The organism is Flexivirga sp., assembly GCF_051955415.1.
In the GTDB taxonomy this organism is placed as follows: Bacteria; Actinomycetota; Actinomycetes; order Actinomycetales; family Dermatophilaceae; genus Flexivirga.
The window spans coordinates 1-57,317 of record NZ_JBQCGS010000024.1; the positions used below are offsets into that span (position 1 = coordinate 1).

Sequence of the window (57,317 nt, forward strand, 5' to 3'; positions counted from 1 at the left end):
GGCCGACGGCTGGGACGAGTCGAGGTCGCCGGGGCACAGCGCAGACTGAGTCCGCGGCGCCCGGGCGAACTCCCCCGGGAGGCATGAAGGCGCGCCCGGCAGCTGCCGGGCGCTCCTTCATGCATCCCGGTGGATTTCTCCCGGGCGCCGCGGACTCAGTCTGCGCTGTGCCGCGGCGACATCGACTCGTCCACGCCGTCGGCCGGTTCGTACCCGAGCGCCTCGTGACGACCCACGGCACCCGCGCCCACGCCGACGGGTTCGCGCGCCGCGCTCGCCGCGCTCGCCGCGCCGGCAGCCTCTGAGGCGGCGGCGGCCTGCGCCGATTGCGCCCGCAGCTCGACGTGCGGCATCAGCAACAGCACCAGGAAACCGAGGAACATCAGCACCGCCGCGCACAGGAAGATCAGGTCCATCGAGTCGGCGAACCCGACCTTGAACGGATGCGCGATGTCGGCCGGCACCTTGGTGAGGATGTTGGAGTCGTCCTGCACCTGCGCGGCGACCTTGCCGAGCAATTGCTGGTTGGCCGGCTGCGCCAGTGACGGATCGGCCTTGACCGCCGCGCCGAGCGCGTCCTTGATCTTGTCGCCGACCGTGCTGAACAGGATCGACAGGAAGATCGCGACGCCGATGGTGCCACCGGTCTGCCGGAAGAATGTCGCGGCCGAGGTGGCCACGCCGATCTCGCGCGGCGGCACGGCGTTCTGCACGATGAGCGTCAGCGGCTGCATGCAGTTGCCGAGGCCGAGGCCGGTGATGAACATCATCACCATCACCCAGACCAGGTTGGTGTCGGCGGTGACGAAGATCCACAGAAGCAACAGCCCGGCGGTGGCCAGCAGCGTGCCGAGGATCGGGAAGCCGCGGATCTTGCCGGTCTTGGCCGTGATCAGACCCGAGATGACGGCGGCGATCATCAGGCCGGCGACCATGGGCAGCATCATCAGGCCGGAGGTCATCGGCGAGGCTCCGTGCACGATCTGCATGTAGAGCGGCAGCACGGTGATGCCACCGAACATGCCGATGCCGACGATCACGCTGGCGCCGATGGTGACCGATGCGGCGCGCAGCTTGAAGATGCGCAGGGGGATCAGGGCGTCGTCATCCATGCGGTGCTCGATCCACACGAAGGCGGCCACGCCGATGATGCCGATCAGGTAGCAGATGACGGAGGTGACCGAGCCCCAGCCCCAGTCGCGGCCCTGTTCCGCCACGGTCAGCAGCGGCACCAGCGCCACGACCAGCGCCACGGCACCCCACCAGTCGATGCGCGCCTCACGCCGCACGTGCGGCAGGTGCAGCGTCGCCGACACCACGAAGAACGCCACGATGCCGATCGGCACGTTGACCAGGAAGACCCAGCGCCAGCCGGTCACGCCCAGGAACGAGGTGGTCTCGGCGAGGAAGCCGCCGACGACCGGGCCGAGCACCGAGGAGGTGCCGAAGGTCGCCATGAAGTAGCCGGTGTACTTGGCACGTTCCCGCGGCGGCACCAGGTCGCCGATGATCGCCAGCACCAGCGTCATCAGGCCGCCCGCGCCGATGCCCTGGAAGGCTCGGAACGCCGCGAGTTCGTACATCGAGGTCGCGAAGGAACACATCGCCGAGCCGATGATGAAGACGCCGATGGCGAAGATGAACAGCTTCTTGCGGCCGTAGAGGTCGCCGAGCTTGCCGTAGATCGGCGTGGTGATCGTGGAGGTGATCAGGTATGCCGTGGTGACCCACGCCTGGATCGACAACCCGTGCAGATCATCGGCGATCGTGCGGATCGCGGTGCTGACGATCGTCTGGTCGAGCGCGGCGAGGAACATGCCGAGCAGCAGACCGGTGAGGATCGTCAGGATCTGCCGATGGGTGTATTCACCGTCCGTGGGCGCCGGAGCAGTCGCCGTAGAGGTGGTCACGAAGGATCCTTTCGGGTGGTGGGCGGATATTCGGGCAGGTCGGCGCCCTGTGCGCGAGCCTGGTCGAGCTGTGCGGTGAGCGCCGCGATGACTTCGTGCAGATAACGGGTGAAGTCGCGCGCCTTGGCATCGTCCCAGTCGGCCAGCATCTGCTGGAACCACTGGCCACGGCCGTCCTGCAGGCGTTGGACGAGCGCGTCACCCTCGTCGGTCAGCGCCACTCGCTGGGCGCGCCCGTCGTCCGGATCGGAGACCTTGGCCACCAGGCCGTGGCAGACCAGGTTGCTCACCTGGCGACTGACCGTGGAGACGTCGGAGTGCACGGTCTCAGCGAGCGCCGAGATGCGGGCGGGGCCGCCGCGGCGCAACGCGAAGATCACCGGGTACGACGAAGGCTCGATCCCGGGGTGTACCCGCGGCGTGTGATGGCGAACCGCTTCGATCTTCTTGACCAGTTGGATGAGCTCGGTCGACAGCTCCATCGCAACTGCGTGCTCGACGGGCATGACGATTCCTGTATGACGACAAGGGGGGTACTTGCTTGCGGCATACAACTATATGCATCGAATGGCGATGTATCAAGTCGACGGCTGGATCCGGCGCGAAGCGGCGACCGTTGCCGGTTGCTGACGGGTTCCGACCTAAATCTGGTGTCGAAGCGGCGACCGTTGCTGGTTGGGTGCGGCGGGTGCGGGCCGCCGCCCGGGTCAGGGCGTGACGGTGAGCGCGTCGAGCACGCGCGCGGCGACGTCCTCGTCGCCTTCGACCGTATAGCGCAACTCGGTGGTGGGCACCCGGCCGGCGCCGCGACGGGTGAGGGCTTCGGTGGTCAGCCGGATGGTGGTGACCGAGCCCGGCGGCACGATGATCAACTCACCGGTGCTGTCGTCCGTCTCGTCCACGTGCGCCTGTCCGGAGAACAGCGGCTCGCCACGCAGGGAGCCGTCATGGCTGGGAGTGATCCGCACCCCCTCGCGAGCCAGCACCGGGCCGGTGCATTCGATGATCACCGAGGTCCCCGGCTCCAGGCCGGCGCGGGCAGCGCGCCGGGGGAAGGCATCCAGCACCGTCGTGACGAACGCGGCCGCGGCGGTGGAGTCGAGGTTCCCGGGGCGGTCGAGGGCAGCGCGCAGGTCCTGTTCGTGGCACCAGATGTCGATGATGCGGACCGGCAACTGCTTGCCGATCGTGTCCAGCTCGCCGATAACCGGCACGACCGGTGAGTCCAGCGTCAGCTCCGGGTCGCGCAGCGCCCGCAGCCGCCGTGGCAGCACGTGCGCCAGCTCCTGCACGACCTCGTGCCCGCTGCGCGACCGTCGCTCCTCGACGGACTGCTCCATGAACCGGCCGAAGTCGTGCCGGATCCACGGATGGTCGGGCACCTCGACATCGGGCAGTTCGCCGGTGAGGAGGGCGGTCTCCACGCCCACGACGTGCGAGATGTGGTCCTTGACGGTCCACCCCGGGCACTGCGTCGGCAGGTCGAAATCATCCGGCCGACAGGTCATTCCGAGGTCGAGGACCGCTTGCGTCGTCTCGGCATACGCGGTGACCATCTCGTCGAGACCTTCGGGCGGGAGCGGTCGTGTCGGCATACCCCCACGGTAATGGCTGGACCCGCGTCGACTGAGAGTACGACCCACAAGGTGTCGATCTAGGCTGCTGTGCGTGACACGTCAGCCCAGCACCCGACCGGTTTCGCACGCCGGAGCTCTCGCCGGCGCCGTGCTGGCCGGCCTCCTGGCCTGCGCGGCGGCTCTGCGCTTCACCGGCGCGGCCGCGAAGCTCGAGCTGCTCGATCCCGGCGCACTGGTCCGCTGGGGGCTGCCACTGACCACCACGGCATTCCAGCTGGCGATCGCGTTGACGATCGGACTGCTCCTGCTCGGCGGCATGCTGATGCCCGAGGGAGCCCACACCGCCCGCCGGATCCGGGTCGGCCGGTATGCCGCCTGGTCGGCGCTGGCCTGGGCGGTGTGCGGCGCGGTCAGCGGGGTCTTCAACTACGCGGACGTGTCCGGCACACATGTCGGGTCCAGCGGGTTCTGGTCCAACGCCTGGCAGTCCACCTGGGACCTGGAGCTGCTGCGGGCGCCGGCGATCACCACACTGGTCGGTCTCTGCGTCGCGGTCGTCTGCTTCGTCGGGGCGAGCCGGGGCGTGCAGGCGTTCCTCTTCTTCGTCGCGGTGGCCGCGCTCTGGCCGTTGGCGCTGGTCGGTCACGCCGCCGGCAGCCTGGACCACGACGCGGCGGTCAACTCGCTGGTGTTCCACCTGCTCGGTGTCGCCGTCTGGGTCGGTGGCCTGCTCGCCGTGCTGCTGATGTGGTCGCGCCTCGGCAAAGGGGCACCCGACGTGGTGGAGCGCTTCTCGACCGTCGCCACCTGGTGCATCGCCATGGTCGGGCTGTCCGGGGCGCTGAACGCCTGGATCCGCATCGGCGGCTTCAGCGGCCTGGACTCGAAGTACGGCGTCGTCGTGCTCGCCAAGATCGCCGCGCTGGTCGCGCTCGGCGTGCTCGGCTGGTTCCAGCGGCAGAAGGTGATCGCCCGGTTGCGCGCGGACCGGTCCTCGCGGCCCGGCCGCGCCGCGTTCGCCCGGCTGGCCGGCATCGAGGTGCTGGTGATGGGCGTGGCGATCGGGCTGGGCGCAGCCCTGTCGCGCTCGGAGCCGCCGATCTCCGGCGAGTCGCCGCTCAACACCACCGACCGGGCGTTCTCACTCACCGATTACCCGACACCCGCGCCGCTGGAGACCAGCAGCTGGTTCACCGCCTGGCGGGTCGAGTGGTTGTTCACCGCCGTCGCGGTCATCGCGCTCGGTGTCTATCTGCACTGGGTATGGCGCCTGCATCGTCGCGGCGACAAGTGGCCGATCGCCCGGACGATCTGGTGGGTCTGCGGCTGGGCGTCCTTCGTCTACTTCACCGACGCGGCGCCGGCGATCTACGGGCACGTGCAGTTCTCGATGCACATGCTGATGCACATGGGTGTGTCGATGTTCGTGCCGATCTGCCTGGTGCGCGGCGGCATCGTCACCCTGGCGATGCGCGCCCTGCCCAAGCGGCAGGACGGCACCCTCGGGCCGCGCGAGCTGCTCCTGGCGGTCGTGCACTCGCGGGTGTTCGCGTTCTTCGCCAACCCGATCATCGCGGCCGTGCTGTCCTTCGGCACCTTGATCGTCTTCTACTACTCGCCGTGGTTCTACCTGTCGCTGACCACCCACACCGGGCACGTGCTGATGGTGGCGCACTTCATGATCACCGGCTATATCTACGCGTATGCGCTGGTCGGCATCGACCCGGGACCCAAGCGCTGGGCGCCGCCGATCCGGATGCTGATCCTGTTGGTGGCCATCGCGTTCCACGCCTTCTTCGGGGTCGCGATGATGACCGGCACCACGCTGCTGGCACCTGATCTCTTCACGGTGCTCGACCTGTCGTGGGTGCCGGACCCGCTCGTCGACCAGCAGCGTGCCGGCACCGTCGCGTGGGGTGCCGGCGAGTTCCCGACGTTGATGCTCGCGATGCTGATCGCGATGGAGTGGTACCGCACCGACCGTGCCGCCGGGCAGCGCGCCGAGCGGCAGGCCGAGCGTGACGGGGACGCGGAGCTCAACGCCTACAACGACTACCTCGCCGCGCGGGCCCGCGCGGGTTCGGCGCACCAGAAGGACTGAGGATCATGCGGATCACCGCCATCCAGCTCGCGTATGACGACGAGGAGTCGCTCGCCGACCGCACCGACCGGGTGGCCGGGATGGTGCGGGCCGAGGCGGGTGCGGACCTGGTGGTGCTGCCGGAGCTGTGGTCGGCCGGTGGATTCTCCTACCGGGACTGGCCGGACCGCTCGCAGGACGTCCGCGGACCGGTGGTGGCCGCGCTCGCGGCGGCGGCGCGGGACGCGGGACTGTGGCTGCACGGCGGGTCGATCGCCGAGCACCCGGCGTCCGGCGAGACCGGCCCGGAGGGCAAGTCGTTGTGGAACACCTCGGTGCTGCTGGGACCGGACGGATCCCTCGCGGCGACCTACCGCAAGATCCACCGGTTCGGTTTCGCCGGGGGAGAGCCGAAGCTGATGGAGGCCGGTGACGAGGTCGTCGTCGCCGATGCCGCGGGCGTGCGCATGGGCTTGTCGACCTGCTACGACCTGCGCTTTCCCGAGCTCTACCGGGAGCAAGTGGATCGCGGAGCGACCGCTTTCGTCATACCGGCTGCGTGGCCGCAGGCCCGGGTCGACGCCTGGCGGCTGCTGTTGCGGGCGCGCGCCGTCGAGGACCAGTGCCTGGTGGTCGGCTGCAACACCGCGGGCACGCATGCGGGCACGCCGATGGGTGGGCACAGCGCCGTGGTCGCGGCGACCGGTGAGGTGCTCGCCGAGGCCGGCAGCGACGAAGAGGTCCTGCGCGTCGATGTCGATCCGGCGTCCGTGGCTGAGTTCCGGGACGCGTTCCCAGTGCTGCGCGACCGGCGCCTGTGACCGCACGCCGGTCGAGGGCGGCCCAGGAACGAGGCCGTGTATCGAGACCACGTGCGCCGAGGCCGACTCAGCTCTCGGCGACCAACGCCCCGGCGAAGCCCAGCATCACCACACCGGTGGCGCCCTCGATGCTGCGGCGGACGGTGAGCCGCTGCAGTACCCGTGTCGCGATGCCCGCGACGGCGACCAGCGCGACCAGCACGACGGAACCCACCGCCGACAGCGTCATGGCATAGGTCAACAGCGTTGCCACGTTGGCGTGTTCGCCGACGAACTGCGGCAGCACCGCGATGTTGAACGCCAGCACCTTGGGGTTGGTGATGTTGCACAGGAATCCCTGTCGGGTGGCCGTCCACGGGGAACGGCGCAGGGGCACGGCGCCTTCGGCGAGCCCGTCCGCGCTGCGCATCCGCCACGCGGCACGGATCGCCAGGAAGCCGAGATAGGCCAGGTATGCCGCGCCGGCCCACTTGATGACCCGGAACACCGTCTCGGCATGCACCAGGAGTGCGCCGAGCCCGGACGCGGCGAGCACCCCCTGGACGACATTGGCGATCAGGATCCCGACCACCGTCCACGCACCCCGTCGCCGACCGCCCAGCAGCGTGCTGCGCAGGGTGAGCAGCGAGTCGGGGCCGGGCGCGATCGCCAGCACCATCGCGAGTGCGACGAAGGACAGGTACCGCGTCATACCGACGATGGTAGGGGCCGGACAGGACGGCGAATGACGCGTTCCGAGGCCCGGAACGCGGCAGCGGCGACCGGGCGTCATGCAGGGGGGTCAGCTGAAGGCCGGTGCGCCGACCGGTTACCGGTAGCCCGACCACCGTGGCGCACGGCCGCCGCGCGACGATGGATGTATGACGAATCTGCGCGTGCGTGCCCCGGAACTCACCGGCCGGGGCTGGCTCAACACCGGGGGCGACCAGGTGCGCCTGGCCGATCTTCGCGGCAAGGTCGTGGTCCTGGACTTCTGGACCTTCTGCTGTGTCAACTGCCTGCATGTCCTGGACGAATTGCGCCCGCTGGAAGCCGAATTCGCCGACCAACTGGTCCTGATCGGCGTGCATTCGCCCAAGTTCGAGCACGAGGCGGACCCGGTCGCGCTGGAGCAGGCGGTGGAGCGTTACGCCGTGCACCACCCGGTGCTCGACGATCCGGCACTGACCACGTGGGGCGCCTACACGGCCCGGGCCTGGCCGACGCTCGTCGTCATCGACCCGGAGGGCTACGTCGTCGGCCAGTTCTCCGGCGAAGGTCACGCGCACGGGCTGACGGTGCTCGTGCGCGAACTGCTGGAGGAGCATCGCGCCAAGGGGACGTTGCGCACCGGCGACGGACCCTACGTGCCACCGGAGCCCCCTGCCACCGCACTGCGGTTCCCGGGGAAGCTCGCCGCAGTGGGGGACGGGAGCTACTTGGTGTCCGACACCGCACACCACCAGGTCGTGCACCTCGAGGACGACCTGGAGACCGAGCGGGCGCGCTATGGCGGCGGCATCTTCGACTCGCCCCACGGCGTCCTGGTGCTCCCGTCCGACGTGGCGCAACGCGTTGGATATGACGTGCTCGTCGCCGACACCGTTCGGCATCAGATTTTCTCGATTCGCTTGTCGGACGGTCAGATCCGTGTCCAGGCAGGCACGGGGGAGCAGCTGCGCGAACGCTCCGGCGGTGGTGCGGCGTTGCGGCAGCCGTTGTCGACTCCGTGGGACCTCGCCTGGTGGATCGACCGCGCCGTGATCGCGATGGCCGGCACGCATCAGCTGTGGGCCCTGCATCTCGCCGAGGACCCGAACGACAACTCGGTCGCGGTCCTCGCGGGCACCAGCCAGGAGGGGCTGCGCGATGGTGACGCGTACGACGCCTGGCTGGCGCAACCGTCCGGCTTGGCGACGGCGGCGGACGGCAGCAAGGTCTGGATCGCCGACTCCGAAACCTCGGCGCTGCGCTCGATCTCCCTGACCGACAGCGGTTTCCGTCTCGATTCGGAGATCGGCAAGGGCCTCTTCGACTTCGGGCACGTCGATGGACCGGCCGCGGAAGCGCTGCTGCAGCACCCCCTCGGGGTGACCGAACTGCCGGACGGCAGTGTCGCGATCGCCGACACCTACAACGGGGCGATCCGTCGGTTCGACCCGCACGCGCACGAGGTCTCGACGCTCGCCACCGGCCTCGGCGAACCCAGCGATGTGCTCGTCGAGACCGACGCCGACGGCACGCGACTGCTGGTCGTGGAGTCCACCGCGCACCGGATCACCCGGGTCGCCATACCCGCTGCGGCGGCTCGGGTCTCGGGTGCCGCGCTACGGACGCAGCGGCCGGTCACCGAGGTCGCACCGGGTGACCTGCAGCTCACGGTGGACTTCGTGCCGCCGACCGGTCAGAAGCTGGACAAGCGGTATGGCGACCCGACGCAACTCACCGTCTCGGCCAGCCCCGAGGGACTGTTGCGAGCCGGCGCCGGTGCGGCGCAGGGCCTGACGCGAACACTCGCCTTCGCGCAGGATGCGACCGAGGGCGTGCTGCACATCTCGGTCCGCGCCGCCGCCTGCGACGGCGACCCGGTCACCGGCGAGCTGCCCGAACACGCTGCTTGCCACGTGTACCAACAGGATTGGGGCATCCCGATCCGGCTGGTGGACGGCGCGGAGAGTGAGCTGATCCTCGGTCTGCGGGCCGAGCACTCTTGACTCTGTAATCATGTAATCGTGTAATTGAGCTATGGACACGATTGCCGGATGGTTCGCCGGTCGCCTACCCGATGAGTGGTTCGACGGTGCACCGGAGGTCACGGTCGATCGCGACGAGATCGTGGTCGTCGGAAGGTTGCCGGCACCGGAGGTCGACGGCGACGGTGCCCGTGCCGCGGAGAGCGGCCGGATCAAGCGCTGGCGTGAGGACACCCGTGGCAAGCGCATGCGCATCGCCGACGAGGCGGAGCGTCGCTTCGGCGCGAAGGTCGCCTGGGGCGCGGTGTGTGGTGAGACGCGGCAGCTCTTCACCAACCTGTCGGTGCCGGTGATGACCCGGCTGCGGCAGCCGGAGCGTCGGGTGCTGGACACCCTCGTCGACGCCGGGGTCGCCCGGTCCCGCTCGGAAGCGCTCGCCTGGTGCGTGCGACTGGTCGGTCAGCACGAGAACGAGTGGATCGGCCGGCTGCGGGAAGCGGTGTCGGCGGTGCACGACGTCCGCGATGAGGGCCCGGCAGCGGGCTCCGGCGCCCGCTGAGCCGTCATACTTGAGCACATGACGCGCCCGACGTTCGCTGTGCTCAACGGTCCCAACCTCAATCTGCTCGGCACCCGAGAGCCCGATCTGTATGGCGCAGAACGCCTCTCCGACATACAGCAGCGGTGCGAGACGGTGGCGGCTGAGCTCGACGTCGCGGTCGAGTTCTTCCAGAGCAACCACGAGGGCGCCCTGGTGGACGAGATCCAGCGACGCCGGGCGGACTCCGGCATCGTGCTCAATGCCGGCGCCTACACGCACACCTCGATCGCGATCCGGGACGCGCTCGCAGCGGTCCAGGTGCCGTTCGTGGAGGTGCACGTCTCCAACGTCTTCGCCCGGGAGGACTTCCGGCACCGCTCCTACCTATCCGACCTCGCCTCCGGTGTGATCGTCGGCTGCGGCGCCGACGGCTACGAGTTCGCTCTCCGTCGCCTCGTCGTTCTCGCCACCGCCTGAACGCCGAGAGGACACGAAACATACTGAGGGGACACGAAAATCCGGGCCAGGTGGCCCGGATTTCGTGTCCCCTCAGTGCCGTTGGTGTCCTCTCGGCGAAAGGGGGGAGCGGTGTCAGAAGGACTCTTCGGGCAGCTCCATCAGGTCCAGGCCGGTGGCCTCGGCGATGGCGCGCTCGGCGGTGATCTTCGGCAGCACGGTGGCGGCGTAGAACTTCGCCGCCGCGACTTTGCCCCGGTAGAACGCCTCGTCGGAGCCGGCGTCGCCGGCGTCCAGGCGTGCCTGCGCCACCTCGGCGCCGCGCAGCAGCAGCCAGCCGATGACCAGGTCGCCGGCGGCGAGCAGGAAGCGCGAGGTGTTGAGACCGACCTTGTAGATCTCCTTCGCCTTGCCCTCCTCGAGCGCCGACATCGCGGTGGTCGCGAGCCATTCGGCGATGCCCTGCACGTCGGCCAGTGCGGTGCCGAGCAGTTCGCGCTCGGTCTGCAGTCCGTCGTGACCGTCACCGCCCTTGACGGTCTCGGTGATCTGACCGGCCAGGTGCATCAGCGACGCGAACTGGTCCTTGACGATCTTGCGGAAGAAGAAGTCCTGTCCCTGGATCGCGGTCGTGCCCTCGTAGAGGGTGTCGATCTTCGCGTCCCGGACGTACTGCTCGACCGGATAGTCCTGCAGGAAGCCGGAGCCGCCGAAGGTCTGCAGGGACTCGGTGCCCAGCAGCACCCAGGCGCGCTCGGAGCCGACGCCCTTGACGATCGGCAGCAGCAGGTCGTTGAGCTTGCCGGCCATCTCCGCGGCCGAACCCGGCTCGGGCTGCTCGGAACCGGTGCGCAGGAACTCCTGGTCGACGATGTCCTGCTGGGTGGCGGTGTAGAGCACCAGCGAGCGCAGGCCCTCGGCATACGCCTTCTGCAACATCAGGCTGCGACGCACGTCCGGGTGGTGGGTGATCGTGACGCGCGGCGCATCCTTGGCCGGCGTCGTCATGTCGGCGCCCTGCACGCGCTGCTTGGCGTAGTCGAGGGCGTTGAGATAGCCGGTCGAGAGCGTCGCGATGGCCTTGGTGCCGACCAGCATGCGCGCGTGCTCGATGACCCGGAACATCTGCGCGATGCCGTCGTGCACGTCACCGAGCAGCGTCCCCACGGCCGGCTCGCCGTCGCCGAAGGTCAGCTCGCAGGTGGTCGAAACCTTCAGTCCCATCTTGTGCTCGACATTGGTGACGTAGACACCGTTGCGGTCGCCGAGCTCACCGGTCTCGAGGTCGACGTGGTACTTCGGCACGATGAACAGCGACAGGCCCTTGGTGCCCGCGCCGGCGCCCTCGGGGCGGGCGAGCACGAAGTGCACGATGTTGTCGGTCATGTCCTGCTCGGCGGAGGTGATGAAGCGCTTCACCCCGGTGAGGTGCCAGGTGCCGTCGGGCTGCTGCACGGCCTTGGTGCGGCCGGCGCCGACGTCCGAGCCCGCGTCCGGTTCGGTCAGCACCATGGTGCCGCCCCAGGAACCCTGCGCCATCCACCGGGCGAGCTTCTTCTGGTCGTCGTTGCCCAGGATGTGCAGCAGTTTGCTGAAGGCGAAGGTCGCGGCATACATGCCGATCGCCGGGTTGGCGCCGAGGATCAGCTCGTTCATCGCCCACTTCAGCGATGGCGGCACGACGGTGCCGTCGAACTCCTTGGGTAGGTCGACGGCCTGGAAGCCGGAGTCGAGGTAGGCCTGGTAGGACTTCTTGAAGCTCTCCGGCAAAGTCGCGGTCTTGGTCTGCGGGTCGTAGACCGGGGGATTGCGGTCGGAGTCGAGCAGGCTCTCGGCGAGCTCGTTCTCGGCGAGGCGGGCCAGCTCCTTGAGCATCTCGCTCGCGGTGTCGGCGTCCACCTCGTCATACGGCCCGGAGCCGAGGACCTCGCCACGGCCGAGCACCTCGAAGAGGTTGAACTCCAAGTCCCGGACATTGCTCTTGTAGTGCGACACGGTTCCTCCAGATAGACCCTACTCGTCGGTAACTTCATTGTGCTACTGACCAGTACAACGCGCAAACGCGGGGGTCCGGCAACGACTCCGACGCGGCGGTGACAGGCTCGTGGGGAGCGGGTATGGCGCACGACGTGCCGGGAGCGGCGCACCCACGCGAACGAGGAGGACGATCGGTATGACGGCGGCCGAGCAGCACGAGGAGATCGAGCGGAAGTTCGCGCTCGGGCCCGACGACGAGGTGCCCGACCCGGTGGACTGGCCCGGCGTGGTCACCGCTGCCCAGGCCCAGCGGTTCGCCCTGGACGCGCTCTACTACGACACCGAGGACCTGCGGCTGGTCACCGCGGGTGTCACCCTGCGCCGACGCACCGGCGGATCGGACGACGGCTGGCACCTGAAGGTGCCCGGGGACGGCGAGGGCCGCATCGAGCACGCACTGCCGCTGGGTGCCGCGGAGGAGGGCCCGCCGGGCGAGTTCGTCCAGCAGGTCGCCCAGTGGACCGGCGACGCGCCGCTGCGGCCGATCTGCCGCGTACGCACCACCCGGGTGGAGCGTCGGCTCGACGGACCGGACGGGGCGGTGGCCAGCCTGTGCGACGACCGGGTGGCGACGCACAACCTGCTCGATCCGCGACTCGACCAGCGCTGGCACGAGTTCGAGGTGGAACTGACCGGCGACGGCAGCCTGGACTTCCTGGACGCCGTCACCGCGCACCTGACCGGACTCGGCGTCCCCCAGGTCTCGATCGCCTCCAAGCTGCGGACGGCGCTGACCCCTGCGGGCGCTGGCGACTGATCACTCCAGGTGGTGGGCCACCATGCGCGCCACGCCCTCGGCCGGCGACACCTCGGCCCGCCATCCGAGCGCGGCGAGGCGGCTGCTGTCCAGCCCCTGGCCGGGCGACGGCTGATAGGCGCGCGAGTCGTCCGGGTGAGTGAACTCCAGTTCCATCGGCACGCCCGGCCGTGACTGGGCGAACAGCTCGGCCAACTGCCGGATGGAGATCAGCCCGGCCCGGTCGGCGACGTTGTAGGCCAGATGCTCGCCGCCTCGCAACCACGTCGTGAACAGGCCCGCGATTGCGTCCGAGACATAGGTGTACGTGCGCACCGCCGCGCCGGCGCTGTTGAGCACGATGTTGCGGCCGGCGACCGCCGCCGCGGCGAAATCGGCCTGCACCCGACCGTCGTCCAGCGCCATACCGGGACCGTAGATGTGACCGAAACGACAGATCCGCACACCGAGGCCGTGCTGTGCGTGGTAGCAGGCACACAGCGTCTCCGCGGCCCGCTTTCCCTCGGAGTAGCAGGCACGCGGGTTGAGGATGTCGAAGCCGCCGAAGTCGTCCTCGGCGATCAGCGTGCGACCGGCCGGCTGGGCGCCGTACACCTCCGCCGACGACATGGTGAGGAACGTCGACGCGCCACGGTCGACCGCGAATTGGAGCATGTTCTCGGTGCCGTTGAGGTTGGCCCGGAGCGTGCCGATCGGGTTGCTCGCGTGCAGTGCGGGCCGCGCCGGGCTGGCACCGTGGACGACGGCATCGAACCTGCCGTCGATCGCTCCGGGGTCCAGGTCCGACACGTCGGCGGCCACCAGCGTCAGGTCTGCACGGTCGGCAGCGCCACCGAAGGTGGGTGCAGCCTGGGCGACGTCGCGCACCAGCGCGACCACCTCGATCCCTGCATCGGATCGATCGTTGAGGCCGAGCAGCGTGCGCCAGACGTAGGACCCCAGCATGCCGCGGGCGCCGGTGACCAGGATCCGTTGGCCGGCCAGGTCGCCCCAGGGCAGGTCGCTGTGCAGGATGCGAGCGACGTCCCCGTCGACGATGCTGCCCGCGCCCTGCTGCGGGCGTGCGACGTCGCTCATATCCCGGTGACCTGCCGGTTCTCGATGAGCTCGAAGAACGTTCGGCAGATGTAGAAGTCCTCCGCGGTCGTGATCTTGATGTTGGACCGTGGGCCCTCGACGCGGTGCACCTCGTGGCCGTAACGGAACATCAGCGACACCGAGTCGATCGAGTCGTGCTCACCCTCGCTGACCGCACGGTCGTAGGCTCCGAGCACCTCGTCCAGGCGGAAGGTCTGCGGCGCCTGCGCCGAGTAGATGGTGTCGCGCGGAATGATCTTCTCGATGACCTCCGACGGCGACGACGCGATCGTCTCGTTGAACTTCGTGCACGTCGCCGCCGATCCGTGCTCGCGCGCTGCCTCGATGTTGCGGGTGATCAAGCTCTCGTCGATGAGCGGCCGGACTCCGTCGTGGAGCAACACGATCGTGTCGCCGCCGAAGGTGTCGGCAACCGCCTTCAGCGCGTTGTGCCGCGACTCCTGCCCGGTGGCGCCACCGTCGACGACCCAGCGCACCTTGGTCAGGTCGTACCACCGCACCAAGCGCTCCAGTTGTGGGCGCATCGCCGGCAGGATCGCAATGGCGATGGCGTCGATGTCCGGGTGGTTCTGGAAGTGCTCGAGGGTGTGCACGATGATCGGCTTGCCGTGGATCTCCAAGAATTGCTTGGGGACGGCGGCCTTCCCCATGCGGGAACCCACGCCTCCGGCGAAGATCACCGCGACGTTGGCGGGGCGGTTCGGGGCAGCGTCGTTCATGGGACCCTCTCGGTGACGGTTTCGGTCGTTGCCTCGGTGGGTGAGCCGTCGACACCGAACCGCAGATCCGCGGCGCTCTCCGGTTGCCGGGTCGGTGGCTCACCCAGGATCAGCCAGTCGATGACCCGGTCGGAGGAGTGGGTGTCGACGTGGTCGAAGTTCTCCTTCCGGAAACCGGCGATCTTCCACGTGTCGAAGTCGTTCTCGGTCAGTGCCCGGACCAATCCCTCGGAGTCCGCGACGATCTTGCCGGGTGCGGTCAACGAGTAGTCACGGTGGAAGCCGCGCGTCGCCGAGTAGATCTCCTGGTCGTAGGCGAAGAAGACCATCGGCCGGTCGAGCAGGGAGTATTCGTAGATGACCGAGGAGTAGTCGGTGATGAGGACATCGACACTGTGCAGCAGGTCGTTCGTGTCCGGGTAGTCCCCGACGTCGAAGATGCGATCGGCGAACTCCGCCGGGATCGGCGGCTTCTCGTGGATGAAGTGGTGCATCCGGAACAGGAAGACCGAGTCCTCACCCATCGCGGCGTGGATGGCGGCGAGGTCGAGCCGGTCGTAGTCGTAGTACCCGTCCTTGATGCCACGGCCGCGGAAGGTCGGCGCGAACAGGATGACCCTTTTCCCGGCGAACTGCGGATAGCGGGCGGCGAACTCCTGCCTCACCCGCGCGATCCGTTCCGGGTCGAGGAACACGTCGATACGCGGAAGACCCGTCGGGATGACCGACTTCTCCTCGATGCCGAAAGCCTCGGCATACACGCCCGTCAGGTGGGTCGAACCGCAGATCGCGTAGGTGTAGCTGCGGTGGGAGTTGGTCAACTTCGGCGAACCGTACCGCCCGAACCGGCTGAAACCGATGGACTTGAACCCGCTGCCCGCGTGCCACAACTGGACCAGGACCGCCTTGGGATCCAGCTTGAGGCTGAGCAGCATGCTGAAGTAGTCGTCGATCAGGATGTAGTCCGACGTGGCGATCAGCCAGATGGTGCGCACCGTGTTGAGCTTGTTGGACGTCTTCGGGGTGCGGAAGGAGTAGCGGAACTCGTAGTCCTGGTCCAGCCCGCGCTGCACCATCCGATCGCGCACCTGCAGCAGGTTGCCGCCGAGTGCATCGCGCGCCTCGGAGGCGAACAGGATCCGCTTGCCGTTCGGCGGCTTCACCCGACGGGCGACGGCATACACCTGATTGGCGAGCTTGACGCGGGTGTCGTGGCTGGTGACCCTGCTCTTCAGCTTGCGCAGCGGGTTGCGGGTCTTCTTCCCCGTGCCGCGGCCCAGCGCGTAGGTGCGCACGACGAATTCGGGGCGGATGTCGTCCTCGGTGACGTCGAAGTTGACGACGTATGCCGAACGGTTCTGGTTGTACAGGTAGGTGCGGGAGGCCGGCTCGAGCTCACCGACCCGGCTGAGCGGGAAGGCGGCGCCGGCACCCACGGCCACTCCGCCGTAGGTCGGCACGACGCGCCACGATCCGTTCGGCACCGCCTTGCGCTTGTGGAAGTTGGTGACGTTGATGGTGAGCCGGTAGTAACCGTCGTCGTCGACCTCGACCGGGATCTCCAGCAGGCGCTGGCCGTCCAGCAGTGCGAAACCCAGCGACGCGGACAACTCCGCGATGTCCGAGGGCGGCTCCGGCGGCACGAAGCCGTCCGGTGCGATGCAGTCGCGCGCTTCCTCGACCGGGCTGTCGAAGGGCTCGGCGACCAGTAACGGCAGGGGGTCGCCGAGTGCGTTGACCATCGCAGGGGTGGGTGCCGCGGGGTCAACGGCCTCGATGCGGACCAGCAGGCCGAGGTGGACCCGGTCCCACGCGATCTCACTGATCGTTGTCTCTACCTGCACCCGACGGGTCCTCTCGATGTGTTCGGTCTCGTGCGTGCGCAGTGCGCCGGCCGGCGAAGCCGGCGTCTGCGCGCGAGGCTGCACTGCATTTTGTCAGTCTGAAGGGTAAACCGGTTTGCGGGGGGACGGGCCAGGAGCACCCAGCAGCCCCAGCAGTCGGCGCCAGGCTCGTTCGTAGCCGCCGACGATCGCGCGCACCGGGGGCGAGGCCAGGAAGAACGCGACGGCGAGGGGACTGAGGACGATGCCGGCGATCAGCAGCTCGTGGTGTCCCAGATGCGGGTGCCACTTCTGCAGTGCGTAGGGCCACGACATGTGCAAGGTGTAGATGCCCAGCGAATAGGTACCCAGGTGCGTGAAGAACACCTTCCGGCGTGGCAGCAGTCGCCACAGCGTGAAGAGCGCGCCGAGGGTGCACACGACGACGAGCAGTCGCCCACCCATCTCCGCCAGGCTGCTGCCGTCGATGTGCGGATAGGGCGTGTTGCCGTTGAGCAGGGCGATCTTGACGAAGCCGGTCTTCTCGGCGAGCCAGGCGACCGCTGCGATGAACACCAGCGGAACGGCCGCCCAGAAGGCAGGCACCCGCCGGATCCGCTCGACGGTCTCGGACGTGGTGTAGTGGCCCATCAGGAAGAACGGCGCGAACACGAAGATGCGTTCCAGGGAGAGCGTGGTTCCTAGTCTGCTGGTCAACGGCACCAGCAGGGCGATGGCGAGCGAGGTCAGCACCGGCCAGCGCAGCTTGTCCCAGAGCGGAAGCGAGAGTCGCCATACGAGCAGGGCCAGCAGGTACCACATCAGACCGGGCGCGACCCACATCGCCCAGTCCCAACTGCCGAAGAAATAGCGTCGCACCAGGAAGTGGATCAGGCTGAAGCCGACGTACAGGGGGAAGATCGCGGTGAACGCCTTGTCGAAGGCGCGCTGGGGGGAACGCAGCACCTTGCCCGAGAAGTAGGCGAACGCGGGCATGTGGAAGAGGTAGATGAAGTAGTGCGCCCATCCCATCGCGCGTGAGTCGGAGTGATAGGTCATCACGATGTGGCCCAGCACGACCAGCACGATGAGCACGGCGCGCGAGTTGTCGATGAGCGCGTCACGTGTTCTGGGCGCGGACGGGGCGGCGTCGTGAACCGGGGCGGGGCGCGCGGGCAGTGCTGCTGTCACCGTGGGAAGGCTAGCCGACCGCGAGGGACGGGCCGTCCACCCCGGACGGCGACCCACGCGCTCGGGCCGGTGCGATGGTGGAGAATCGGGGCCAGGAGGTGCGTCATGCGTCATACCGACGAATCACCCGCGGTGGCCGAGGCACTCGGGCTCTTGCGGGACAAGGGCGAGCGCGTGACCGCGGCGCGGCGGGCCGTGCTGCAGGTGCTCGACGACGCCAGCGGTCACCTGTGCGCGGAGGACATCGTGACCCGGGTCGACGAGGCCGAGCCCGGGGTGCACCGTGCCACGGTCTACCGGTCGTTGCAGTCGCTGGCCGAGCTGGGCATCGTCGCCCACACGCACGTGCCGGGCAGTGCGACGATCTATCACCTGCGGCACTCGGCGGCCGCCCGGACCGGCCACGCGCACCTGCAGTGCACGACCTGCCAGGGGTTCTTCGACATACCGATCGAATGGCTGGGTCCGATCGGCGACCGGGTGCGGACACAGCTCGGCTTCGAGCTGGACGCCCAGCACGCCGCCCTGCTCGGCACGTGCGCCGAGTGCCGTGCGGCGGACCCGGCCGCCCACTGACGGCCGAGCAGCGGCGGGTCCGCTCCGTGACGCCGGTCCGTGGCGCTACTCCTTGGCGACCAAGGTGAGCACGTCGTAGGTCGCGACGGCTTCGCCGTCCTGGTTGGTGACCAGGCAATCCCACCGGACCTCGCCGTAGTCGGCGGTCTGCCGGGGAGTGATCTGCTTGGCGGTGAGCTGGACGCTGATCGCGTCGCCCGCCTTGACCGGCGTGAGGAAACGCAGGTTGTCGACGCCGAAGTTGGCCAGCACGGGGCCGGGCTCGGGCTCGACGAAGAGGCCCGCGGCCAGTGACACGATGAGGTAACCGTGCGCGACGATGCCACCGAAGATCGGGTTGGCCGCCGCTGCCTCGGGGTCGGTGTGCGCATAGAACGTGTCGCCGGTCCGTGCCGCGAAGTCGTCGATGTCCGCACCGGTGATCGTCCGGCTGCCGGTCTCGACGGTGTCGCCGATCCGCAACTGCGCCAGCGACTTGCGGAACGGATGTATGTCGCCCGTGCCGCGCGCGGACCCGGTGGTCCAGCGTCCGGTGATGGCGGTCAGCATGTCCGGTGAACCCTGGATGGCGGTGCGCTGCATGTGGTGCAGGATCCCGCGCACACCGCCCAGCTCCTCGCCGCCGCCGGCGCGGCCCGGTCCGCCGTGCACCAGCACCGGCAGCGGCGAACCGTGACCGGTCGATTCCTTCGCGTCGTCGCGGTTGAGCACCAGGATGCGCCCGTGCCACGGGGCGACACCGCGCACGAGGTCCCGGGCGACGTCCGGGTCGTGGGTGACGACCGAGCCGACCAGGCTGCCCTTGCCGCGAGCCGCCAGGTGCACTGCGTCCTGGGTGGATCCGTAACCGATGACGGAGGCCACGGGGCCGAACGCCTCCACGTCGTGGACCTGGGTGGCGTCGGCGTGCGCCCGCAGCAGCACCGGTTGCAGGAAGGCGCCGCGCGGGTCGCCGACGGTGGTATCGGGGTCGCCATACACGACGTCGGCGGCCGAGCGCAGGGCCTCGATCGCCTTGCGGACCTCGTCACGTTGCGCGAGCGACGCGAGCGGTCCCATGCGGGTCGACTCGTCGCGCGGATCGCCGACGGTCGTGCGGTCCAGGCGCGCGCTGATCGCGTCGATGACCGGGTCGATCATCGGCTCGGGCACGATGACGCGCCGGATGGCGGTGCACTTCTGCCCGGCCTTGACCGTCATCTCCGTCACGACGCCCTTGACGAACAGGTCGAACTCCGGGTCGTCGGTCGTCACGTCGGTGCCGAGTACCGAGCAGTTGAGTGAATCGGCTTCGACACCGAGGGAAACGCCGCCCGTCAGCACCGACTCGTGCCGGCGCAGGATGCCACCGGTGTGCGCCGAACCGGTGAACGCCACCGAGTCCTGCACGGTGAGTTCGTCGAGCAGCGTGCCGGCACTGCCGGCCAACAACTGCAGGGTGCCCTCGGGCAGGATGCCGGCCTCGATGATCCTGCGAACGGCGAGTTCGGTGAGGTATGCCGTCTGGCTGGCCGGCTTGACGATGCTCGGCAGGCCGGCGATGAACGCGGGCGCGAGCTTCTCCAGCATGCCCCAGACCGGGAAGTTGAAGGCATTGATCTCGACCGCGACGCCGGGGCGTGAGGTGAAGACGTGCTGGCCGGCGAAGATGCCGCCCTTGCTCAGCGGCTCCAGCGGGCCGTCGGGGGCCACGGTCGAGTTGGGCAGCTCGCGGCGGGCCTTGCTGGAGTAGCTGAAGACGGTGCCGATGCCGCCGTCGATGTCTACCCACGAGTCCCGGGCGGTGGCACCGGTGCGGTAGGACAGCTCGTAGAGCTCCTCCTTGACCTCGGGGCGCGACAGCGTCAGCGCGACGTCCTTCAGCAGCATCGCCCGCTGGTGGAACGTCAGCTCCCGCAGCGCCGGGCCACCGACCTGCTTGGCGTGGCGGACCATCGCGGCCAGGTCCACGCCCCGGCTGCTGATGCGGGCGACGGTCTCGCCGGTGGTCGCGTCCAGCAGAGCATCTCCCTCGGCGTCGGACCGGAACCACGAACCTGCGGCGTAGCTCTCGAGCATGCGTGCGTCTGTCACTGGATGGCTCCTACGAGTAGTCGTTGCGATCGGCGGCGCTGCGTGCCAGACTAATAACTGACCACTCGGTCTGTAAATACCGCAAGGAGGATCCCGTGCAGGTTGACCAAGCGCCTCTGGAAAAGACTTCCGAGCACGCCCTGCAGGAGGCGTTCGACGCGACCATCGCCGGCAACGACCGCATCGAGCCGCGTGACTGGATGCCGGAGAAATACCGCCAGACACTGATCCGGCAGGTGGCTCAGCACGCGCACTCGGAGATCATCGGGATGCAGCCCGAGGGCAACTGGATCACCCGCGCGCCGTCGCTGCGCCGCAAGGCCGTGTTGTTGGCCAAGGTGCAGGACGAGGCGGGGCACGGGCTCTACCTCTACTCGGCGACCGAGACACTCGGCATCTCCCGGGACGAGCTGACCCGCCGGCTGATCTCCGGCAAGCAGAAGTATTCCTCGATCTTCAACTACCCGACCCTGACGTATGCCGATGTCGGCACCATCGGCTGGCTGGTCGACGGGGCGGCGATCTGCAACCAGGTGCCGCTGTGCCGGACGTCGTACGGCCCCTACGGGCGCGCGATGATCCGCATCTGCAAGGAGGAGTCCTTCCACCAGCGGCAGGGCTACGAACTGCTGATGACGATGATGCGCGGCACCGACGAGCAGCGCGCGATGGTGCAGGAGTCGGTCAACCGCTTCTGGTGGCCCGCACTCATGATGTTCGGTCCGCCGGACGGCGACTCGCCCAACACCGCGCAGTCGATGAAGTGGGGCATCAAGCGGCATACGAACGACGAACTGCGGCAACGCTTCGTCGACATGTCGATGCCCCAGGCGGAGGCGCTGGGTGTGACCTTTCCGGACCCCGAGCTGAAGTGGAACGAGGAACGCGGCTCCTACGACTACGGCGAGCCGGACTGGGAGGAGTTCTGGCACGTGGTCAAGGGCAACGGACCGTGCAATGCGCAGCGGATGGCGCACCGCAAGGCGGCATACGACGAGGGTGCCTGGGTGCGGGACGCAGCCATGGCATTCGCGAACTCCGCCGGTCGAGTGGGCCGGAGCGCTAGCGGAGGCCGTATCGAGACCAAGGAATCCGAAAATGCCTGAGAACCAACGGGAATGGCCGCTCTACGAGGTGTTCGTGCGCAGCAAGCGAGGCCTCAATCACGTGCACGTCGGGTCGCTGCACGCGCCGGACGCCGAAATGGCACTGCGGCACGCCCGCGACGTCTACACCCGGCGCAACGAGGGTGTGTCCATATGGGTGGTGCGCTCGGCTGACATCACCGCGTCGAGCCCGCAGGAGAAGGACCCGCTCTTCGCACCCAGCGGCGACAAGGTCTACCGGCACCCGACGTTCTACGACATCCCCGACAACGTTCCGCATATGTGAAAGGTCACCCATGAGCGACATACACATTCAGCAGGACACCGAGGGCGAGCACGACAACGCGTACGCCGGGCTGCTGGGCAACGACGCCCACTGGGCGTTCGGCACCGACTTCGAGGACCCGCTCGCCGGCGTCGACACGACCATCCCGGACGGCGTCGACGCCGCCGAATTGGCGCAGTACTGCTTGATGCTCGGCGACGACGCCCTGGTCTACGCGCAGCGGCTCTCGGAGTGGACCAGCCGCGCGCCCGACCTCGAGGAGGACATCGCGATCGCCAACATCGCGCTCGACCTCGTCGGCCAGGCGCGACTGCTGCTCGCCAGGGCAGCGGCGGCGGACCCTTCGCTCGTGCCGGTGCTGCCCGAGGGTTCCCCGGTGCCCGACGAGGACCGGCTGGCCTACTTCCGCGACGCCGACGCCTTCCGCAACGTCCGGCTGGCCGAGGTCCCGAACGGTGACTTCGCCGAGCTGGTCGCCCGACTGCTGGTCATGTCGACCTGGCGCTTGACGATCCTGCAGCGATTGGTGAGCCACGCAGACGCGGTGATCGCAGCGATTGCCGCCAAGGGCGTGAGAGAGCTTGCCTACCACCGGGATTTCGCCGGCCGCTGGTTCGTGACGCTCGCCCGGGGCACCGAGGAGTCGCACCGCCGGCTGACCGATGCGATGACATCGGTGTGGCCGCTGATCCCTGAGCTGCAGGCCTCGACCGAGGTCGAGGCACACGTCGGTGTCGACCCCGCCGCGGTCGCCGACGAGATGGACGTCGTCATCGATCAGGTCCTGGCCGTCGCCGGTATGACTCCACCGGACGGACCGGCACTCGCCGGCGTGCGTGGCCGTACCGGCCGGCAGGGCATGCATTCCGAGGCGCTGAGCCTGATGCTCGCCGAGATGCAGGTCGTCGCCCGCGCGCATCCGATGGGCCGGTGGTGACCGGATGATGGCAACACTGGAAGCCACTGCGGCAGAGCGCGCCCGGGCCATCGCATCCGAGGTCACCGACCCGGAGCTGCCGATGCTCACGCTCGCCGACCTCGGGGTGCTGCGCGACGTCGCGATCGACGACGACGGCACGGTCGTGGTGGCGATCACACCGACATACTCCGGTTGCCCCGCGATGGCGACGATGCGCGACGACCTCGTGCACCGGTTGACCGATGCCGGGTTCGAGTCGGTGCGCGTGCGCGTCGAGCTCAGCCCGCCCTGGACCACCGACTGGATCAGCGAGGCAGGGCGGAAGGCGTTGGCGGACAACGGCATATCGCCGCCCGGGCAAGCGCCACGCGGCCCGGTCGTGCTGACTCTCGCGCCCACCCGGCGCGCCATACAGTGCCCGCAGTGCGGGTCCGGCGACACCCAGGTGACCAGTGAGTTCGGGAGCACCGCGTGCAAGGCGCTCTACCGCTGCCGTGCCTGCGGTGAGCCCTTCGACCACCTGAAGGAAATCTGAATGACCATCGCACCCGAGGCCAACATCAACGCGCGCACCGCGCCGTTCCACCCGCTGCTGGTGCTGGACATCGAGCAACTGACCGAAGACGCCGTCGCCGTGACATTCGACGTGCCGGACGAGCTGAAGGACGAATTCGCTTTCGCCCCAGGGCAGGCGCTGACGTTGCGCCGGGTCGTCGACGGCGTCGAGCATCGGCGCACCTACTCGATCAGTTCTCCGGCCGGCAGCCTGCCACGGATCGGGGTGCGCGAGATCCCGGACGGACTCTTCTCCCGCTGGCTGGTCCGCGACATCCGCCCCGGCGACACCGTCGAGGTGCAGCGCCCGAGTGGGAGTTTCCGGGCCGATCCGGACCAGCCGGCGCGTCATCTGTGCATCGCTGCCGGGTCCGGCATCACACCGATGCTGTCCATCGCCGCATCGGTGGTCGGCCACCCGGACTCCACCGTCACCGTGCTCTACGGCAATCGGACGACGAACACGGTGATGTTCGCCGAGGAGCTCGCGGATCTGAAGAACGCCCATCACCAACGTTTCGACCTGATCCACGTGCTCTCCCGTGAGCCGCGCGACGTCGAGTTGTTCTCCGGCCGACTCGAGGGCGAGCGGCTGCGGACCATCCTGCGGGAACTCGTGCCGCTGCCGTCGATCGACCATGTCTGGCTGTGCGGTCCGATGGAGATGTTGCAGGAGACCCGGGCAGCCCTGGCGGAGCTCGGCGTCCCGCAGGACCGGATCCATTACGAGCTGTTCTACGTCGACGCGCCGCCGCCGCAACTGCGGCACGCCGACGCGGTCGTGGAGGGCGAAACCGCGTCGCTGACGGTGGTGCTCGACGGCCGCAGCACCACTGCCGCCGTGCCCAGGACCAGCACCGTGCTGGATTCCGCGCAACAGAAACGGCCCGACATGCCGTTCGCCTGTAAGGGCGGCGTCTGCGGCACCTGTCGCGCCAAGGTGACGTCCGGCGAGGTCGAGATGGCGCGCAACTACGCGCTGGAGGACGCCGAGGTCGAGCAGGGATTCGTCCTCACCTGCCAGAGCTTCCCGATCAGCGACGACGTCACGGTCGACTTCGACGCCTGACCCATCCCACCCGACCACAACGCCAAGGAGCACTGCATGCCGGAAGCCTTCGTCCTCGACGCGATTCGCACACCCATCGGTCGGTACGGCGGGGCGCTCGCCGGGCAGCGACCCGACGACCTCGCCGCGCTGGTCGTCGGCGACGTCGTGCGGCGCTCCGGCATCGACCCCGAGCGCATCGACGAGGTCATCCTCGGCGCCGCCAACCAGGCCGGTGAGGACAACCGCAACGTCGCTCGTATGGCGGTGCTGCTGGCCGGTCTGCCGCAGCGCATCCCCGGGTTCACCGTCAACCGGCTCTGCGCCTCGGGACTGACGTCGATCACGCTGGCACGGCAGATGATCGCCGCCGGCGACGCTGATGTCGTGGTCGCCGGCGGTGTCGAGTCGATGACCCGGGCGCCCTGGGTGCAGGCCAAACCGTCTCGCCCGTGGGCCAAACCCGGTGCCAGCTTCGACACCTCGATCGGCTGGCGCTTCACCAACCCGCGGTTCGATGCGGACACGACGCTGTCGATGCCGCAGACCGCCGAGCGCGTCGCCGAGCAGTGGCAGCTGACCCGCGAGGAGATGGATGCCTTCGCGCTGCAGTCGCACCAGCGGGCGGTCGCGGCGCGCGACGCCGGCAGGTTCGACGACGAGATCGTCGCGGTCGGTGAGGTCACCCGGGACGAGGGGCCCCGACCGGACACCACCGCCGAGAAGCTGGCCACGCTGCGACCGGTCAACAAGCCGGACGGATTGATCACCGCCGGCAATTCCTCGTCGCTGAACGACGGAGCCGCAGCGGTCGTGGTCGTCTCCGAGAAGTTCCTGGCCGAGACCGGCGTGCAGCCGAAGGCCCGCATCGTCGCCGGGGCCAGCGCCGGCGTCGCGCCGGAAATCATGGGCATCGGGCCGGTCCCGGCGACTCGTAAGGCGCTCGATCGCGCGGGCTGGCAAGTGGATTCGCTGGATGCGATCGAACTCAACGAAGCGTTCGCCTCGCAGTCGATCGCGTGCATGCGCGATCTGGCACTGGACGCCGACATCGTCAACTCCGACGGCGGCGCCATCGCGCTGGGACATCCGCTCGGCTGCTCGGGCACCCGGCTGGTGGTCACCCTGTTGCGGCGGATGCGCGACACCGGCGGCACCCGCGGGCTGGCCACCATGTGCGTCGGCGTGGGCCAGGGCTCCGCGCTGCTGCTGGAAACGGCATGAGCGCCGTCGAGCTGGACGAGCGGGAGGACCGGCTCGTCATACGGCTGAACCGGCCGGAGGTGCGCAATGCCATCGACGCCGACACCGTCGCGGCGTTGCACGACGCCTGTGCTCTGCTGGAACGACAGCCGCGGATCGCACTGATCACCGGCAGTGGCGGCATCTTCGCTGCGGGAGCCGATATCCGGCAGCTGCGCGAACGACGCCGGGAGGACGCACTGCAGGGGATTAACTCCGGCATCTTCGACCGCATCCGCAAGCTGCCGATGCCGGTGATCGCACTCATCGACGGCTACGCGCTCGGCGGTGGAGCGGAACTCGCCTACGCCTGCGACTTCCGGATCGGCACGCCGTCGGTCAAGATCGGCAACCCGGAGCCCGGTCTCGGCATCCTCGCCGCCGCCGGCGCGTCCTGGCGACTGGCCGAGCTCGTCGGTGAACCGCTGGCCAAGGAGATCCTGCTGGCCGGGCGGGTCCTGACCGCGCAGGAGGCGCTCGGTTGCCGACTCCTCAACGACGTGGTGGAACCGGATCAGCTCGAGGCAGCCGGGGCGGCGCTGGCCGACCGGATCGCGCGACAGGCACCGCAGGCCGTGCGGTTGACCAAGTCGGTCTTCCATGCTCCCCGCGAGGCGCACCCACTCATCGATGACATCGCACAGGCGGTGCTCTTCGAGACCGAGGAGAAATACCAACGGATGACCGCCTTCCTGGAGCGCAAGGAGCGCACGAAGTGACCAAGGACGTTCTCCCCGCAAGCATCGGCGTCATCGGCGCCGGCCGGATGGGAGCCGGCATCGCCCACGCCTTCCTGCTCGGCGGCGCAGACGTCGTGGTGCTGGAGGGCAGCGACGACGCCGCGATCGCCGGTCGCGAGCGGATCGAGCGCAGCCTCGCCAAGTCCGCGGAACGCGGCCAGACCGCGCACGGTGACCTGCGTATGGCGACCGACCGGGAGGCACTGACCCGGTGCGGCCTGGTCATCGAGGCGGTCCCGGAGGATGCGGAGTTGAAGGCGCAGGTGCTCGGTGACGTCGCCGGGCTGGCGCCCGGCGCCGTACTCGCCACCAACACCAGCTCGCTGTCGGTCACCGCGCTGGCGGACCGCCTGCCGGATCCGACCCGGTTGATCGGCCTGCATTTCTTCAACCCGGTGCCCAGCAGCTCGCTGGTCGAGATCGTGGTGGCAGACACCACGGCGGACGACCTGGTGCGGGCCGCGCAGGGCTGGGTCGCCGCCATCGGCAAAACCGCTGTGACGGTGCGGGATTCGCCGGGTTTCGCCAGCAGTCGGCTGGGCGTCGCGATCGCGCTGGAGGCGATGCGGATGCTCGACGAAGGTGTGGCGACGGCGGAGGACATCGACACCGCGATGACCCTCGGCTACCGGCACCCGGTCGGGCCTCTCCGCACGACCGACCTGGTCGGCCTCGATGTCCGCCTCGCCATCGCCGAACACCTGGAGCAAGAGCTCGGCCCGCGTTTCGCCCCACCGCAGGTGTTGCGCGACAAGGTCGCCGCCGGGCACCTCGGCCGCAAGACCGGTCAGGGTTTCTACGACTGGACCACCGAGAAGTAGCTCCGACGACTTCGGCCCTGCAGGGATCGCGCCGTGGCGCGATCCCTGCAGGGCCGAGGCGGTCCGTCGGCGCAGATCTAGAAGAGGTCCTCCGCCAGCGGCGTCGGTGAACCGAAGCGGTGCGCCGTGACGGCGACGGCCTGCTCGTGCAGGAAGGTCAGCAACTCGATCCGGCCCGCCTCCAGCACCGGTTGTGCGTAGAGTGCGATGTCCGCGCGACCCTCGCTCGCCGTGGCGAAGCCCTCCCGGGTGCCGCCGATCAACCGGACGCGGTGCGGCGCATCGGCGCCGCGCAGCCGAGCGGCCCACGCGTCCTGGTCCTCCTCGCGGACCGTCACGCCCGCCGAGGTCAGAGCACTTCGCAGGCGGGCTTCGAGGTCGACCCCGAGCGACACGGTCACCGGAGCACCGGCCGTCAGCCCGGCGGCGACGAGGCGCACCAGTTGCGCCGGCTCCGTCGCCTCCACCCGGATGGTCACCGGCACCGGGCGGTAGCGGAAGACGTTCTTCTCCGCCAGCAGGCCGGAGACGTCCTTGGCCGTGCCGAACTCCTGCTGCCACGCAAGTGCGTCCGACCCCGCGGCGCGGCGCACGTATTCGGCGTCGTCCCCGGTCAGGCCGGACGCCTCGACGAACCGGCGCACGGTGTCGGAGATCTCGGCCGACTCGCTCGCCATACGCGGCGTCCAGTCGGTGAGGCCGACGAGGTAGTTCGGCCCACCGGCCTTGGTGCCCGCACCGACGGCCGACTTCTTCCACCCGCCGAACGGCTGCCGTCGGACGATTGCGCCGACGGTCGTGCGGTTGACGTAGGCGTTGCCCGCCTCGACACGGTCGATCCAGGTATCCAGCTCGCTGCGCTCCAGCGAGTGCAGGCCGGCGGTCAGGCCGTAGTCGGTCTCGTTCTGTATGGCGATGGCCTCGTCCAGGTCGGCCGCCTCGATCAGACCGAGCACCGGACCGAAGTATTCGGTCAGATGGTATTCGGATCCACGCCGCACGCCCGTCTTCACGCCCGGCGACCACAGCCGGCCCTCGTCGTCGAGTTGCCGCGGCTTCACCAGCCAGGTCTCGCCCGGGTCCAGGGTCGTCAGCGCCTTGTGCAGCTTGCCGCTCGCCGGCTCGATGATCGGACCCATCTGTGTCGTGGGGTCGCTGGGCAGGCCCACCTTCAGCGACGTGACGGCGTCGATGAGCTGGGTCCGGAAGCGCTCGGAGTGCGCGACCGAGCCGACCAGGATGCCGAGCGACGCGGCCGAGCACTTCTGCCCGGCGTGCCCGAACGCCGAGTTGACCAGGTCCTTGACCGCGAGGTCGAGGTCGGCGTTGGGCGTGACGATCATCGAGTTCTTGCCGGAGGTCTCGGCGAGCAGTGGCAGGTCGGGACGGAAGCTACGGAACAGCGCCGCGGTGTCGAACGCGCCGGTCAGGATGAGCCGGTCGACCTTCGGCGAGGAGACCAGCGTCCGCCCGACCTCGTTCTCCGGGACGTGGACCAGGCGCAGCACATCCTCGGGAACGCCTGCGGCCCACAGGATCTCGGCCAGCACCGAGCCGCAGCGAGCAGCCTGCGGGGCCGGCTTGACGATCACTGCCGAACCTGCGGCGAGCGCGGCCGCCATACCGCCGGTGGGAATGGCCAGCGGGAAGTTCCACGGTGGCACGACCAGGGTGAGGTTCACCGGGTGGGGCACGGCGCCGTCGACCTGCTCGAGTTGCTCGGCCAGGTCGGCGTAGTAGTTGAGGAAGTCGATGGCCTCGGAGACCTCGGGGTCGGCCTGGTCGAGCGTCTTGCCGCACTCCGACCCGGCGACCTCGAGCAGGTCACCGCGGTGCTGCTCGAAGTGGGTGGCTGCCGACCGCAGGATCGCGGCACGTTCGGCCGCCGGCCGGGCACCCCAGGACGCGCCGGCCGTCCTCGTCTCGTCGATGATCGACTCGACGGCGGCCGTGTCCTGCACGGAGTGCGCCGACACCAGGTCGACGCCCAACTGCGAGGACGCGATCCGGTCGATGATCTCGGCACCCCAGATCCGGTTGCCGAGCAGCGAGGGGTCGGTGTCGGGCGTGTTCGCGAACCGGGTCAGTGGTGCTTCCGGCACCGGGCGGCGTCGGTCCTGCACCCGGTGCGGCGCCGGCACGTCGTCGGTCAACGCGGCGAGCGAGGCGACGAATCGGTCCTTCTCACGCTGGTAGAGCTCGGCGCTGTCGTGCAGGTCGAACACCGCCGACATGAAGTTGTCCTGGCTGGCACCCTCCTCGAGTCGACGCACGAGGTAGGAGATCGCCACGTCGAAGTCCTTCGGGTGCACCACCGGCACGTAGAGGAGCAGATCGCCGACGGTTGCGCGGACCGCCTCGGCCTGGCCTTCCGCCATACCGAGCAGCATCTCGAACTCGATGCCGTCCCGAACCCCCCTGCGCCCAGCGAGGATCCACGCATAGGCGACGTCGAAGAGGTTGTGGCCGGCGACCCCGATGCGGACGTTGGCAGTGCGCTCCGGCTGCAGGGCGTAGTCCAGGACGCTGAGGTATGACGTGTCGGTCTCCCGCTTGCTGCCCCAGGTCGCCAGCGGCCAGCCGAAGAGCGAGCTCTGGGCGCGTTCCATCGGCAGGTTGGCACCCTTGACGAGTCGCACCTTGATCGGCGCGCCGCCACGTGCCCGTCGCGCGGCTGCCCACTCCTGCAGCTTGATCATCTCCGAGAGGGCGTCGGGCAAGTAGGCCTGCAGCACGATGCCGGCCTCCAGGTCGAGCAGCTCGGGCCGGTCCAGCAACTGGGTGAAGACGTCGACCGTAATCGCCAGGTCGTGGTATTCCTCCATGTCCAGGTTGATGAATTTCGGTGTGCCGCTTCCGCTTTGGGAAGCCGCGTACTGATACAGCGGCAGCAGCCGGTCCACGACGTGGGCGACGGCCTGGTCGTGGGACCAGGGGGAGTGCGGTGCGACCGGAGAGGACGCCTTGATCGACACGTAGTCGACATCCGGCCGCTCGAGCAGCCGGCGGGTGCCGTCATACCGGCGACCCGCCTCGGCCTCACCGAGGACGGCCTCGCCCAGCAGATTGATGTTGAGCTTGACACCGCGCTTCTTGATGCGGGCGATCTGCCCGCCCAGTTTGGAGTCGGTCGCGTCGATGAGCAGGTGACCGACCATGCGCCGCAACACCTTCCGGGCGATCGGTATGACGACACCGGGCGCCGTGCCGGACAGCTTCGCACCGGACTGCAGCGCGGCGCGCTGGTACCAGGGCAGGAACTGCGGTGTGTCGGCGACGATCTCGCGCAAGGCCTGCGCAGCGACCCCGAAGTCCTCCGGGCGGACGACCCGGTCGACGAAACCGACGGTGAACTGCAGCCCCTTGGGGTCCTTGAGCACCTCGGCGAGCCGGGTCGCCGACGGGTGGACCGGTGTGCTGGCCGAGGCGTCGAGCCAGGCCTTCACCTGTGTCTCCACTTCGGCGACGAGTTGCGGGTCCACGGGAATGCTGGTCACGGGATACCTCTGAATTCTGTCCGGGCAAAGTGCTTCGATCCGAGTATCCGGCGTGGCTCACTTCGGGTAAAGCGACGTTTTCCGACGTATTCACTTCGGCTAACCTTAAGTATGCTCGAAGTGCGACGACTGCGGCTGCTGCGCGAGCTGAGCAGCCGCGGCACCATCGCGGAAGTGGCCGAAGCGCTGCACCTGAGCCCCTCCTCCGTGTCCCAGCAACTCAGCCAGCTCGAACGCGAGGTCGGGGTGCCGCTGTTGCGCAAGGCCGGCCGCCGCCTGGAGCTGACGCCGGCCGCGGAGGTGCTGGTCGAGCACACCGAGCGCATCCTCAGCCAGTTGGAGGAGGCCGAGAGCGCCGCCATCGGCGTCTCCGGAGAAGCGTCGGGCACGTTGCGGATCGCGGTCTTCCAGTCGGCCGCCGTCGCCTTCATGCCGCGGCTGCTGGCCGAGCTGGCCGCCGCGCATCCTCGGCTGCGGGTCACCATGTCGCAGCGCGAACCGGAGGAGGGGTTGCGGGAGACCGCAGCGCACGAGTTCGACCTGGTGATCGCCGAGCAGTATCCCAACCACGCGGCGCCGCGCTATCCCTCGCTCGACCGGGTGCCGCTCACCACGGATTCGCTGCACCTCGCCGTGCCGGCCCACAGGCACGGCTTCGACCAGGTGTGCTCGATCGCCGATGCGCGCACACTGCCGTGGGTGATGGAGCCACCGGGAGCGGCATCGCGGCATTGGGCCGAGCAGCTGTGCCGGCAGTCCGGCTTCGAGCCGGACGTGCGTTTCGAGACCGACGATCTGGAGGCTCACATCGCGCTGATCGAGTCCGGCAGCGCGGTCGCCGTGGTGCCCGACCTCATGCTGGTCCGTCGCCGTCCGGCCGCCCGGCTGATCGAGTTGCCCGGCGCGCCACGTCGTTCGGTCTTCACCTCGGTGCGCAAGTCGAGTGTGCAGACGCCCGGTGTGCGTGCCTGCCGTGCCGTGCTGGCCGAGGTGTTCCCCGCGTCGGTCGAGCTGGACTGACTGTTGCTCAGGCCGTGAGCAGCCCTTCGAAGGCAATCGTCGTCAGTGCGTCGGCGATGGTGTCGGGACTGATCCGGCCGCCGGGGCGCACCCATTCGGTGAGCGAGTTGACCATGCCGAAGAGCAGCCGGCTGATCAGGTCGGCAGGGATGTCGGTGCGTATGCCGCCCTCGTCGGCCGCCTCCGCGACGAGCTGCGCGAGCTCGGCGTCCAGTTCGCGCCGCCGCTTCAGCGCGGCAACCTCGGCGGGGCTGTTGCCGCGGACGCGAAGCAGCAGCGTCACGGCAGGCAGGTGGCTGATGAGCACGTCGACGCTGCCCCGGACGGCACGACGCAACCGCTCCAGCGCGGACACCGAGCGATCCGCGCGGGCTGCGGCAACGGCTTCGGCCAGGTTGTCCAGCGCCTCGTCGAGAGCTTGTTGGAGCAGATGCTCCTTGCTCGGAACATGGTGGTAGAGAGCGGATTTGGTGAACCCAAGGCGACTGGCCAGGTCACCCATGCTGGTGGCGTCATACCCCTGCAGGTTGAACAACTCGATGGCCTCCCGCAGCACGGTCGCCTGGTCCTTGCCTGGCCGGCCCCGTCGGCGCGGTGCCGGCTTCGGTGCTGCAGTAGTCATGCTCCGAGACTGTCACACGTCGGCTGCGGCGCAGCAGTCACGCGCCGAGCAGCGGTATGGCGAGCAGGGCCAGGTCCAGCGTGACCACCACCCCCACCACGGCCCAGCACGCAGCCGTCATGGCGGGGTGGTTGCGCCATACGCCCATCACGGCACGGGACGAGGTGAGCCGGACGAGGGGGATGAGGGCCATCGGCAGTCCGATCGCGAGCGCGACCTGAGACCAGACCAACAGGTCGACCGGCGGTATGCCGCACGCGAGCAGCGCGACCGACGGGACGAGGACGGCGATCCGGCGTGCCGCCACCGGGACCCGCCGGCGTAGTAGTCCGGCCATCACGACCTCGCCGGACCGGATCCCGACAGCGGTCGAGGTGATGCCGCTGACGAGCAGCGCGAGGATGAACCCGGTCCGGGCGCCGTCCCCGACCCGGTCGGCCAGCGCGTGGGCGAGTGCTGCGAAGTCCTCGTCCTGGTGTCCGCGTAGGGCAGTGGCGCCGAGCACCAGCATCGAGACGTTCACCGTCCCGGCCACCAGCATCGCCAACGTGACGTCGATCCGGTTGTCCCGCAACCTGCGGCGCGACGTGCCGCCCTGGTCGGTGGTGAGCGCGGAGTGCAGGTAGATGGCGTGCGGCATCACCGTCGCGCCGACGATGCCGGTCGCCAGCAGGACCATCTGCTGGTCGGCCGGCCGGGGGCGCAGATCCAGCCCGGCAGGCGACGGTCCCATCAGCACACCGAGGATGAATCCCGCTCCGATGACTGCAAGTCCGGCGACCATGACCACCTGGAAACCGCGCTCGCCGACCCGGTCACGGATCACCATGAGCCCGCCGCCGGCCACCGCCGTGACGACGGCGCCGCACCAGAGCGGCATACCGACCAGCAGGTGTATGGCGATCGAGGCGCCGACCACTTCCGCCAGATCGGTGGCGATCGCGACGCCTTCGGCCTGCAGCCAATAGAGCACGCGCGACGGGCGGTTGAGGCGCATGCTGAGCACCAACGCCATCGACTGGCCAGTGACCGCACCGAGTTTCGCCGACAGGTACTGCACCGGTCCGGCGGCCGCGACCGCGAGCAGGACGACCCACAGCAGCCCGAATCCGTACCGGGCGCCGGCGGTCGTGTTGGTCGCGATGTTGCCCGGGTCGACATATGCGATCGCGGCGACGAACGCCGGGCCGAGCCGCAGCAGCCTCGACGCCGGCGCATCCGGACCGCTCGGCGCGCGAGGCGTGGACCTCGCGCGCCGCATCGAACGGCTCGATGACGTCACGCCCACGGCTACGATCCGGCTTGGGCGTCCACCTCGTAGCTGGTGTTGATCGACTCGAAGAAGTTGACCAGCTCCAGCGTGTCGTTCGCGGTCGCCATCCACTTCGCCGGATTGCTGACACCCCAGTGCGGTCCGAAGCCCAGCTCCTCCAGTCGGCGGTCGGCCAGATAGCGCACATAGGTGTTGATGTAGTCGGCGTTCAGGCCGAGGATGCCGCGCGGCAGCAGGTCGCGGTTGTACTGCTCCTCCATCTCGACCGCGTCGAAGATCATCTGCTGGATCTCGTCGGCGAACTCCTGAGTCTGCAGGTCGGGGTTCTCCTCGAGCACAGTGAGGATGAGGTTGATCCCGAACTTCAGGTGCAGCGACTCGTCGCGCACGATCCAGTCGATCAGCGAGCCGAAGTTGCGCAGCAGGTTCCGCTGCCGGAAGCTCAGCGCCACCATGAAGCCGCTGTAGAACCAGATGCCTTCCAGCACAACGTTGTACGCGACGAGGTTGCGCACGAAGTCGCGCTTGCCCTCGGTCGTGGTGATGTCCAGCGTCTGTTCCGCCATCCGCTGGATGTAGCGGACCTCGAACTCCTCCTTGGCGGCCATCGACGGTATGTCGACGTGGGCGGCATACGCCTCGTCACGGTCGATGGGGAAGGTCTCCAGCACGTATTCGAACGCCATGCAGTGGTTGGCCTCCTCCCACATCTGCTTGGCCAGGTAGAGGTGTGCCTCGGGCGCGCCGACATACGGGTAGACGCCGAACGCCAGCGCCTTGTTGACCAGCAGCTCGTTGGGGTTGAAGTAGCTCATCAGGAAGGTGACGGCATGCCGCTCCTCGTCCGTCATCCGCTCGAAGTCGCCGAGGTCCTCCCCGAGCTGGATCTCGTGCGGGAACCACGTGTTGGCGACGGCCTGGTTGTACAGGTCGTATGCCCACTGGTAGCGGATCGGCTTGAGCAACAGGCCGTCCTGGATGCCGGTGCCGAGGATGGACGTCTGGGTGTCGGGAGTGGTGGATGTCATTGGCATGCCTCGCATTCGAGAAGTTCCTGGGGGTCGGTGGGGCAGGTGAAGCCCTCTTCGAATTCGGCGACCGGCGCGGTCTTCGGGGTTTCTGCCTGCTCGGGCGGGTGCGTCGCTGCCTTGCGCGCAAAGCCGAATCCGCTTCCGGCCCGGCCGCTTTCGACGGCCTTGTTGACCTTGACGGTCGACTGCTCCGCGCGGTGGCGCGGTTTCATGTGCAGGTAGTAGGTCGTCTTGACACCCTTGCGCCACGCGTCGACATACAGGTCGCTCATGCCACCGATGTCCCGCGACTCCAGGTAGATGTTGCGGCTGATCGCCTGATCGATCCACTTCTGCGCCCGGGAGGCGACCTGCAGGTATGCCGTGGCCGGCAGCTGGAAGGAAGTCTGGAAGACCTCCAGCAGGTCCTCCGGCACGCCGGGTACGACGGACAGGTCACCGCGGGAGCGCAGCAGCTCGTCCCGCACCTGGTCCCACAGGCCGCGTTCCTGCAGCGCGGCCACCAGGTTGCGGTTTACCTCCAGGAACTTGCCGGAGGACGTGGTGCGCGAGAAGAGCTGGGAGAACTGCGGATCCAGGCCGGGAGTGGTGCCGGCGACCAGGCCGATCGACGCCGTCGGTGCGATGGCCATGAGCGTGGCGTTGCGGACGCCGTCGCGGACGCGGGCACGCAACGCGTCCCAGTCCAGGCGTGCGGTCCGCGGCACGTCGACCTCGACGCCACGACGCTTCTCGAGCGTCTCCAGGGTGTCGATCGGCACCAGACCGCGGGACCAGCCGGATCCCGGGAAGTTGGGGTAGGCGCCGCGCTCGACCGCCAGATCACACGATGCGTCGATGGCGTGCCAGCTGATGAACTCGGTCAGCCGGTCGATCAGGTCGGCCGCCTCCTCCGAGGCGTAGGACAGGCCCAACTTCTCCACCACGTCGGTGAAGCCCATGATTCCCAGGCCGATCGCGCGGTTCCGGTCATTGGAGTGCTCCGACTCGGGCACCGAGGAGCGCGTGATGTCGATCAGGTTGTCCAGCTGACGCACGGCGAGACGGGCGGACTCGGCGAGTCGGTCCCAGTCCCATTCGCCGTCCGCATTCAGGTGTCGCGAGAGGTTGATCGAGGCCAGGTTGCACACCGACACGTTGTCGCGGTCCTGCGGCAGCGTGATCTCGGTGCACAGGTTCGACAGGTGGATCGTGCCGGTGTTGTCGTTGAGCGCGCGCTGGTTGACGGTGTCTTTCCATGTCAGCCACGGGTGCGAGGTCGTCTGCAGCGAGACCAGGATCGACCTCCACTGCGCGCGGGCGCGGATCTTCTTGAAGGAGCGCAGCTTCCCGGCCTCGGCCAGAGCGGCATACTCCTGGTAGCGGCGGGAGAAGTCGTCGCCGACCAGCTCCACCAGGTCCGGGGTCTCCAGCGGGTCGAAGAGATACCAGTCGTCATCGGCGACGACGCGCTTCATGAACTCGTCGGACAGCCAGACCGCGGTGTTGGCGGTCCGGGTGCGTCGGTAGGGGTCGCCGGCGTTCTGCCGCAGATCGATGAATTGCGGGAAGTCCAGGTGCCAGTTCTCCATGTAGAAGCACAGCGCCCCGAACTTCTTCCCGCCGCGGGAGACGGCCCGCAGGATCGAGTCGATGGTGTGCATGAAGGGGATCGGCCCGGTGGACGAGGTGTTGTTGCTGCGGATCGGACTGCCTTCCGAGCGCAGTTTGGAGACCGAGAGGCCGATGCCGCCGGTGCCCTTGGTCAGCCACATGACGTCGCGCATCGACTTGGCGATGTGCTCGATGTCGTCGTCCATCTGCATCACGAAGCAGTTGGACAGTTGCGGGGTGACGGTGCCGGCGTTGACCAGCGTCGAGCCGGCCGCCAGGTAGTCCAGCGACGCCATCTTGCGGTAGAAGCCGATCGCGGCCTGGGTCGGGTCCTTCTCGCCCACCGACATACCCATCGCGACACGCATCCAGAAGTATGCCGGGACCTCGAGCGGTCGACGACTGGAATCCGTTGCCATGTAACGGTTCTTGAGGGTGACGATGCCGATGTAGCGCAGTCCGTCGTCCAGGTGGTGGTCGAGCGCGGCCGCGAGCTGCTCCAGGTTGAACGCCGACGCCAGCCGGGGATCGAAGAGCCCGTCCTCGACCGACTCGCGGACGTAGCCGGGGAAGCGCGCCTGGTGCAGCAACGCAAGCTCGGACTGGGTCTCGAAGTCGCCCAGCACCTTCTTGTAGATCGTCTTGAGCAGCAGACGGGAGGCGATGACGTCGAAGTCGGGGTCGTCCTTGACGTTCTGCACCGCGACCGAGATGGCGGCTTCGTCGAGTTGCTCGGTGGTGATGCCGTCGAAGAGGGTGATCGCCAGCTCCGAGGCGATCTGCATGGTCATCGACATGGCGTTCGGCAGGCCGTCGGCCGCCCTCTCGATCGCCCGGTTGATGCGGTCTGCGTCATACGGCTCGCGCGAACCGTCGCGTTTGGTGACGTGTATGGCCACGTGCGGTGTCTCCCGTCTGTCCTCGCTGGTCGTCCGGCGAGGAGGGACGGCGAGCGGGCAGCGCACGCAGATGGGGCATGCCACCGCTCGTTCGTCAGCCCTTCCCGCGCGGGCTGCGGTCGGACCCGTCCACGAACGTGAACGGGGCAGTGGCAGGTCTTCGGACTCGTGACTCCGTGCCAGACGCACACCTACTGGTCGTCGCTTCCCGGGCTGGTCGGCCCAGTGCTGATGACGACGTTCGTCCTCACTCACCGCTGCGGGGGCAGTGCCGGAATCTCACCGGCTTCCCTCTTTCCTCGGGCACGATCGACGACCGCCGTGGCGGTCGGTGTCCGTGCGCGAACCAACTGCGTGAGACACACTATCTAGTGGTGGCGACTTTGCCAAGACCCAACATGCTGTAGTTGCACGCATGTAGTTTTGCCGGTGTCAAATCGGCAGAACGGCGCGAGCCCGAGCCACAGGCGGGCGGTGCGAAGTGGAACCGGCGAGGTGGTGAGCGACCAGCGTTGGCGACGGAAGGGCAAGTGGACGGTCCGCGAGACAACGGTCGGCGCGGCTGCGGCGCGGGGCGAGCGAGCCCGAGCCGCAGGAGGGCGGTGAGGAGTCGAGCACAAGAAACGCAGTGAAGAGCGAGTGACGAGAATCGAACTCGCGTATTCAGCTTGGGAAGCTGATGTTCTACCATTGAACTACACTCGCGTGCCGCGAAAGCCGCTCCCCTGACACGCTGCCGCGGGGGCGATTTCGGACCGGCAGGAGTCTAACCCACGCGCGGCGCCACCGGCGCACGGGCCCGCCGGGTAGCGTGACCCCCGTGCTGCTCTCCGACCGCGACATTCGCGCCCAGATCGACGCCGGACGCGTGCGTCTCGACCCGTATGACGAGACGATGATCCAGCCTTCGAGCATCGACTTCCGACTGGATCGCTTCTTCCGGCTGTTCGACAATCACAAGTATCCGTTCATCGATCCGGCCGCCGAGCAGGACGAACTGACCCGGCTGATCGAGACCGACGCGGGCGAGCCGTTCGTGCTGCACCCGGGGGAGTTCGTGCTGGGCTCGACCTACGAGCAGGTGACGCTGCCGGACGACGTCGCCGCACGGGTGGAGGGCAAGTCGAGCCTGGGCCGGCTGGGCCTGCTCACCCACGCGACCGCCGGCTTCGTGGACCCGGGGTTCTCCGGCCACGTGACCCTGGAGTTGTCCAATGTCGCGACCCTGCCGATCAAGCTGTGGCCGGGCATGAAGATCGGCCAGCTGTGCTTCTTCCAGCTCAGTAGTCCGGCCGAAAGCCTCTATGGCAGCGCGAAATACGGCTCTCACTACCAAGGCCAGCGGGGCCCGACCGCGAGCCGGTCCTACGACAACTTCCACCGGTCGCAGCTGTGAGCGTGACCGCATGAGGCCCCGCTTCGAGGTCGGTCCGGCGCACGCGCAGGTGCGACCGGAGGCACACCCGTTCCTCACGCTGCCGGACGGCAGGCACCGCCCGGAGGCGATCGCCCTGCTGCTGCACGGCGGCGCCGAACACGGTCTGCAGCGCACCTTCAAGGCCAGCCCCCCGGTGCTGCGGATGGTGGCCGTCGCGCGCAGCATCGAGCGCAGTGCCGGCGGCCGCATCGCACCCGCGGTGCTGCGCGACGCGGTGCGCGGATACAACGGTGACGCCCGCTCACCGGTCGTGGATGCTCGGTGGGCGCTGGGGCGGTTGCAGGAGCTCTACCCGGGCGTGCCGCTCGCGCTGGTCGGTCATTCGATGGGGGGTCGGGTCGCACTCGAACTCGCCGGCTGCGAGGGGGTGGTCAGCATCGTCGGTATGGCGCCGTGGATCCCGCGGCAGTACGACGTCGAGCCCTTCCTCGGCCGACACACGCTGCTGTTGCACGGCCGCAAGGACGTCATCACCGATCCGCGGGAGAGCTCACGGCTCGCCGGCCGGATCGTCGCGGCGGGCGGGGACGCGCGCAGCGTCCAGTTGCCCGACGCCCACGCGATGCTGCTGCGAGCGCGCGCGTGGCACCGCCATACGAACGAGTTCCTGCAGCAGACGCTGCTGCGTCCCTGACCTCGCAGCCTCGCAGCGTGCGCGAAAGGCATCGCTCGCCGGGCACGTTGCCGGGTCTGACGCGACAGGATGTCGGTGGCCTGCACTACGTTGGGTGACCATGATCCGCTTCGAGCAGGTGGTCAAGCAGTACGCCGACGGTGCGACCGCCGTCGACGACCTGTCCTTCGATGCCCCGACCGGCCAGATCACCGTCCTGGTGGGACCGTCCGGGTGCGGCAAGACGACGTCGTTGCGGATGATCAACCGGATGATCGAGCCCACCAGCGGCAGCATCTCCATCGACGGTGAGGACGTCCGGACCTTCAATGCCGCGAAGCTGCGCCGGGGCATCGGTTACGTCATCCAGCACGCCGGCCTGTTCCCCAACAAGCGGGTCGTCGACAACGTGGCGACGGTGCCGCAACTGCTCGGCACCCCGAAGGCCAAGGCGCGCGAGCGGGCCCGCGAAGTGCTCGAACTCGTCGGGCTGCCAGGGCGGTTCGCCGACCGCTGGCCGTCACAGCTGTCCGGCGGTCAGCAGCAGCGCGTCGGCGTCGCCCGCGCGCTGGCCGCCGACCCGCCGGTGATGCTGATGGATGAGCCGTTCAGCGCCGTGGACCCGGTGGTGCGGGAGCAACTGCAGGACGAGTTCCTGCGTCTGCAGCGGGACCTCGGCAAGACGATCGTCTTCGTCACGCACGACATCGACGAGGCGCTCAAGCTCGGCGACCAGATCGTGGTCATGCGGGTCGGCGGCCGACTGGCCCAATTGGCCGACCCGGCATACCTGCTCGCCCATCCGATCGACGACTTCGTCGCCGACTTCATCGGCCGGGACCGCGGATATCGAGCGTTGACCTTCGCCGAGACGCCGCCGCTGCCGTTGGCTGCAGAGGTCACGGTGCCGTTGGGCACGACGCCCGAGCAGGCCCGGGCGGCAACGGACGACGAGTGGCTGCTCGTGGTGGACGACGGCCGACCGGTCGGCTGGATCCAGCCGTCGGTGATCACAGCACCGATCGACCCGGCGATGCTGCACCGCGGCGGCACGGTGGCTCGCGCTTCGGGCCCGTTGCGTTCGGCGCTCGATGCGGCGTTGTCGTCACCAAGTCGTCGCGGCGTCATTGCTGCCGATGACGGCAGGCTGCTGGGCACCGTCCGCGCGCATCAGGTGCTGCAGGCGATCGAGGCCACGGACCGCCCCGAGGTCGACGAGGCCGACATCGCGCCGCAACAGGCCGTCGACACCGCCGCCACCTTCAACGCCTCGCACGGCGAGTAGCCACCGGTGTTCTCCTTCATCCAGGACCACTGGTCCGACATCCTCAGCCGCGGCGTCGAGCACGCCTGGCTCGCCGGATTCCCGCTGGTCATCGGCCTGCTGATCTCGCTGCCGCTCGGCTGGCTGGCTCGTCGCGCGTCATGGCTGCGGGTCCTGCTCGTCGGCGGCTCGAGCCTGCTCTACACGATCCCGTCGCTCGCGCTCTTCGTGCTGATGCCGCTCATCGTCGGGACCAGCATCATCGCCCCGATCAACGTCATCATCGCGATGACGATCTACACCCTGGCGCTGCTGGTCCGAACGGTGGCCGACGCACTGGGTGCGGTCTCGGAGGAGACGACACAGGCGGCGATCGCCATGGGATACACCCCGATCCGCCGCTTCTTCGGGGTCGAGCTGCCGCTCGCGGTGCCGGTGATCTCCGCCGGTCTGCGGGTCGCCGCCGTCAGCAACGTCGCCATCGTGAGCGTTGCGGCGTTGCTGGGCATCCGCCAACTCGGGTTCTACCTGACGGACGGCTACCAGACCAGCTACTGGGCGGAGGTCTGGACCGGAGTGGTCGGCTGCCTGGTGCTGGCGCTGATCTTCGACCTGGTGATCCAGGCGATCACCCGGCTGCTGACGCCGTGGCAACGAGCGGTGTCCGCATGACGGGGTCCGTATGGCGCTGGCTGACCGATGGCGCGCACTGGCAGGGCGACACCGGCATCCTGCACCGGTTGCTGGAGCACCTGCAGTATTCCGGCGAGAGCCTGCTGATCGCGGCGCTGATCGCACTGCCGATCGGCGCGTTGATCGGGCACACCGGCAAGGGCAAGTGGATCATCGCGGTGGCCAACGCCTTCCGGGCGATCCCGAGCCTCGGCCTGCTCTTCGTGGTCGCGATGTGGTTCGTGTCCCGCCTCACCGGGGACTCGGCCTACCTCGTCCCGACCGTGATCGTGCTCGTCATTCTTGCCATACCGCCGCTGCTGGCCGGTGCCTACAGCGGCGTCAGCGAGGTGGATCCCGCGGCGCGCGACGCGGCATACGGCATGGGCATGTCGGGCCGTCAGGTGCTTGCCCGTGTCGAGTTGCCCTGCGCCCTGCCGCTCATCTTCTCCGGTGTGCGCAGCGCGGCCCTGCAGATCATCGCGACGGCCACGATCGCGGCGGCGATCAGTGTCGGCGGCCTCGGCCGTTACCTGATCGACGGCCTCGCCAACTCCGATTACGCGCAGATGGCGGGTGGGGCGATCCTCGTCGCCGCGCTCGCGCTGGTCGTCGATGGGCTCCTCGCCGTCCTGCAACAGGTCAGCGTGCCGGGCGGTCTGCGCACCTCCGGGGCGTCCCGCCGGAGGTCGCGCACGACGGCCGCCGCAGCCGAGTCCGCACACGCCGCCTGACTCCGACGGCATGCACGCACCTCACGACCATTCCCAGGCCAATCACCGAGATGAAGGAACCATCATGAAGCGCACACTCTCCGCGACCGCTCTGGGCATCGCCGCGACGCTGGCGCTCGCCGCGTGCGGTGGCGGCAGCAGCAATCCGCTCGGCACGGGCTCCGGCTCGAGCGCCGCGGTGCCGACCGGCGGGGCCGAGGCCGGCACGATCCACGTCGGCGCCGCGAACTTCCCGGAGTCGCAGCTCATCGCCGACATCTATGCCGCGGCGCTCAACGCCAAGGGCCTCAAGGCGACCACCGGGGACCCGATCGGCGCCCGCGAGGTCTACCTGAAGGCGTTGCAGCAGGGCTCGATCGACCTGGTCCCCGAATATGCCTACTCGTTGCTGACCTTCTACGAACCGTCCGCCACCCAGACGGCGCCCGACGCCGTCCGGGCCGCGCTCACCAAGAAGCTGCCGGCAGGCGAGATCGTGCTCGACGCGGCCGCGGCCGAGGACTCCAACACGGTCACGGTCACCAAGGAGACCGCCGACAAGTGGGGCCTGCAGACGATCGGCGATCTGGCCAAGCACTCCAGTGAGGTGACGTTCGCCGCGCCGGCGGAGTTCCAGACGCGCGAGCAGGGTCTGAAGGGCCTGAAGGAGAAGTACAACCTGGTGCCGAAGAGCTTCCGGGCACTGCAGGGCACCGCCATCGTGCAGGCGCTGAAGAACGGCCAGGCGCAGGCGGCGAACATCTTCACCACCGACCCGTCGATCAAGGCCGACGGTTTCGTGGTGCTGAAGGACCCCAAGCACGTCTTCGGCAGCGACAACGTTGTGCCGCTGATCCGCAAGGCGAAGGCATCCGCGAAGGTGCAGTCGGTGCTCAACGCAGTGCAGGCCAAGCTGACCACCGACAAGCTGGCGGCCATGGACAAGCAGGTCCAGGTCGATCACAAGGATGCGGCGAGCGTGGCCAAGCTGTTCGTCTCGGACAACGGCCTCGGCTGATCCGTTCCCGCTGGGTCCGAGCGCTGGGTCGCTGCACCGGGTCCCCTCCGTGCCGGCTGCCGGCCGTTCCCGTCAGGGGAGCGGCCGGCATTGCCGTGCTGCCGTTCAGGAAACTGAGTGAGTGCTCACTCAGTTGTGTTAGCGTGCGATGTCATGGGTGCGTCCGGGTCCACCAGAAGCAGCGGTCGCGCGGCACCGCTGCCGCCACAGGAACGCCGAGAAGCCTTGATCCAGGCGGCGATCGGTGTCATTCGTGAGCGCCATACGCTGCCCACCACCCGGCAGATCGCCGAAGCGGCCGGGGTCGCCGAAGGCACCATCTTCCGGGTCTTCGCCAACAAGGACTCCTTCTTCGACGCCGTCATCGAGCGGACCTTCGACCCACGCTCGCTGCAGGAGGATCTCGGGAAAATCGATGGCGGCGCGGGCCTGGAAACGGTGATGATCGACCTGGTCGCTGTGCTGCAGGCCAGGTTCCAGGAGATCTTCGACATCATGGGCGCCTTCAGCATGGTCGGGCCGCCCGAACGGTTCCGGGACCCCGTGCGGCAGCGGCGCCAGGAAGCGGAGCTGGGCTCGTGTGTGCTGCGGCTGCTCGAGCCGTATGCCGACCAGCTGCGCCTGCCGGTGCCGGAGGTCACCCGGCTGTTGCGGTTGCTGACCTTCAGCGGGAGCCACAAGCACATCAACGACGGCGAGGTGCTAGCACCCGAGGTGATCGTGCAGACGATTTTGTATGGCGTGTCGACGCGTCCGGCCCCGTGGGCGACCGATCCGCTCGAGGGTGGCATGCCGGAACGGTTGGCAGGGAAACAGATTCGGGGGAAGTAGATGCTCTTCACACTCATTCGGGACCGGCTCGCGCCGTATCGCGGCCTGTTGCTGGGGTTGGTGCTGTTGCAACTGGTCAATGTCGGCGCCAACCTCTACCTACCGACGCTCAACGCCGACATCATCGACAATGGCGTCACCCAGGGCGACACCGGCTACATCTGGCGGACCGGCGCGATCATGCTCGGGGTCTCCCTCGTGCAGGTCGTCGGATCGATCGGCGCTGCGTTCTTCGGCGCCCGGATCGCGATGTTCTTCGGGCGCGACACCCGCGCGTCGATCTTCCGGTCGGTCGGCCGGTTCTCGGCGCGGGAGATGAACCAGTTCGGTGCACCGTCCCTGATCACCCGCAGCACCAACGACGTGCAGCAGGTCCAGACGCTGGTGCTGATGAGCTGCACGCTGATGGTCGGTGCACCGATCATGATGATCGGCGGGGTCATCATGTCGCTGCGCCAGGACGCCGGTCTGTCGTGGCTGGTGCTCATCGCGGTCATCGTGCTCGGCGCGGCGGTCGGCTCCGTGGTCCGCAAGATGGTGCCCGGGTTCCGCCTGGTGCAGCAGCGCATCGACATCGTCAACCGGGTGATGCGCGAACACCTCTCGGGTGTCCGGGTGATCCGCGCGTTCACCCGCGAGCGGTATGAGGAGCGGCGCTTCGACGGGGCGACGGACAGCCTCACCGAGATCTCGACCAAGGTCGGCAGCCTGATGATGATCATGTTCCCGACGGTCATCACGGTCATGAACCTGTCGACGATCGGCGTCTGGTGGTTCGGTGCCCATCAGGTCGCGAACGGTGACGTGCAGATCGGCTCCCTCTCGGCATACATGACCTATCTGATCCAGATCCTGATGTCGGTGATGATGGCGACCTTCATGTTCATGATGATCCCGCGTGCCTCGGTGGCAGCGGAGCGGATCACCGAGGTGGTCGACACCCAACCCTCGGTGCAGCCGCCGATGCAGCCGGTCACGCCCACCCACGTGCGGGGCGTCGTCGAGCTGGACGAGGCCACCATGCAATACCCGGGTGCCGACGATCCGGTGCTGCGATCGGTGAGCCTGCATGCCGAACCGGGCCAGACCGTGGCGATCATCGGCTCGACCGGATCGGGCAAGTCGACCCTGCTCTCGCTGATCGCACGTCTCTTCGACACGACCTCCGGTGCAGTGCGCATCGACGGTGTCGACGTGCGGGATCTGGACCCGCAGCTGTTGTGGGGACACGTCGGCATCGTTCCGCAGAAGGCCTACCTCTTCTCCGGCACCGTCGCCAGCAACCTGCGCTACGGCAACCCGGACGCGACCGACGAGCAGCTCTGGCGGGCGCTGGAGATCGCCCAGGCCCGCGACTTCGTCGAGCGGATGGACGGCGGGCTCGACGCCGCCGTCACGCAGGGCGGCACCAACGTGTCCGGTGGACAACGCCAGCGCCTGTGCATCGCTCGTGCGCTCGTGGCGCAGCCGCGGATCTATCTCTTCGACGACTCCTTCTCCGCGTTGGACCTGGCGACCGACCGAAGGTTGCGTGAAGCGCTCGCACCGCACGTTCTCGATGCGACAGTTTTCATTGTCGCCCAGCGGGTTTCGACCATCCGCACTGCGGACATCATCCTGGTGCTGGAGGACGGCGACGTGGTCGGCATGGGCACGCACGACGACCTGCTGGTGACCTGCGAGGCCTATCGCGAGATCGTCGCCTCTCAGGGCGGCACCGGTGAGGAGGCCGCGTGATGGCCAAGAAGACCCCCGCGAAGCAGGACCTGCCGGCGGTGCCCGCGGACCGCGCGGCCAAACCCTTCCGCCGGGGGGGCGGGCCGCACATGGGCGTCGGTATGGCGGAGAAGTCCAAGGATTTCAGCGGCTCCGCGCAACGGTTGCTGCGCCGGCTGAGTCCCCACCGGGCCCGGTTGGTCACCATCCTGGTGCTGACGGTCGCGGCTGTCGCTCTCAACGTGGTCGGGCCCAAGGTGCTCGGCAAGGCGGTCGACACCATCTACTCGGGGGCGGTGGCATCGCATCTCCCGCAGGGGCAGACCAAGCAACAGGTCGTGCAGGCGTTGCGCGATCGCGGTCAGGGCACCTTCGCCGACATGGTGTCGGGCATGGACCTGGTGCCCGGCGTGGGGATCGACTTCGGCACGCTCGGCCGGATCCTGCTGGTGGTGCTGTGCCTGTATCTCGCTGCCGGTGCCTTCCAGTTCGTCCAGGCGCGGCTGCTCAACCGGGTCGTGCAGGACACCATGAACACCCTGCGCAAGGACGTCGAGTCGAAGATCAACAGGGTGCCGCTCAGTTATCTGGACGGCCAGCCCCGCGGTGAGCTGCTCTCGCGGGTCACCAACGACATCGACAACATCGGCCAGTCGATGCAGCAGACCATCAGTCAGCTGCTGGTCAACGGGCTGACGGTGATCGGTGTCGTGGTGATGATGCTGACGATCTCCTGGTGGTTGACGCTGGTGGCGATGATCGCCATACCGATCGTGATGCTGGTGACCGGGCAGGTGATGAAGCGCTCGCAGAAGCTGTTCATCGCGCAGTGGGGTCACACCGGCGCACTCAACGCGCAGATCGAGGAGACGTTCACCGGGCACGAGCTTGTCAAGGTCTTCGGCCGGCAGCGCGAGGTGGACGCGTCGTTCGACGGCACGAACGACCAGCTCACCACGGTCAGCTGGCGGGCGCAGTTCGTCAGTGGTCTGGTGATGCCGATCATGATGTTCGTCGGCAACCTGCAGTACGTCGTGGTGTGCGTGCTCGGCGGGTTGCAGGTGGCCAACGGCTCGATGACGCTGGGCAACGTCACCGCGTTCGTGCAGTATTCGCGGCAATTCACCCAGCCGCTGACCCAGCTGGCTTCGATGGTCAACCTCATGCAGTCCGGTGTCGCGAGCGCCGAACGCGTCTTCGAGGTGCTGGACGCGCCGGAGCAGCGCCCGGACGCGGACACGCCGATGGCGCCGACACGTGGCGCGGTGGAGTTCGAGCACGTGCGCTTCGGTTATGCGCCGGACGCGCCGCTGATCGATGATCTGTCGCTCGCGGTCCGGCCGGGCCAGACGGTGGCGATCGTGGGACCGACCGGCGCCGGCAAGACGACACTGGTCAACCTGATCATGCGCTTCTACGAGCTGGATTCCGGGCGCATCCTCATCGACGGCCAGGACATCACCACCATCAGCAGGCATGATCTGCGATCGCGGATCGGCATGGTGCTGCAGGACGCCTGGCTCTTCCACGGGACGATCCGCGACAACATCGCCTACGGCCGCATGGACGCGACGGAGCAGCAGATCCAGGCAGCCGCCCAGGCGACCTTCGTCGACCGCTTCGTGCGGTCGCTGCCGGACGGCTACGACACCGTCATCGACGAGGAAGGCTCCGGGGTGTCGGTCGGTGAACGACAGCTGATCACCATCGCCCGGGCCTTCCTGGCGGATCCGGCGATGTTGATCCTGGACGAGGCGACCTCGTCGGTGGACACCCGCACCGAGGTGCTGCTGCAGGAGGCGATGGCGGCGCTGCGATCGGACCGCACCAGTTTCGTGATCGCGCACCGCCTCTCGACGATCCGTGACGCTGACACCATCCTGGTCATGGAGGACGGCCACATCGTCGAGCAGGGGGACCACGACAGCCTGCTTGCGGCCGAGGGCGCCTACCACCGGCTCTACATGTCGCAGTTCGAAGGAGCGATGACGGAGTCGGACCCGAACGCGCTGGACCCGGCATGAAGCGCGTCACGGTCTGCGCAACTGGAAGGTGAAGTCGGTGTCCGTCCCGTCGAGGAATCGGTGGTTGCGCGTGTACCACTGTGAGAGCTGGCGCTCGGCCCGGTCCGGGGTCAGCTCCTGCGACGACCGGGCGTAGCGCGACGCGTCGTGCGCGTCGGCGAGGCCGTGCAGCTTCTCACCCTTCGGTGTCTCGCACACGATGTTGGTCCGGTTGGTGGCGTCGGGGTTGGGCACGCCGTCGGCGCGCGGCACCGGATCGTGGATGTTTTCCACGGAGAGCACGTTGACGCTCTTGGGCACGGTGATCCGGCCGATCGGCGAGCCGGCGGTGACGACCTCCGTGACGTCGAACTTGTCCCGGAAGTGCGGGTCCGCCGCCAGCCGGGTCGCGACGATGCCGCCCTGGCTGTGCCCGGCCATCATCACCGGCTCGCTGCCGGGCCGCACTCCGGCCTCGCGCATGGCGGCCGTCACGGCTTTGTCGATCGCCGGATAGAGCGTGTGGTCGGTGCCGGCCATGCTCGCCAGATTGGCGGCGGTGGACGACGGGCCGTGGTCGCTGGTGAGGTCCCAATGCGTCGTCCCGGGGATCGACACCACCCATGCGCCCTTGCCGTCGGTCCCGACGACGCGGCGGACGTGCACCACCGAGTGGTCGGAGTCGGACTGGTGCTCGGTGGTAGCGGCCTCCCCGACGATGTCGCTCAGCTGCCGTTGCCTGGCGGGTCTGCTGGACCTGCCGGTCTGCTTGACCTGTAACGGTTTGGAGTCGGCGAACCAGCCGAGCTTCTGGCCGCTCGCCAGCAGCCAGCCGATCTGCCCCTCGTAGTCATCGGGTGCCGGGCCGAACGCGACCAGCAGCGCCGGGAACTTGCGCACGACGGCCGGCATCAGGAAGCTGGTCCAGGCGACGGATCCGTCGACCAGAGCCGGGTCGTTCGAGACTTCATGCTGCAGGTCGTTGGTGAACCTGTCGGTCCATGCCCTTCCGTTGCGGATCAGTGCTGCGCCGTACTCGCTGCGCGACCCGACCGGAGGCGGAGTGGGGTGCCGGAGCGTCGCGTCGGTCGCGGCGAGCGCGATGTCGGTCAGCAATCGCTGCGGGGTCGTGGCGATGGTGAGCGCCGCGAAGGCCGCACGTTGCGTCGCGTCCGCGAGTTCGTATGCCGTGGCGCTCCACCGCAGCGTGCGTGCGACGAACTCCATCCGCAGTGCCAGTCCGCCGAGATCGACCGTCAACGCGGCGATCTGCTCGGTGATGCGCAGCGCCGATCCGGGGGAGAGGATGGCGCTCTTGGCGGGCAGCGACAATCCGATGCGCACCACCGAGGTGCACAGGTGTCGTGCGTCGTCGCCGGAGGTGTCCAGCCGCGTTGCCGTCGTGCGCATGTCGAGGAAGTGGGCCTCGGTGGACCCGGAGCCGCCGCCGACCGTGCACTGCGGTGCGGTGTCAGTGGTCGGCATGGGCACACCCCTGCAGCAGGTCGGCGAAGGCATTGATCCGTGCCTGCACCTGGATGCTCGTCATGGGCCGGAAGGCCAGGTCGTCGTCGGCGTCGGCGCTCAGACAGCCCCAGCCGCCGGGTAACAGGTGCAGCATGGTGGCGAAGCCCTCGATGCCCGGCGCGGTCAGTCGCAGCGCCAGGACCGCTTCGGCACCCCACGCGAATTGGGTGACCCACCAAGGAAGCCCCGGCAGTTCGAGCTCGTCACGGGCCGCGTCGAGGCGTTCGCAGTCACCTTGCCGGATCACCTCTGCCAGCGCGAGGAGCTCACCGGGAGCCAGCGGCGGGATGTCCGGGAGTGGTGATGCCTCGCTCGTCGGTCCTGTCCCGGTGACATCTTCCAGCATGGTGGCGAGGCCGACGAGCTCTGCGCCGAGCCGGTCGGCCGGGCCGCTGATGAGTCGCCACACCCCGTCGGAGGGCAGCAGCAGCTCGAAGTCCTCGCCGGTGGCGCGGGCCAGCACGGCCAGTGCACGAGTCCGGGTGCGGGCACTGATCGTCGCGTGTGCCCCGGCCGTCAGTCGGTCGGTGACCGTCCGCAACTCCGACTGCCGGACCGGCCGCTGCGCGAGGGTGACGCTCACGGCGGTCACGGCAGGAACCCGGTGACGGGTGCGACGAGGTGCACGACGGACTTGACGACGTTCTCGTGGTCCGACACGTGGCGGGCGTGGCTGTAGAGCAGGCGACTGAGGTGGTCGAGGTCGTCGGCCCGGTCCCGGAACTCGGTCGCCCGATCGGTGAGTTTCTTGCGGTATCGCTCGGCGCCCAGGCTCTGCCAGCGCACCGAACTGTTGCTGCTGACCGAAGTGGCTGCGCTGCGCGCCTGCGTCGCCAGTCGGGCGGCGCGGCGGGCTTGTTCGCGGATCTGATCTGGGTCGTCGGACATGCCGACGACAGTAGGTATGTCCTCGGTTGCGGGGCAGCGGCGAACGTTCTTCCTGTGGACGACCCGGCAGCGACCTCGGGGGTGTGCACAACGCGTGTCATCGGCGGCGGCCGTGAACGACCACCGCGCCACCCAGCCGGAGCCGAGCCGACGGCGGTAGCGTCGCCCCGTGGTCATGGAAGTGCTCGAGCGGACGCGGGAGGCCGTCAGCCGGTTGTCGCCGGGCTATTTCGCGCTGGTGATGGCCACCGGCATCGTCTCCTCCGGCCTGCGACTGGATGGGGCGACCCGCCTGGCGGACCTGTTGTTGATCATCGCCGGTGCGGCGTTCGTCGTGCTGGCGATCTGCAACGTCTGGCGACTGATCGAATTCACCTCGCGAGCGGTCGCCGACTTCTTCGACCCCCAGTTGGCGTTCGGCTACTTCACCTCGGTCGCCGCGGCCGGGGTGCTCGCCGGCGGCGTGTCCGCCCACGGTCTGATCGTGCTCGCGCTGGTGCTCTTCGTCCTCGGCTTCACCGCCTGGCTGCTGCTGGGGTATGCCGTGCCCTGGGCGACCATGCTCGATCGATCGCACCGCCCGACCGTGCGCAACGCCAACGGTTCCTGGTTCCTGTGGGTGGTCTCCAGCCAGTCGGTCGCGACGATGGCCGCCATACTCGAGCGGCACCTGCACGCTGCCGAGCACCTCTTTGCCATGCTCGCAGTCGTCGCCTGGTCGGTCGGCGTCTTCCTGTATGGCGCCGAGAGCATGCTGATCGCGTTGCGGGAGATGCTCTACGACGCCGACTTCGCGCCGTCCTATTGGGTCTGCATGGGTGCCGCGTCGATCACCGTGCTGGCCGGCGCCGAGATCCTGGACTCGCCCGGCTCCGCGGTGGTGACCAACGTGCAACCGATCCTGGACGCGGCCACCGTGATGTTCTGGTCGTTCGCTTCCTGGTTGCTGCCGATGCTGATGGTGGCGTTCTGCTGGCGGCACTTCGTGCGGCGCATGTCCCTGGCGTATGACGTCAGCCTCTGGAGTGTGGTCTTCCCGCTCGGCATGTATGCCGTGGCCTCGATGCACCTGGGACAGGTCGAGGAACTGCCGTGGGTCGAACACATCGGCCGCGTCGAGCTGTGGCTTGCCTTCGCGATCTGGTGCGTCGTCTCGGTCGGTTTCGTGCGCCACCTCCACCGCACACTGCTGCGGAGCCGTGGCGCGTCGCGCGCCGAACGCCATACCGCAGCACAGGACGGCAGCACCGCCGCTCGATAACGAATAGTCGCTCATTCAGCAGAATTCCCACGTAATCCCGGTCGACCGCCATATGGTGACTCGCACACAGGCCGGGCGGCATTCCCCGATGCTCGGCGATGTCCCTGCGGAAGGAATTCCAGGTCATGGCATTCACACGTACTCTCAGCATCGTCGGCGCAGTGGCTCTGGCCAGCTCCCTGGCAGCATGCGGTTCGAGCTCGAGCGGCGGCGGTTCGTCGGCGGGCGGCTCCGGCAAATACGGCAACTGCAAGATCACCAGCAAGGCCAACTCGATCAAGATCACGCCGGCGGTCAAGGACACGCTGACCGTGGAGACGACGTTGCCGGCGCAGGGCTGGTGGAACGGCACCACCGCCTCGTCCATCAAGGACGGCTACGAATACTGCATGGCCGCCGAGCTGGCCAACATGGCCGGGCTGAAGAAGCTGTCCATCAAGAACGTGTCGTTCGACCAGCTGGTCGCCGGGCACACCAACAACTTCGACATCGCGCTCGCGGAGATCTCGATCACCCCGGCCCGTGCCAAGGTCGTCGACTTCTCCAAGCCCTACTTCGACTCCAACATCGGGGTGCTGACCAAGAAGGGTGCCGGCGTCACCGCCGACAACATCAAGAGCAAGCGGTGCGCGGCATACTCCGGCACCACCTCGGTCGACTTCCTCAAGAACAAGCTCAAGTGCAAGACGCAGAAGGTCTACCCGGACAACCAGACGCTCTACCAGGGCGTCCTGTCCGGGCAGTCCGATGTCGCGTTGCTGGACACCGCGATCGTGCTGGCGGAGGCCAAGCAGACCGGCGGCAAGCTGGAGGTCGCGGGCCAGTACAAGACCGGTGAGAAGTACGGCGCGATCTACCCGAAGGGTTCGGCGAACGAGAAGGAGTTCGACAAGGGCATCACCACGCTGGTGAACGACGGCACGCTCAAGACGCTGTCCAAGGACTACCTCGGCCCGGCCTTCGGTGGCGACCCGGCGGCGGTCCCGGTGTGGACCGTCAAGTGAGTCGGTCTGACCGAACGCGAAGGGGGTTGACCCCATGAGCATGCGTGCTCTCGTCAACGAAGAGACGCAGCAGGCGCCCGAGCCCAGTCCACCGCACAAGGTGACCGGGTTCGCGGTCGCCGCGCTCGTCGTCGATGTCGTCGGCATCGCGCTGGTGTTGTACGGCGCGAAGTTGCTGCGCGACTACAACCACGGCAATGCCTTCTCGACCGTCGTCGGGGCCATCCTGGTGCTGATGTCGCTCTATCCGCTGTGGCCCACGGTTCAGGGCTTCTCGGGCGCGTCGAAGCGGGCGAAGCTGCTGGACGACAACCAACTGGTCGCCGCCCGCCGAGCGGCGGCACGCGGTCGCGAGGACGCCGCCATCGGTCTCGGCTACGGGGTGGCGGCGATCATCGTCGGTTGCCTGATGTGGTTGGCGTTGACCAACCAGGGTGCGGTCGCCGACACATTCTTCCGGGTGGATGCCTGGCGGCAGTCGTTCCCCGAGGCCATCCAAGGCTTCTGGATCAACGTCTGGGTCGCCGTGGTCTCCTTCGTGCTGGTGCTGATCTTCGGTCTCATCCTGGCGATCATGCGCATGCTGCCGGGACGCGCCGGTGCGCCGCTGCGACTCATCGCGACGGTCTATTGCGATGTGTTCCGGGCGATCCCGGCGATCGTGACGGTCCTCCTGGTGGTCTTCGGGGTCCCCCTGGCGTTCACCTTCACCCAGACCTGGAACGCCGCGTACCTCGGTGTCGTCGCGCTGACCCTGACCTATTCGGCGTATGTCGCAGAGGTCTACCGGGCCGGCCTGGCGTCGATCCATCCCAGCCAGACCGCCGGCTCGCGGTCGCTCGGCCTCAGCTACGCGCAGACGCTGCGGGCGGTGCTGGTCCCGCAGGCGGTCCGCCGGATGGTGCCGCCGTTGCTGAACGACTTCATCAGCCTGCAGAAGGACACGGCGTTGCTGTCGATCGCCGCCATCCCGGAGGTCCTGACGGTCACCAAATTGTGGGAGTCCAAACTGTTCACCCTTGCTCCGGTGACCCTGGCCGCAGTGTTCTTCATCATCGTCACGATCCCGCAGGCGCGTTTCGTGGATTACCTGATCAACCGGGATGCAGCGAAACGGGCGGGTGGTTGAGATGGCTTTCCTGGAGATCAACGACGTCCGAAAGTCTTACGGACACAACGAAGTGCTCAAGGGCGTGTCGATCAGCGTCGAACGCCACGAGGTGGTGTGCCTGATCGGGGCGTCCGGGTCGGGCAAGTCGACGCTGCTGCGCTGCGTCAACCAGTTGGAGCAGGTCAACGGTGGTGAGATCCTCATCGAGGGTGACACCGTCACCGGCGCCGGCGTCGACCTCAACCGGTTGCGGCGGGATGTCGGCATCGTCTTCCAGAGCTACAACCTCTTCCCGCACATGTCGGTGCTGAAGAACATCATGCTCGCCCCGACGATGGTGGCCGGGGTCAAGGACAAGCAGGCACGTGAGAAGGCCATGGCACTGCTGGACTCGGTCGGTATGGCGGAGAAGGCCGAGGCCTACCCCGACATGCTGTCCGGTGGCCAGCAACAGCGCGTCGCGATCGTGCGGGCGCTGGCCATGGAGCCGCGCATCATGCTGCTGGACGAGATCACCGCGGCGCTCGACCCGGAGCTCGTGGGCGACGTCCTGGAGATCGTGCGCGAACTGGCCCACGACGGGCTGACCATGCTGCTGGCGACGCACGAAATGGGCTTCGCCAAGGAGGTCGCCACCCAGGTGTGCTTCCTGGAGCAGGGTCAGATCCTGGAGAAGGGCCCGCCGCAGCAGATCTTCGAGAACCCGCAGGAGGAGCGCACCCAGCAGTTCCTCAGCCGGGTGGTGAAGTCCGGCCGTCTCTAGTCCGGGGTCCGGATCGAAAGGACCCGGAAAGCATTGAGAGGCCCCACAATTCGCACCGAATTGTGGGGCCTCTCCACGCGGATCGGGTCCTCTCGATCCTGGCGACGGGCTACTCAGGACGACGCTCGACCAGCGTGCTCTCCGTGCCGCGGCGGACGGCGGCGAGCAGCATGTTCGCGACGTCGACGACCTCCACGTCCTCGCGGGCGTTGCCGTCGGACTGTTCGGCGGTGAGGCCGTCGGTCATCATCACCCGGCAGAACGGGCAGCCGATCGCGATTCGGTCGGCGCCGGTCGCGACGGCCTCCTTCGTGCGGCCCACGTTGATCCGCGAGCCGAGCTTCTCCTCCATCCACATGCGCGCACCGCCCGCGCCGCAGCAGAACGACTTCTCCTTCGAGCGCTCCATCTCGCGGTACTCCACGCCCGGCAGCGCACCGATCAGTTCACGCGGCGGGGCGTAGACACCGTTGTGCCGGCCGAGGTAGCACGGGTCGTGGTAGGTGACCGAGGCGCCGGTCGAGGCGGCGCTGTCGCCGGCGATGGCTTCGTCCGGGCGGGCGACCGGCGTCAGGCGCTTGTCACGCACCAGCTTGTTGAGCAGCTGGGTGTGGTGCACGACCTCGTATTCGCCACCCAGCTGGGGATATTCGTTCTTCAGCGTGTTGAAGCAGTGCGCGCACGTGACGACGATCTTCGTCGCGCCGGCCTCGTTCAGCGTCTCGACGTTCTGTGACGCCAGCGCCTGGAAGAGCATCTCGTTGCCCGCACGTCGTGCCGGGTCACCGGTGCAGGCCTCGCCGTCACCAAGGACCGCGAACGAAACCCCTGCAGTGTCCAGGAGTTCCGCGACTGCGCGGGTGGTCTTCTTGGCACGGTCCTCGTAGGCGCCGGCGCAGCCGACCCAGAAGAGGTAGTCGACCTCGTCGAGCTTCTCCACGTCCTGGCCGAAGACCTTCACCTCGAAGGGCAGGCCCTTGGCCCAGTCGAGCCGGGCGCGGGCCGACATACCCCAGGGGTTCTGCTTGCCCTCGAGGTTCTTGAAGAGTCCGCCGAGCTCGGACGGGAACGCCGACTCGATCAGTGTCTGGTAGCGCAGCATGTCGACGATGTGGTCGACGTGCTCGATGTCGACCGGGCACTGCTCGACGCAGGCGCCGCAGGTCGTGCACGACCACAGCACGTCGGAGTCGATGATTGCGCCGGCCTCGCCCAGCGGGTTGTATGCCGTCAGCGGCGAGCCCACGTCATACCCGGTGGCGCCGACCAGGGGGATCTGCATGATCGGGTTGTCCGCGGTGGCCGGTCCGGTGCCGGCGGCCGCCTGAGCGGCCTGCAGGTAGGGCGCCTTGGCGTGGGCGTTCTCCCGCAGCGTCATCATCAGCAGCTTCGGCGACAACGGCTTGTCGGTGTTCCAGGCCGGGCACTGCGACTGGCAGCGGCCGCACTCGGTGCATGTGGAGAAGTCCAGCAGGCCCTTCCAGGTGAACTCCTCCACCGCCCCGACGCCGAAGGTGGTGTCCTCGTCCCGGTCCTCCAGCGACTCCATGGTCACCGGGGTGCCGGCCACGGTCATCGGCTGCAGCGCACCCAGCGAGGTGGACCCGTCCGCGTGCCGCTTGAAGAAGATGTTGAAGAAGGCCAGGAATCGATGCCACGCCACACCCATCGTGATGTTGCGGGCGATGACGATCAGCCAGGTCATCGCGGTGAGGATCTTGATGGTGGAGATCACCACGATCAGCGCCTTGACGGTGCCGGCGTCCAGGTGATGCAGCCACTCGCCGTACCAGGCAGTGAGCGGGAAGTGCAGTCCGCTCGCCGAGCCCTCGCCCTCGTACCGGCCGATCGCGTATTCCAGGCCGCGCAGCGCCAGCACGCAGATGATCTCGATGAGGATGACCATCTCGACGAAGTAGGCCTGCCAGAACGTCGACCCGAAGAAGCGCGACCGGCGTCCGTCCCGGCCGGCCGAGCGCGCGGGGTGCTTGTCGCGGCGGTTCCAGATGAGCCAGCAGATGCCGACCAGGCCGGTCCAGCCCAGCACCTCCACGAGCCATTCGTAGAGCACGAAATGCCCGATCAGCGGCAGCGCGAACGTCGGGTCCCACACCTGGAAGTACGACGTGAGCACCGCCAGCGACAGGACGATGAACGAGATCATGGTGACCCAGTGCGCCATCGCCACGATCGGCAGGCGCGCCATCCGGGTGTGCCCGAACACCTCCCGCACGAGCGTCGCCGTGCGGCGTCCCTTGTGATCGCCACGGCTTTCCGGGCGGCCGAGACGGAACGTCTGCACGAAACCTCGGACGGCGGGTATGGCGACGGCGATGCCGGCGGCGGTGATCGCCAGGGTGATGATCGCGGCCACGATCTGCAAGGCTGTCATGCGGGCAGTCTAATCACCTGTTACTGGTCGGTAACTTCTGCCGTGTGACTCGCGCACTGATCGGGCGATGGACACTGTTTGCGCGTTCAATAACAACCTGTTGGAATACGCATAACCGGTCCTCGTGTTGGACCGGGCGCGGCCGGACGCAGGCCCGGCGCTCTCCGGACAAGGAAAGGCAACAGACGTGCCCATCTTCGACGACGTCACCCAGGCGATCGGCAACACACCGCTCGTGCGCATCAACCGGATCATCGACGCACCCGAGGGCACCACCGTTGCCGCCAAGCTGGAGTTCAACAACCCCGGCGCTTCGGTCAAGGACCGCATCGGCGCCGCGATCATCAAGGCCGCCGAGGACGCCGGCGAGTTGAAGCCGGGTGGCACGATCGTCGAGGCGACCAGCGGCAACACCGGCATCGCGCTGGCGATGGTGGGTGCGGCCAAGGGTTACGACGTGGTCCTCGCGATGCCGGAGAGTGCGAGCAAGGAGCGCCGCGCGCTGCTGCGCGCGTTCGGCGCGGAGCTGGTGCTGACCGACCCGGCGGGCGGCATGAAGGGCGCGGTCGAGCAGGCCGAGCAGATCGCCCAGGAGCGTGGCGGGGTGCTGGCCCGTCAGTTCGCCAACGAGGCCAACGCCCGGGTGCACCGCGAGACGACCGCCGAGGAGGTCTGGCGCGACACCGATGGCAAGGTCGACATCCTCGTCTCGGGCATCGGCACCGGCGGCACCATCACCGGTGTCGGCCAAGTGCTCAAGGAGCGCAAGCCGGAGGTCCGGGTCGTGGCCGTGGAGCCCGCCGAGTCGCCCATCCTCAACGGCGGCAAGCCCGGCCCGCACAAGATTCAGGGCCTGGGCGCCAACTTCGTGCCCGAGGTGCTGGACACCGACGTGTATGACGAGGTGCTCGACATCAACTTCGAGCAGGCCATCGAATGGGCCCGCAAGGCCGCGACGCAGGAGGGCCTGCTGGTCGGCATCTCCTCCGGTGCGGCGCTGGCGGCCGCGGCACAGGTCGCCGCCCGGCCTGAGTCGGCCGGCAAGACCATCGTGGTCATCATCCCCAGCTTCGGCGAGCGCTACCTGTCGACGGCGCTCTTCGAAGGTTTGGTTGACTAG

49 protein-coding genes, 1 tRNA gene and 1 riboswitch are annotated in these 57,317 nt (G+C 68.3%); of the genes, 30 read left to right on the forward strand and 20 right to left on the reverse strand.

Going from position 1 to position 57,317, the window contains the following annotated elements:
• Nucleotides 1-155: 155 nt before the first annotated feature.
• The 3 genes from ACTHL4_RS04120 to ACTHL4_RS04130 form a co-directional block, all read right to left on the reverse strand.
• On the reverse strand, nt 156-1,910 hold the full coding sequence (locus tag ACTHL4_RS04120) for an MDR family MFS transporter (RefSeq protein ID WP_440281470.1): 1,755 nt from the start codon (nt 1,908-1,910) through the stop codon (nt 156-158).
• Nucleotides 1,907-2,416: a MarR family winged helix-turn-helix transcriptional regulator gene (locus tag ACTHL4_RS04125; protein ID WP_440281471.1), complete on the reverse strand. Its 510-nt coding sequence runs from the start codon at nt 2,414-2,416 to the stop codon at nt 1,907-1,909. The genes ACTHL4_RS04120 and ACTHL4_RS04125 overlap by 4 nt, the downstream gene beginning before the upstream one ends.
• A 201-nt stretch (nt 2,417-2,617) precedes the next feature.
• Entirely contained in the window at nt 2,618-3,505 is an 888-nt protein-coding gene (locus tag ACTHL4_RS04130; RefSeq protein ID WP_440281472.1) for a maleylpyruvate isomerase family mycothiol-dependent enzyme, read from the reverse strand.
• Between the two features lie 73 nt (nt 3,506-3,578).
• Between ACTHL4_RS04130 and ACTHL4_RS04135 the strand changes: the two genes are divergently transcribed.
• Both ACTHL4_RS04135 and ACTHL4_RS04140 read left to right on the forward strand, forming a co-directional pair.
• Nucleotides 3,579-5,588, forward strand: coding sequence for a cytochrome c oxidase assembly protein (locus tag ACTHL4_RS04135; RefSeq protein ID WP_440281473.1), 2,010 nt, complete (start codon nt 3,579-3,581; stop codon nt 5,586-5,588).
• A gap of 5 nt (nt 5,589-5,593) precedes the next feature.
• Nucleotides 5,594-6,388 carry a carbon-nitrogen family hydrolase gene (locus tag ACTHL4_RS04140; RefSeq protein WP_440281474.1) on the forward strand — a complete coding sequence of 265 codons (795 nt, stop codon included), beginning with the start codon at nt 5,594-5,596 and terminating at the stop codon, nt 6,386-6,388.
• A gap of 67 nt (nt 6,389-6,455) precedes the next feature.
• Here the strand turns inward: ACTHL4_RS04140 and ACTHL4_RS04145 are convergent, their stop codons facing one another.
• On the reverse strand, nt 6,456-7,079 hold the full coding sequence (locus ACTHL4_RS04145; protein WP_440281475.1) for a LysE family translocator: 624 nt from the start codon (nt 7,077-7,079) through the stop codon (nt 6,456-6,458).
• Nucleotides 7,080-7,248: 169 nt separating this feature from the next.
• Between ACTHL4_RS04145 and ACTHL4_RS04150 the strand changes: the two genes are divergently transcribed.
• From ACTHL4_RS04150 to aroQ, 3 genes are read left to right on the forward strand one after another with little or no spacing between them, the layout of a single operon-like run.
• Nucleotides 7,249-9,081, forward strand: coding sequence for an NHL domain-containing thioredoxin family protein (locus tag ACTHL4_RS04150; protein WP_440281476.1), 1,833 nt, complete (start codon nt 7,249-7,251; stop codon nt 9,079-9,081).
• Nucleotides 9,082-9,112: 31 nt separating this feature from the next.
• Complete coding sequence (locus ACTHL4_RS04155) at nt 9,113-9,619, forward strand: hypothetical protein (RefSeq protein ID WP_440281477.1); 507 nt, start codon at nt 9,113-9,115, stop codon at nt 9,617-9,619.
• Nucleotides 9,620-9,637: 18 nt separating this feature from the next.
• A complete protein-coding gene (aroQ, locus tag ACTHL4_RS04160; protein ID WP_440281478.1) occupies nt 9,638-10,078 on the forward strand; it encodes a type II 3-dehydroquinate dehydratase in 441 nt (146 codons plus the stop codon).
• A gap of 114 nt (nt 10,079-10,192) precedes the next feature.
• On the opposite strand, the gene ACTHL4_RS04165 is transcribed toward aroQ, so the two are convergent.
• A complete protein-coding gene (locus tag ACTHL4_RS04165; protein WP_440281479.1) occupies nt 10,193-12,052 on the reverse strand; it encodes an acyl-CoA dehydrogenase in 1,860 nt (619 codons plus the stop codon).
• Nucleotides 12,053-12,230: 178 nt separating this feature from the next.
• Here ACTHL4_RS04165 and ACTHL4_RS04170 point away from each other — a divergent pair, with 178 nt between their 5' ends.
• Nucleotides 12,231-12,851 carry a CYTH domain-containing protein gene (locus tag ACTHL4_RS04170; protein WP_440281480.1) on the forward strand — a complete coding sequence of 207 codons (621 nt, stop codon included), beginning with the start codon at nt 12,231-12,233 and terminating at the stop codon, nt 12,849-12,851.
• Here the strand turns inward: ACTHL4_RS04170 and ACTHL4_RS04175 are convergent, their stop codons facing one another.
• From ACTHL4_RS04175 to ACTHL4_RS04190, 4 genes are all read right to left on the reverse strand, one after another.
• The gene (locus tag ACTHL4_RS04175; RefSeq protein ID WP_440281481.1) at nt 12,852-13,928 is read right to left on the reverse strand and encodes an NAD-dependent epimerase/dehydratase family protein; all 1,077 of its coding nucleotides are present in this window, start codon (nt 13,926-13,928) and stop codon (nt 12,852-12,854) included.
• Nucleotides 13,925-14,668: an IspD/TarI family cytidylyltransferase gene (locus ACTHL4_RS04180; RefSeq protein WP_440281482.1), complete on the reverse strand. Its 744-nt coding sequence runs from the start codon at nt 14,666-14,668 to the stop codon at nt 13,925-13,927. Before ACTHL4_RS04180 ends, ACTHL4_RS04175 begins: the two co-directional genes overlap by 4 nt.
• Nucleotides 14,665-16,512: a CDP-glycerol glycerophosphotransferase family protein gene (locus ACTHL4_RS04185; RefSeq protein WP_440281483.1), complete on the reverse strand. Its 1,848-nt coding sequence runs from the start codon at nt 16,510-16,512 to the stop codon at nt 14,665-14,667. Before ACTHL4_RS04185 ends, ACTHL4_RS04180 begins: the two co-directional genes overlap by 4 nt.
• Before the next feature lie 93 nt (nt 16,513-16,605).
• On the reverse strand, nt 16,606-17,682 hold the full coding sequence (locus tag ACTHL4_RS04190) for an acyltransferase family protein (protein WP_440281484.1): 1,077 nt from the start codon (nt 17,680-17,682) through the stop codon (nt 16,606-16,608).
• Nucleotides 17,683-17,787: 105 nt separating this feature from the next.
• Here ACTHL4_RS04190 and ACTHL4_RS04195 point away from each other — a divergent pair, with 105 nt between their 5' ends.
• A complete protein-coding gene (locus tag ACTHL4_RS04195) occupies nt 17,788-18,258 on the forward strand; it encodes a Fur family transcriptional regulator (RefSeq protein WP_440281485.1) in 471 nt (156 codons plus the stop codon).
• Between the two features lie 45 nt (nt 18,259-18,303).
• Here the strand turns inward: ACTHL4_RS04195 and paaZ are convergent, their stop codons facing one another.
• Nucleotides 18,304-20,316: a phenylacetic acid degradation bifunctional protein PaaZ gene (paaZ, locus tag ACTHL4_RS04200; protein WP_440281519.1), complete on the reverse strand. Its 2,013-nt coding sequence runs from the start codon at nt 20,314-20,316 to the stop codon at nt 18,304-18,306.
• Between the two features lie 110 nt (nt 20,317-20,426).
• On the opposite strand from paaZ, the gene paaA reads away from it, so the two are divergent.
• Genes paaA through ACTHL4_RS04240 form a run of 8 tightly spaced genes read left to right on the forward strand, consistent with a single transcriptional unit; the run spans nt 20,427 to nt 27,048 of the window.
• Nucleotides 20,427-21,437: a 1,2-phenylacetyl-CoA epoxidase subunit PaaA gene (paaA, locus tag ACTHL4_RS04205; RefSeq protein WP_440281486.1), complete on the forward strand. Its 1,011-nt coding sequence runs from the start codon at nt 20,427-20,429 to the stop codon at nt 21,435-21,437.
• On the forward strand, nt 21,430-21,723 hold the full coding sequence (gene paaB, locus ACTHL4_RS04210) for a 1,2-phenylacetyl-CoA epoxidase subunit PaaB (RefSeq protein WP_440281487.1): 294 nt from the start codon (nt 21,430-21,432) through the stop codon (nt 21,721-21,723). The genes paaA and paaB overlap by 8 nt, the downstream gene beginning before the upstream one ends.
• 10 nt (nt 21,724-21,733) lie before the next feature.
• Nucleotides 21,734-22,660, forward strand: a complete 927-nt coding sequence (gene paaC / locus ACTHL4_RS04215; RefSeq protein ID WP_440281488.1) for a 1,2-phenylacetyl-CoA epoxidase subunit PaaC — start codon at nt 21,734-21,736, stop codon at nt 22,658-22,660.
• Nucleotides 22,661-22,664: 4 nt separating this feature from the next.
• A complete protein-coding gene (gene paaD, locus ACTHL4_RS04220) occupies nt 22,665-23,177 on the forward strand; it encodes a 1,2-phenylacetyl-CoA epoxidase subunit PaaD (RefSeq protein WP_440281489.1) in 513 nt (170 codons plus the stop codon).
• Nucleotides 23,178-24,266, forward strand: a complete 1,089-nt coding sequence (gene paaE / locus ACTHL4_RS04225; protein ID WP_440281490.1) for a 1,2-phenylacetyl-CoA epoxidase subunit PaaE — start codon at nt 23,178-23,180, stop codon at nt 24,264-24,266.
• A 36-nt stretch (nt 24,267-24,302) separates the two neighbouring features.
• Nucleotides 24,303-25,469: a thiolase family protein gene (locus ACTHL4_RS04230; RefSeq protein ID WP_440281491.1), complete on the forward strand. Its 1,167-nt coding sequence runs from the start codon at nt 24,303-24,305 to the stop codon at nt 25,467-25,469.
• Entirely contained in the window at nt 25,466-26,206 is a 741-nt protein-coding gene (locus ACTHL4_RS04235) for an enoyl-CoA hydratase/isomerase family protein (RefSeq protein ID WP_440281492.1), read from the forward strand. Before ACTHL4_RS04230 ends, ACTHL4_RS04235 begins: the two co-directional genes overlap by 4 nt.
• A complete protein-coding gene (locus ACTHL4_RS04240; protein ID WP_440281493.1) occupies nt 26,203-27,048 on the forward strand; it encodes a 3-hydroxyacyl-CoA dehydrogenase family protein in 846 nt (281 codons plus the stop codon). Before ACTHL4_RS04235 ends, ACTHL4_RS04240 begins: the two co-directional genes overlap by 4 nt.
• A 77-nt stretch (nt 27,049-27,125) precedes the next feature.
• On the opposite strand, the gene ACTHL4_RS04245 is transcribed toward ACTHL4_RS04240, so the two are convergent.
• Nucleotides 27,126-30,545 carry a bifunctional proline dehydrogenase/L-glutamate gamma-semialdehyde dehydrogenase gene (locus tag ACTHL4_RS04245; RefSeq protein WP_440281494.1) on the reverse strand — a complete coding sequence of 1,140 codons (3,420 nt, stop codon included), beginning with the start codon at nt 30,543-30,545 and terminating at the stop codon, nt 27,126-27,128.
• 111 nt (nt 30,546-30,656) lie between these two features.
• On the opposite strand from ACTHL4_RS04245, the gene ACTHL4_RS04250 reads away from it, so the two are divergent.
• Nucleotides 30,657-31,565, forward strand: coding sequence for a LysR family transcriptional regulator (locus ACTHL4_RS04250; RefSeq protein ID WP_440281495.1), 909 nt, complete (start codon nt 30,657-30,659; stop codon nt 31,563-31,565).
• A gap of 7 nt (nt 31,566-31,572) precedes the next feature.
• Here ACTHL4_RS04250 and ACTHL4_RS04255 read toward each other — a convergent pair whose 3' ends face one another.
• From ACTHL4_RS04255 to ACTHL4_RS04275, 5 genes are all read right to left on the reverse strand, one after another.
• Nucleotides 31,573-32,187 (reverse strand): TetR/AcrR family transcriptional regulator, encoded by a 615-nt coding sequence (locus ACTHL4_RS04255; RefSeq protein ID WP_440281496.1) that lies wholly within the window; start codon nt 32,185-32,187, stop codon nt 31,573-31,575.
• A gap of 37 nt (nt 32,188-32,224) precedes the next feature.
• Nucleotides 32,225-33,448 (reverse strand): Nramp family divalent metal transporter, encoded by a 1,224-nt coding sequence (locus tag ACTHL4_RS04260; RefSeq protein ID WP_440281497.1) that lies wholly within the window; start codon nt 33,446-33,448, stop codon nt 32,225-32,227.
• Nucleotides 33,449-33,477: 29 nt separating this feature from the next.
• Nucleotides 33,478-34,494 carry a ribonucleotide-diphosphate reductase subunit beta gene (locus ACTHL4_RS04265; RefSeq protein WP_440281498.1) on the reverse strand — a complete coding sequence of 339 codons (1,017 nt, stop codon included), beginning with the start codon at nt 34,492-34,494 and terminating at the stop codon, nt 33,478-33,480.
• Nucleotides 34,485-36,983, reverse strand: coding sequence for a ribonucleoside-diphosphate reductase subunit alpha (locus ACTHL4_RS04270; RefSeq protein ID WP_440281499.1), 2,499 nt, complete (start codon nt 36,981-36,983; stop codon nt 34,485-34,487). The genes ACTHL4_RS04265 and ACTHL4_RS04270 overlap by 10 nt, the downstream gene beginning before the upstream one ends.
• 134 nt (nt 36,984-37,117) lie before the next feature.
• Nucleotides 37,118-37,319, reverse strand: a riboswitch (cobalamin riboswitch).
• A gap of 298 nt (nt 37,320-37,617) precedes the next feature.
• Nucleotides 37,618-37,688, reverse strand: a tRNA-Gly gene (locus ACTHL4_RS04275).
• Nucleotides 37,689-37,803: 115 nt separating this feature from the next.
• On the opposite strand from ACTHL4_RS04275, the gene dcd reads away from it, so the two are divergent.
• The 9 genes from dcd (at nt 37,804) to ACTHL4_RS04320 (ending at nt 47,272) form a co-directional block, all read left to right on the forward strand.
• Nucleotides 37,804-38,379 (forward strand): dCTP deaminase, encoded by a 576-nt coding sequence (gene dcd, locus ACTHL4_RS04280; RefSeq protein WP_440281500.1) that lies wholly within the window; start codon nt 37,804-37,806, stop codon nt 38,377-38,379.
• A 10-nt stretch (nt 38,380-38,389) separates the two neighbouring features.
• Nucleotides 38,390-39,055, forward strand: a complete 666-nt coding sequence (locus ACTHL4_RS04285; protein WP_440281501.1) for an alpha/beta hydrolase family protein — start codon at nt 38,390-38,392, stop codon at nt 39,053-39,055.
• Nucleotides 39,056-39,155: 100 nt separating this feature from the next.
• Complete coding sequence (locus ACTHL4_RS04290; RefSeq protein WP_440281520.1) at nt 39,156-40,319, forward strand: ABC transporter ATP-binding protein; 1,164 nt, start codon at nt 39,156-39,158, stop codon at nt 40,317-40,319.
• Nucleotides 40,320-40,325: 6 nt separating this feature from the next.
• On the forward strand, nt 40,326-40,970 hold the full coding sequence (locus tag ACTHL4_RS04295; protein ID WP_440281502.1) for an ABC transporter permease: 645 nt from the start codon (nt 40,326-40,328) through the stop codon (nt 40,968-40,970).
• Entirely contained in the window at nt 40,967-41,704 is a 738-nt protein-coding gene (locus ACTHL4_RS04300) for an ABC transporter permease (RefSeq protein ID WP_440281503.1), read from the forward strand. The genes ACTHL4_RS04295 and ACTHL4_RS04300 overlap by 4 nt, the downstream gene beginning before the upstream one ends.
• A gap of 64 nt (nt 41,705-41,768) precedes the next feature.
• Nucleotides 41,769-42,701 (forward strand): glycine betaine ABC transporter substrate-binding protein, encoded by a 933-nt coding sequence (locus ACTHL4_RS04305; RefSeq protein WP_440281504.1) that lies wholly within the window; start codon nt 41,769-41,771, stop codon nt 42,699-42,701.
• Nucleotides 42,702-42,854: 153 nt separating this feature from the next.
• Nucleotides 42,855-43,532, forward strand: coding sequence for a TetR/AcrR family transcriptional regulator (locus ACTHL4_RS04310; protein WP_440281505.1), 678 nt, complete (start codon nt 42,855-42,857; stop codon nt 43,530-43,532).
• Nucleotides 43,533-45,269 (forward strand): ABC transporter ATP-binding protein, encoded by a 1,737-nt coding sequence (locus ACTHL4_RS04315; RefSeq protein ID WP_440281506.1) that lies wholly within the window; start codon nt 43,533-43,535, stop codon nt 45,267-45,269.
• Entirely contained in the window at nt 45,269-47,272 is a 2,004-nt protein-coding gene (locus tag ACTHL4_RS04320; protein WP_440281507.1) for an ABC transporter ATP-binding protein, read from the forward strand. The genes ACTHL4_RS04315 and ACTHL4_RS04320 overlap by 1 nt, the downstream gene beginning before the upstream one ends.
• Before the next feature lie 6 nt (nt 47,273-47,278).
• On the opposite strand, the gene ACTHL4_RS04325 is transcribed toward ACTHL4_RS04320, so the two are convergent.
• From ACTHL4_RS04325 to ACTHL4_RS04335, 3 genes are read right to left on the reverse strand one after another with little or no spacing between them, the layout of a single operon-like run.
• Entirely contained in the window at nt 47,279-48,736 is a 1,458-nt protein-coding gene (locus ACTHL4_RS04325; RefSeq protein WP_440281508.1) for a hypothetical protein, read from the reverse strand.
• Complete coding sequence (locus ACTHL4_RS04330; RefSeq protein ID WP_440281509.1) at nt 48,723-49,370, reverse strand: hypothetical protein; 648 nt, start codon at nt 49,368-49,370, stop codon at nt 48,723-48,725. The genes ACTHL4_RS04325 and ACTHL4_RS04330 overlap by 14 nt, the downstream gene beginning before the upstream one ends.
• Nucleotides 49,367-49,666: a hypothetical protein gene (locus tag ACTHL4_RS04335; protein ID WP_440281510.1), complete on the reverse strand. Its 300-nt coding sequence runs from the start codon at nt 49,664-49,666 to the stop codon at nt 49,367-49,369. Before ACTHL4_RS04335 ends, ACTHL4_RS04330 begins: the two co-directional genes overlap by 4 nt.
• Nucleotides 49,667-49,841: 175 nt before the next feature.
• Here ACTHL4_RS04335 and ACTHL4_RS04340 point away from each other — a divergent pair, with 175 nt between their 5' ends.
• From ACTHL4_RS04340 to ACTHL4_RS04355, 4 genes are all read left to right on the forward strand, one after another.
• Nucleotides 49,842-50,927, forward strand: coding sequence for a tellurite resistance/C4-dicarboxylate transporter family protein (locus ACTHL4_RS04340; RefSeq protein ID WP_440281521.1), 1,086 nt, complete (start codon nt 49,842-49,844; stop codon nt 50,925-50,927).
• 125 nt (nt 50,928-51,052) lie between these two features.
• Complete coding sequence (locus tag ACTHL4_RS04345) at nt 51,053-51,931, forward strand: ABC transporter substrate-binding protein (protein ID WP_440281511.1); 879 nt, start codon at nt 51,053-51,055, stop codon at nt 51,929-51,931.
• A gap of 34 nt (nt 51,932-51,965) precedes the next feature.
• Nucleotides 51,966-53,060, forward strand: a complete 1,095-nt coding sequence (locus ACTHL4_RS04350) for an amino acid ABC transporter permease (RefSeq protein ID WP_440281512.1) — start codon at nt 51,966-51,968, stop codon at nt 53,058-53,060.
• 1 nt (nt 53,061) lies between these two features.
• Complete coding sequence (locus ACTHL4_RS04355; protein WP_440281513.1) at nt 53,062-53,805, forward strand: amino acid ABC transporter ATP-binding protein; 744 nt, start codon at nt 53,062-53,064, stop codon at nt 53,803-53,805.
• Nucleotides 53,806-53,914: 109 nt separating this feature from the next.
• Here ACTHL4_RS04355 and ACTHL4_RS04360 read toward each other — a convergent pair whose 3' ends face one another.
• Nucleotides 53,915-56,197 (reverse strand): (Fe-S)-binding protein, encoded by a 2,283-nt coding sequence (locus ACTHL4_RS04360; RefSeq protein ID WP_440281514.1) that lies wholly within the window; start codon nt 56,195-56,197, stop codon nt 53,915-53,917.
• 187 nt (nt 56,198-56,384) lie between these two features.
• Here ACTHL4_RS04360 and cysK point away from each other — a divergent pair, with 187 nt between their 5' ends.
• On the forward strand, nt 56,385-57,317 hold the full coding sequence (gene cysK, locus ACTHL4_RS04365) for a cysteine synthase A (protein WP_440281515.1): 933 nt from the start codon (nt 56,385-56,387) through the stop codon (nt 57,315-57,317).

Bases quoted from the DNA above. Each gene is read 5' to 3' on its own strand.
- ACTHL4_RS04140 (WP_440281474.1), top strand. From the start codon at position 5,594: ATGCGGATCACCGCCATCCAGCTCGCGTATGACGACGAGGAGTCGCTC.
- paaB (WP_440281487.1), top strand. From the start codon at position 21,430: ATGCCTGAGAACCAACGGGAATGGCCGCTCTACGAGGTGTTCGTGCGC.
- ACTHL4_RS04195 (WP_440281485.1), top strand. From the start codon at position 17,788: ATGCGTCATACCGACGAATCACCCGCGGTGGCCGAGGCACTCGGGCTC.
- ACTHL4_RS04300 (WP_440281503.1), top strand. From the start codon at position 40,967: ATGACGGGGTCCGTATGGCGCTGGCTGACCGATGGCGCGCACTGGCAG.
- ACTHL4_RS04250 (WP_440281495.1), top strand. From the start codon at position 30,657: ATGCTCGAAGTGCGACGACTGCGGCTGCTGCGCGAGCTGAGCAGCCGC.
- ACTHL4_RS04230 (WP_440281491.1), top strand. From the start codon at position 24,303: ATGCCGGAAGCCTTCGTCCTCGACGCGATTCGCACACCCATCGGTCGG.
- ACTHL4_RS04305 (WP_440281504.1), top strand. From the start codon at position 41,769: ATGAAGCGCACACTCTCCGCGACCGCTCTGGGCATCGCCGCGACGCTG.
- ACTHL4_RS04310 (WP_440281505.1), top strand. From the start codon at position 42,855: ATGGGTGCGTCCGGGTCCACCAGAAGCAGCGGTCGCGCGGCACCGCTG.
- ACTHL4_RS04285 (WP_440281501.1), top strand. From the start codon at position 38,390: ATGAGGCCCCGCTTCGAGGTCGGTCCGGCGCACGCGCAGGTGCGACCG.
- ACTHL4_RS04150 (WP_440281476.1), top strand. From the start codon at position 7,249: ATGACGAATCTGCGCGTGCGTGCCCCGGAACTCACCGGCCGGGGCTGG.
- ACTHL4_RS04345 (WP_440281511.1), top strand. From the start codon at position 51,053: ATGGCATTCACACGTACTCTCAGCATCGTCGGCGCAGTGGCTCTGGCC.
- ACTHL4_RS04145 (WP_440281475.1), bottom strand. From the start codon at position 7,079: ATGACGCGGTACCTGTCCTTCGTCGCACTCGCGATGGTGCTGGCGATC.
- ACTHL4_RS04255 (WP_440281496.1), bottom strand. From the start codon at position 32,187: ATGACTACTGCAGCACCGAAGCCGGCACCGCGCCGACGGGGCCGGCCA.
- ACTHL4_RS04170 (WP_440281480.1), top strand. From the start codon at position 12,231: ATGACGGCGGCCGAGCAGCACGAGGAGATCGAGCGGAAGTTCGCGCTC.
- ACTHL4_RS04125 (WP_440281471.1), bottom strand. From the start codon at position 2,416: ATGCCCGTCGAGCACGCAGTTGCGATGGAGCTGTCGACCGAGCTCATC.
- aroQ (WP_440281478.1), top strand. From the start codon at position 9,638: ATGACGCGCCCGACGTTCGCTGTGCTCAACGGTCCCAACCTCAATCTG.
- ACTHL4_RS04235 (WP_440281492.1), top strand. From the start codon at position 25,466: ATGAGCGCCGTCGAGCTGGACGAGCGGGAGGACCGGCTCGTCATACGG.
- ACTHL4_RS04335 (WP_440281510.1), bottom strand. From the start codon at position 49,666: ATGTCCGACGACCCAGATCAGATCCGCGAACAAGCCCGCCGCGCCGCC.
- ACTHL4_RS04325 (WP_440281508.1), bottom strand. From the start codon at position 48,736: ATGCCGACCACTGACACCGCACCGCAGTGCACGGTCGGCGGCGGCTCC.
- ACTHL4_RS04355 (WP_440281513.1), top strand. From the start codon at position 53,062: ATGGCTTTCCTGGAGATCAACGACGTCCGAAAGTCTTACGGACACAAC.
- ACTHL4_RS04340 (WP_440281521.1), top strand. From the start codon at position 49,842: ATGGAAGTGCTCGAGCGGACGCGGGAGGCCGTCAGCCGGTTGTCGCCG.
- ACTHL4_RS04180 (WP_440281482.1), bottom strand. From the start codon at position 14,668: ATGAACGACGCTGCCCCGAACCGCCCCGCCAACGTCGCGGTGATCTTC.
- ACTHL4_RS04360 (WP_440281514.1), bottom strand. From the start codon at position 56,197: ATGACAGCCTTGCAGATCGTGGCCGCGATCATCACCCTGGCGATCACC.
- ACTHL4_RS04350 (WP_440281512.1), top strand. From the start codon at position 51,966: ATGAGCATGCGTGCTCTCGTCAACGAAGAGACGCAGCAGGCGCCCGAG.
- paaC (WP_440281488.1), top strand. From the start codon at position 21,734: ATGAGCGACATACACATTCAGCAGGACACCGAGGGCGAGCACGACAAC.
- ACTHL4_RS04130 (WP_440281472.1), bottom strand. From the start codon at position 3,505: ATGCCGACACGACCGCTCCCGCCCGAAGGTCTCGACGAGATGGTCACC.
- ACTHL4_RS04290 (WP_440281520.1), top strand. From the start codon at position 39,156: ATGATCCGCTTCGAGCAGGTGGTCAAGCAGTACGCCGACGGTGCGACC.
- ACTHL4_RS04260 (WP_440281497.1), bottom strand. From the start codon at position 33,448: ATGCGGCGCGCGAGGTCCACGCCTCGCGCGCCGAGCGGTCCGGATGCG.
- ACTHL4_RS04265 (WP_440281498.1), bottom strand. From the start codon at position 34,494: ATGCCAATGACATCCACCACTCCCGACACCCAGACGTCCATCCTCGGC.
- ACTHL4_RS04320 (WP_440281507.1), top strand. From the start codon at position 45,269: ATGGCCAAGAAGACCCCCGCGAAGCAGGACCTGCCGGCGGTGCCCGCG.
- paaE (WP_440281490.1), top strand. From the start codon at position 23,178: ATGACCATCGCACCCGAGGCCAACATCAACGCGCGCACCGCGCCGTTC.
- paaD (WP_440281489.1), top strand. From the start codon at position 22,665: ATGATGGCAACACTGGAAGCCACTGCGGCAGAGCGCGCCCGGGCCATC.
- paaZ (WP_440281519.1), bottom strand. From the start codon at position 20,316: ATGCTCGAGAGCTACGCCGCAGGTTCGTGGTTCCGGTCCGACGCCGAG.
- ACTHL4_RS04175 (WP_440281481.1), bottom strand. From the start codon at position 13,928: ATGAGCGACGTCGCACGCCCGCAGCAGGGCGCGGGCAGCATCGTCGAC.
- ACTHL4_RS04315 (WP_440281506.1), top strand. From the start codon at position 43,533: ATGCTCTTCACACTCATTCGGGACCGGCTCGCGCCGTATCGCGGCCTG.
- ACTHL4_RS04155 (WP_440281477.1), top strand. From the start codon at position 9,113: ATGGACACGATTGCCGGATGGTTCGCCGGTCGCCTACCCGATGAGTGG.